Genomic DNA, 57,671 nt, shown 5'->3' on the forward strand with positions numbered 1-57,671 from the left:
CGGTAGTTCAGTTGGTTAGAATGCCTGCCTGTCACGCAGGAGGTCGCGGGTTCGAGTCCCGTCCGGACCGCCATTTTTATTGTAAACGAAACGATCATGTTTTCGTTTTTTTTGTGTTTTCTTTTAAATGCTGGCAGCTTGGTATCTAACCAAGCTTTCTTTTATATCGTTAAAGTCTTGGATATTGAAACATAATCCGATACACTAGAAAGAGCTGTATTTCACAAGAGCGTCAGAAAGGGAGACGGGAGATATATGGATGAGTTTGATTTGATTCACAGTATTACGCCGCATTCGCATTATCATCCTTCCGTCGATGTAGGGATCGGTGATGATGGTGCGGTTTATACAGCATCACCCCATATGCAGCAAATTGTCTGCCTTGATACAATGGTGGAGAATGTCCATTTTAAATTAGAGTATTCCTCTCCTCATGATATCGGTTATAAGGCGCTTGCTGTTAACATTAGTGACGTGGCGGCGATGGGAGGCATTCCGAAGTTTTATTTGGTGTCTCTAGCGGTTCCTTCTTGCTGGCAGAAAGCGGACGTCCAGGCAATGTATGAAGGAATGGCGGAACTGGCGAAACTATATCAAATGGATTTGATCGGGGGAGATACCGTCTCCGCTTCCGGTCAAGCCGTAATTACCGTTACTGTCATCGGAGAAGTTGAGAAGGATTGCGCTTGTCTGCGAAGCTCGGCAAGACCCGGAGATGTTGTGTTTGTTACAGGGGATATCGGTTCGTCCGCAGCAGGACTGTCTCTTTTATTGGGAGAAACACTCCCTTCTGCTTTTCATACGAGTGATTATTTTATCCGAAAACATAAACGGCCCGTTCCGAGAGTTCAGGTCGGCCGCTTCTGCTCTCAGCTTCAGCGCGCGGCTCTGAATGATATCAGTGACGGATTGGCCAGTGAGCTGCATGAAATAGCTGCGGCAAGTTCAGTTACGATAGAAATCGAAGAACAACTTCTGCCGGTGCATCCGGATTTGCCTGAGGCAGATTCTGAGTGGAAGAAATGGGTGTTATTCGGCGGTGAAGATTTTGAATTGGTTGGAACGGTTTCTCAGCAAGAGTGGATTTCTTTGCTTGATTACTGCACTCAATCGGGCATTCCGATTGCGAAGATAGGAGCGGTAACTGAACGGAAGGAAGCATGTGTTCTTTTGACAGCCAATGATCAGAGACAAATCGTCCTTGAGAAAAAAGGATACAATCATTTTAAATAAGACGGGTGACTCACTTTGAAGACATTACAATGGAGAACGAAAAACCCCGAAGAAACGAAAGCCGTAGCCAAGCTTGCCGCTTCTTTGGCAAAGCCGGGAGACATTTTGACACTGGAAGGCGACTTAGGCGCGGGAAAAACGACTTTTACAAAGGGTTTTGCCGAAGGACTGGGAATCACGAAAGTGGTAAACAGCCCGACTTTTACAATTATAAAAGAATACCATGACGGTTCGCTTCCTCTATATCATATGGATGTGTATCGTATGGAGGATGAAAGCGAAGACTTAGGGCTTGAAGAATATTTTGAGGGACAAGGCGTCTGTTTAATTGAATGGGCTCATTTAATTCAGGATCAGCTGCCTGCTGAACGGCTGCAGATCGTCATCACAAGAGCCGGTGATGAGGCAAGGGACATTACCTTTACGGCTTGCGGAACACGGTATGAAACGCTTTGTGAGGAGATAAATAAACATGACAATACTGGCAATTGATACGTCAAATTACACACTGGGTGCCGCGCTCGTTCGTGACAAAACGGTGATGGCGGAGTATATTACATATTTAAAAAAGAATCATTCCGTGCGGGCCATGCCTGCTGTCAATTCATTGCTGAAGGATTGCGGCCTAACACCGCAGGACCTTACGAAAATAGCGGTGGCGAAAGGACCGGGATCGTACACAGGTGTCAGAATCGGTGTGACGCTGGCAAAAACATTGGCATGGTCGCTGAAGCTTCCGGTTTCCGCTGTCTCGAGTCTGGAGGTGCTGGCGGCTAACGGACGGCACTTTCAAGGACTGATCTGCCCGTTATTTGATGCCCGGCGCGGACAGGTATATACGGGGCTTTATGGATATCAGGACGGCCGATTACAATCCGTTCTTCCTGATCAGAATGTCCTTTTGACTGATTGGCTCGGCATGCTGAAAGAAAAAGCGTCTCCGGTTTTATTTTTAGGGCACGATACAGCCATTCATGAAGAAACCATTCTGCATGAGCTGACATCTCAAGCAGTGATTGGAACGGCTGCACAGCATAATCCGCGGCCGTCAGAGCTGGCGTTTTTAGGCTTGGAAAAAGAGGAAGCGGATGTCCACAGCCTTGTTCCGGATTATTTGCGTCTGGCAGAGGCTGAAGCGAAATGGATGGAATCTCAAAAATAGGGTGATAGGGATGAAAACGAAAACGGCGATTCGAAGCATGCGTCCGGAAGATATTGATCAAATTTATGAAATTGAAACAGCATCCTTTACTTCTCCGTGGACGAAGGATTCATTTTATCATGAGCTTTTGGAAAATCCGTATGCCCACTACCTTGTCATTGAAAAGGACGGCTGTCTGGCGGGGTATTGCGGAATCTGGATTATTATAGATGACGCGCAGATTACGAACATAGCCATTAAGCCGGAATATCGGGGCCAATCATTGGGAGAAGCGCTGTTTCGCTCTGCGATAGAATTGTGCAGAGAAAAAAAGGCAAGAAGGCTCTCTCTCGAAGTCAGGGTCTCAAATCATCCCGCCCAATCCTTATATAAAAAATTCGGTCTTCAGGCCGGTGGAATCAGAAAACAATACTATACAGATAACGGGGAAGATGCGTTATTAATGTGGGTGACATTACATGAGTGAAAAACAAGATATTTATGTACTAGGAATCGAAACAAGCTGTGATGAAACAGCGGCCTCAGTCGTAAAAAACGGGAATGAAATTATTTCAAACGTTGTCGCTTCTCAAATTGAAAGCCATAAACGTTTCGGCGGGGTCGTGCCTGAAATAGCGTCCAGACATCATGTGGAGCAGATTACCCTTGTGATTGAGGAAGCTCTTTCAAAAGCGGAGATGGGCTTTGATGATCTTGATGCGATTGCCGTAACGGAAGGACCCGGACTTGTCGGAGCCCTGTTAATCGGAGTCAATGCGGCAAAGGCGTTAAGCTTTGCCCATCAAATACCGCTAGTCGGTGTCCATCACATTGCGGGTCATATTTATGCAAACAGGCTGATAGGAGAGCTTCAATTCCCGGCGCTTGCTTTGGTTGTGTCAGGCGGACATACGGAATTGGTTTATATGAAAGAGCACGGTTCATTCGAGGTTATCGGTGAAACGCTGGATGATGCCGCAGGCGAAGCTTACGACAAAGTGGCAAGAACGATGGGGCTTCCTTATCCGGGAGGGCCGCAGATTGATAAGCTGGCTGCTGTGGGAACGGATTCCATTCCGCTTCCGCGTGCGTGGCTGGAAGAAGGGTCTTACAATTTCAGCTTCAGCGGCCTGAAGTCAGCCGTGATTAACACACTTCATAACGCCTCGCAAAAAAATGAGGTGATTCCTCCGGAGGATCTTGCCGCAAGCTTTCAGCAGAGTGTCATTGATGTACTGACGGCAAAAACCTCTAAGGCCGCGAAAGAATATGGGGTTAAACAAGTGCTGCTGGCAGGGGGCGTAGCCGCTAACAAAGGGCTGAGAGCCGCACTGCAGCAGGAATTCAGTCATTCGGGAGATCCCGAGCTTATCATCCCGCCGCTTTCTTTATGCACGGACAATGCAGCGATGATTGCGGCTGCCGGAACCGTTGCTTTTGAAAAGGGGATTCGGGGCTCATATGATATGAACGGACAGCCCGGCTTGGAATTAACATCCTTTGATCGTCTCACGTTGTAAAACGTGAGGCTTTTTTTTACTTATTAACAGATAATTCTAACATATCCACAGGATTGTGAATATATCCAGAAATCCAGGCTGGATAAGAGGCTATAAGTTGTTAGTAAAGTGGATAAAGTCAGAAAATTTTGTGGATAGTGTGTATAACACGCTTACTTACATGGCTGACAAGGAGGATAGCTGTGGATAAAAAAGCACCCCTTAAAGAGGTGCTTGACTTTTTCTATTCTTCTGAGGAGAGTTCCTCCCATTCTGCTAATAAGTTTTCGAGCTCTTGATTCAGAGCTTCATTCTCCGCGTGAATGGTCTGTACCTTTTCATGATCCTGATACACGTCAGGATCGCACAGCAGCTCCTCATTGGCGCTGATTTTCTCTTCGGCGGATGAGACGGCTGCTTCAATTTCTTCAATGCGTCTCAGGCGCTGCCGTTCTTTCTTCTTCCATTCTTTTTCTTCCTCGTAAGTTCTTTTCGTATCCTGTTTGACCTTGCCGGCAGGCTGAGCCTGCTCCTTTTCCTGCCGCTTCATTTCTTCCAGTTCCAGCTGCTGGGCTTTTTTCTCGGTGTAATAGTCATAGTCACCCAAATATTCTTCTGCATGATCCGGAGACAGCTCCAGCACCCTTGTGGCGATCCTGTTAATAAAGTAGCGGTCATGCGATACAAATAACAGGGTTCCCGGATAGTCGATCAGGGCGTTTTCCAGCACTTCTTTACTGTCCAGATCAAGGTGGTTTGTCGGTTCATCAAGGATGAGAAAGTTTGCTTTTTGCAGCATCAGCTTGGCAAGCGCGACTCTTGCTTTCTCACCGCCGCTTAGAGAACGGACAGGTTTCAGGACATCGTCTCCGCTGAACAGGAAGTTGCCGAGGCATGTCCTGATCTCTTTTTCCGGCATGTCCGGATATTCATCCCACAGCTCGTCCAGCACGCGTTTGGACGAGGTCAGTTCAGCCTGCTCCTGATCGTAATAGCCGATTGTGACATTGGAACCGTACGTGATCGATCCGGATTCCGGACTGATTGTATTCATAATGGTTTTCAGCAAGGTTGATTTGCCGATTCCGTTCGGTCCGACGAGGGCGGCGCTTTCACCTCTTGTAATGCCGAAGGTCAGGTTTTTCAAGAGCGGAGGCTGGCCGTCATAGCTGATGGAAACATCCTGTACGCGCAGGACGTCGTTTCCGCTCTGTTTTGTAATGTCAAAACGGAAGGCGGCTGATTTTTCATCCCCGAGCGGCTTTGCCATGACGTCCATCCGTTCAAGCTGTTTTCGTCTGCTTTGGGCTCTTTTCGTTGTAGAAGCTCTGGCCAGATTGCGGTCGACAAAATCTTGAAGCTTGGCGATTTCGTCCTGCTGTTTTTCGTACAGCTTCAGGTCTTTCTCATACTGCTCGGCTTTTTGCTCTAAATAGGCGCTGTAGTTGCCGAGGTATTTTTTGCTTTCTGTCCGTGAGACCTCGTACACTTGGCTGACGACTTTATCAAGAAAGTATCTGTCGTGGGAAACGATCAGGATTGCGCCTGAATATCCCTGTAAATAATGCTCAAGCCATGTAAGCGTATCGATGTCGAGATGGTTCGTCGGTTCATCCAGAATAAGCAGATCAGGCTGGGTCAGCAGCAGTTTTCCGAGCGCAAGCCTTGTTTTCTGACCGCCGCTCAGGCTTTGCACTTTCACGGAATCGTCAAATTTTCCGAAGCCGAGTCCGTGAAGGATAGATCGGACGTCCGCTTCATATTGATAGCCGCCTTTATCCTTGAAATCCTGCTGAAGCCTGTCATAGGTTTTCATCAGCGTCTCAAGCTCCGCGGGGGCGGCCGTGGCCATCTTTTCTTCAATAGAGCGCATTTCTTTTTCCATTGCTTTCAGGAAATCAAAAACACTCAGCAGTTCTTCTTTTATGGTAAGCTGGGATTCCAAGCCTGTGTGCTGGGCGAGATATCCCATCGTTAATTCTTTCGGTTTGATTAATTCACCCTTTTCATATGAAAGGTGACCTGCGATAATTTTAAGGAGAGTTGATTTGCCGGCTCCGTTTCTGCCTACTATGGCGATGCGATCCCGAGATCTGACTTCAAGCTTTATATTGTTTAAAATAGGATCAGCGCCAAAAGATTTGGATAGCTGATTAATTTGTAAGATCATCATATTATTTCACCTCTGTTATAATAAGTTAAGTGTAGCTTATCAACCTGCTGTCAGCAAACAATACATCAGAATTGGAACATTATAGGATAAGACATCAGGGAGAAAATAGTGTATGATCAGAAGTAAGGAGAGTTTAAATATGAATGGATTTTCTCATTTTAATGAAGAAGGCCGTGCCCGCATGGTGGATATAAGCGATAAATCTTCAACAGTCCGTACTGCCGCTGCGATATCCAGCGTACAGATGAAGCATGACGTGTACAGCAGAATCAAAAACCGCGAGATCGGAAAAGGAGACGTGCTGGCTGTCGCACAGGTGGCAGGAATTATGGCCGCAAAGCAGACGTCAGCGATTATCCCGATGTGCCACCCGCTTTCTTTAAGCAGCGTCGACATTTCATTCGGCTGGGAGGAAAAGGATTCCGAAGCCGTTCTTCATATACAGGCAAGCGTAAAAACGAAAGGGAGTACAGGTGTGGAAATGGAAGCGCTAACTTCCGCTTCAGTCTGCGCTTTGACCGTTTATGACATGTGCAAGGCGCTGGATAAAGGAATGGTCATCGGCCCGACCTGCCTCATGGAAAAGACAGGAGGCAAAAACGGTGATTTTAAAAGAGATGCATCTGAGTATAAAGTGGAGGACCAATCATGAACAAGGATCAATCAAAAATTCCACAGGCGACGGCAAAACGGCTGCCGCTTTATTATCGCTTTTTAAAGAATTTACACGCGTCAGGAAAACAGCGCGTTTCATCCGCTGAACTGAGCGACGCGGTAAAAGTCGATTCGGCCACGATCCGCCGGGATTTTTCCTATTTCGGGGCGCTCGGCAAAAAAGGATACGGCTATAATGTGGATTACCTGCTGTCATTTTTCAGAAAAACACTGGATCAGGATGAAACGACGAACGTCATTTTGATCGGTGTCGGGAATTTAGGGACGGCGTTTCTTCACTATAATTTCACAAAAAATAATAACACAAAAATATCTATGGCTTTTGATGTGAATCAGAGTAAAATAGGAACTGAGGTAGGCGGTGTGCCTGTCTTTGATCTTAATGATTTAGAGCTTCACATTAAGGATGAACCCGTGGCGATTCTTACCGTTCCTGCGGTTGCCGCCCAGTCAATCACCGACCGGCTCGTGTCGCTCGGAATCAAGGGAATCCTTAACTTTACGCCGGCCCGTTTGAATGTGCCGGATCACATTCGAATTCATCATATAGATTTAGCTGTAGAGCTTCAATCATTGGTTTATTTCTTGAAGCATTATTCTGTTTTGGAAGAAATTGAATAGCGAAAGGAGGAGCTGCACATGATCGGTCCTGGAAGCCTGGCGGTTATCGGTGTGGTAGCGGTGATTATTTTCGGTCCGAAGAAGCTTCCCGAATTAGGAAAAGCGGCGGGGGACACGCTTCGTGAATTTAAGAACGCTACTAAGGGATTAGCCGGTGAAGAAGAGGAAAAAAAGAAAGAAGAACAGTAAGATAGGATGACGCGTATGAGAGTGAATCAAATGACGCTTGTGGAGCATATTGCCGAACTTCGGAAACGATTGCTGATTGTGGCGTTATCCTTTACGGTTTTCTTTATTGCCGGCTTTTTTCTGGCAAAACCTATCATTGTGTATCTTCAAAAAGCCGATGAAGTAAAAGAGCTCACCCTTAATGCTTTTAACCTGACGGATCCGCTGTTTATCTTTTTGCAGTTCGCGTTTATCATCGGCATCATTTTGACTTCGCCGATTATTCTCTATCAGATTTGGGCGTTTGTCAGCCCGGGTCTGTATGAGAAGGAGCGCAAAGTAACACTCAGCTATATTCCGATTTCGATCGTGCTGTTTGTCGGCGGTGTGTCGTTTTCTTATTATATTTTATTTCCGCTGGTCGTTGATTTTATGAAGCGGGTTTCGAATGACCTGGATGTCAACCAGGTGATCGGGATCACCGAGTACTTTCATTTTCTGCTGCAGCTGACGATTCCGTTTGGGCTGCTGTTTCAGATGCCGGTGCTGATCATGTTTTTAACGAGACTCGGTGTTATCACGCCGATGTTTTTATCGAAGATCAGGAAGTACGCGTATTTTGTGCTGCTTGTGATCGCCGCGATGATTGCGCCGCCTGAGCTGCTGTCTCACTTGATGATTACCATTCCGCTTTGCATTTTATATGAGATCAGCATTCTTATCTCAAAAGCGGCGTATCGGAAAAGGCAGAACGGCAGCAGCGAATCCGATCAGGACGTATCAGCATAAAAAAAGCCATTTCTCAATGATGAGAAATGGCTTTTCTTTTATTTTTGATTTTTTTTCACTTTAAATGAGAAAGCGAACATTTTAAACGAGATGCTGATATTATAAGCGGCGAAAACCATCAGCAGTATGGAATAAAAAGACCACATGCTTCCCGGAGAGCTTGCGGCCAAATACGTAAAGATACAGCCGACTGCGAAATAAATCAAGCCCCAAGTCATTGGGTTCCTCATACAAACAATCCTCCAATAATTAATTGCATTTGCTCACTATGCTGTTCAATATATTTTTGGGCGGGGCCGAGCTGCATGACCACGACAATGGTATTCATCATGACATGGGCGAATATCGGCACAATAATCCGTTTCGTCTGCACATACAAGAACGCAAAGGTAAAGCCCATGGCCGTATACAGCAGCAGGTGCGTGAGGTCTTGATGCACAATGCCGAAAATGACGGAACTGACTAGTCCGGCGATAAAGAAATTCGTTTTTTCATATAATACACCGAAAATGATCTTCCGGAAAATGATTTCTTCAAGAATCGGCCCGACGATAGAAGAAACGATAATCATGAGCGGCATGGCTTTAATAATGCTGAGAATGGCTTTCGTGTTTTCGGAACCGCTGCCCACATGAAAGACATACTGCTCAATCATCCCGGCGATTCCCTGAGAAAATAAAGCGAGCCATATTCCCGCGACCGCCCAGAGAACGGACATGCCGGCGGATGCTTTCTTCCCGTTTCTTAATGTCTGCTTCGGCGCGGTTCTCAAAATCAAGAGAACGATAATCAGGCAGATAAAAAAGCTTACGACGGAATAAATCCCCTGAGCCATGGTGAGGTTCGCATTCGTAGGGTGTCCGCCCGCATAGCCGAATTTGTACATTAAAGGAATGCCGATCAATGCGGAAAGCTGCATGATAACATATGTCAAAATGATATACCAATACTGTTTTCTCAAATGATATGTACTCCTTTATCCTATAAAATCAACTTATTTGTTCTTATTGTAACACAAGTGAACTTGACGTGAAAAAAGGAGAAAATCAGTGTGAGAGAGAATCATGTAAGCGTGAAAATTTTTTATTCTTATGACTTGAAATTGGAAGTGAGATTCTTTATTATAATAACTGTGTTAGCACTCTTTAGAGCTGAGTGCTAAAATTACATATTCATACTATTGAGGAGGTTATTACATTGTTAAAGCCATTAGGTGATCGCGTTGTCATTGAACTCGTAGAATCTGAAGAAAAAACTGCCAGCGGAATCGTATTACCGGATTCTGCAAAAGAAAAGCCGCAAGAAGGCAAAATCGTGGCAGCCGGTTCAGGTCGCGTGTTGGAAAGCGGAGAGCGCGTTGCTTTAGAAGTAAAAGAGGGCGACCGCATTATCTTCTCAAAATACGCCGGTACTGAAGTGAAATACGAAGGTACTGAATACTTAATCTTACGTGAAAGCGACATTTTAGCTGTTATCGGCTAAGCAAATAAATATTTTTAAAAATTCGAGGAGGTTTCGTTAACATGGCAAAAGATATTAAGTTTAGTGAAGAAGCACGCCGCGCTATGCTTCGCGGTGTCGATGCGCTTGCTGACGCTGTAAAAGTAACTTTAGGGCCAAAAGGACGCAACGTGGTTCTGGAGAAAAAATTCGGTTCTCCGTTAATTACAAATGACGGTGTGACAATCGCAAAAGAAATTGAACTTGAAGATGCGTTTGAAAACATGGGTGCGAAGCTTGTAGCTGAAGTAGCCAGCAAAACAAACGACGTTGCCGGTGACGGTACGACGACTGCGACTGTACTTGCGCAGGCTATGATCCGCGAAGGCTTGAAAAACGTAACTGCGGGGGCTAACCCTGTCGGCGTGCGTAAAGGTATGGAACAAGCCGTGACTGTAGCAATCGAAAACTTAAAAGAAATTTCTAAGCCGATCGAAGGCAAAGAGTCTATCGCTCAGGTTGCTGCGATCTCTGCTGCTGATGAGGAAGTCGGAAGCCTTATCGCTGAAGCAATGGAGCGCGTAGGAAACGACGGCGTCATCACAATCGAAGAGTCTAAAGGGTTCACGACTGAGCTTGAAGTTGTTGAAGGTATGCAATTCGACCGCGGATATGCGTCTCCTTACATGGTGACTGACTCTGATAAGATGGAAGCGGTTCTTGATAATCCTTACATCTTAATCACAGACAAAAAAATCACAAACATCCAAGAAATCCTTCCTGTGCTTGAGCAAGTTGTACAGCAAGGCAAACCATTGCTTCTGATCGCTGAAGATGTTGAAGGGGAAGCTCTTGCTACACTCGTTGTCAACAAACTTCGCGGCACATTCAACGCTGTTGCCGTTAAAGCTCCTGGCTTCGGTGACCGCCGTAAAGCAATGCTTGAAGACATCTCTGTTCTTACAGGCGGAGAAGTGATCACAGAAGACTTAGGCCTTGACCTGAAATCTACTGAAATCGGACAATTGGGACGCGCTTCTAAAGTTGTGGTAACGAAAGAAAACACAACAATCGTAGAAGGCGCCGGCGACACTGAAAAAATCGCTGCACGCGTCAACCAAATCCGCGCTCAAGTGGAAGAAACAACTTCTGAATTCGACAGAGAAAAATTACAAGAGCGTCTTGCGAAACTTGCCGGCGGCGTAGCTGTCATCAAAGTCGGCGCTGCGACTGAAACTGAGCTGAAAGAGCGTAAACTTCGCATCGAAGACGCCCTCAACTCAACTCGCGCAGCTGTTGAAGAAGGCATCGTATCCGGCGGTGGTACAGCGCTTGTCAACGTATACAACAAAGTCGCTGCAGTGGAAGCTGAAGGCGATGCGCAAACAGGTATCAACATTGTGCTTCGCGCGCTTGAAGAGCCGATCCGTCAAATCGCGCACAATGCAGGCCTTGAAGGATCTGTCATCGTTGAGCGCCTGAAAAACGAAAAAATCGGCGTAGGCTTCAACGCTGCAACCGGCGAATGGGTAAACATGATCGAAAAAGGTATCGTTGACCCGACAAAAGTGACACGTTCTGCTCTGCAAAACGCAGCTTCTGTAGCAGCAATGCTCTTAACAACTGAAGCGGTTGTCGCTGACAAACCGGAAGAAAACGCCGGCGGCGCAGGAATGCCTGACATGGGCGGCATGGGCGGTATGGGCGGAATGATGTAATCATTGCCCCAGAAACCCAGTAAAAATGGGGTTTCTAGACTCTTATCTACTTTGAAAATAACCGAAGAGTAACAAAAGGGTAACATTTTCTTGAATAAGGGTCTAATTTAGAGGTTTTCCATGAGTTCTTTGAACTTTTGGGAAGCCTCTTTTTTCCTCTCTTTAGTCACATACAAATAAACATTTTTTGTTGTATCTTCATCTTTATGCCCTAAACGTTCCATTATTTTCAGAAGAATTATCCCAGCTTGTGCTGATAAAGGTATGGCGCAATAAATGGAGTATAAGTTAGGAATTTAATTTTGCTATTTTCAACAAACGCGCATACAATTTTCAATTTTCTTAATTTAAAGCGGGCAACCGGGTAGTTCCTCATCAATACATGTAAAAACAAAATCTTCATTTGTTTTGGATCTAACTTATGCTTGTTTAGTTCATTTATACAATTTTTAGCTTTTGAGACTTTTTGTGAGGATTATGTGGTAATCACTCCGAAAGATATGATTCAGGCTTTGTACGGTTAGGATGAAAGGTATATTAGATAGATAAAAAAATGGTCAATTCATAAATTTCTTTCAAATAGACCATGATCCTTAACTAAAGGAGATATGGTTGGAAAAGGTCTTTTTAAGTGCAAAGGAAATAAGGATTAAAACTTGAAAAAATCATTTTAGGTTCAAAAGGGAATTCAAATTAAAAACCTTATAATAAGAGCTTGGATAGGCTAACTTATCTAGGCATTTTTTGTTTGTTTCTGTTTAAATTGGCTTTAAATTAATACAGATTGTCATTGGATAGTCACTTCCCTAATGGGGGCAGTAATACGATGACTTTTAAGATATATTCATACATTGGAGAATATTGAGTCTATAGAGATATAAATATGGTAGATGTATTGATAGAATCAATACCTATAGGAGAGAAAATCTGTTTATTCTTCTCTTACGTTATTTTTCTACTTACGTTACAATGTTGGTAAATCTTTTATTTCAATTGAAAATTCAACCATTAGATCAATGGATTTGGAAGGTGAACAAACTAATTTTATATACGGGAGGGATTATAATGGAAAAAAATACAGAAATTGAATCCCACGAAAAATTACGGGTTTTAAAAAGTCAATATCCACAATTTTTTGACCATGAAGGAGCATTCCAATTTGAACGGTTTAAGGAGTATCTTAACAACGCAGGTATAGAGTCTTCAATGGAAACATTCTCTCTAAACTTTGTGGGAAAGGAATATGCAAAATTACTAGCGGATGCTGAAACTGATACGGTTATAACGCCACTTACTGACAAGGAAATTGTGCAAGATCTTAACAGCAAAAACACGTATTATATCGGGGATAATTTGCACGTCTTAAAACACTTGCGCCACTCGTATGAAAACCAAATAGACGTTATCTATATTGATCCACCATATAATACTGGAAGCGACCGTTTTAGTTATAATGACGACTTCATATTCAGTTTAGAAAAGTTAACTGAAATTGTCGGCAATGAAGAGAAAGCACAACGAATTTTGGAGCTACATGGTCGTAGTAGCCACTCAGCATGGCTTACATTTATGTATCCACGAATACTACTAGGGTATAAACTCTTACGAGATACCGGTGTGATGTTTGTTAGTATTGATGATAATGAACAGACAAATTTAAAGTTACTATTAGACGATATATTTGGAGAAAGTAATATGCTTGCTAATAATACTGTCATTGTTAAGACTGAAGGTCGTCGTTATGGATACTTTGCTAAAACTCACGAAACTTTGTATGCTTATGCTAAAAATGCTGAGTTAGTACAATTACGTGAGGTACCAAACGTTGATAACACATTTGATTACTTTGACGGATATGGTGGTTTCGATTTACAAGGATTACGCAATCGTAACGCGAAAAAATTCAACATCACCAATCGAGAGAATCTGTGTTATCCATTTTATGTTAATTCTGAGGTGGTTGATGAAGATGGATTTATGCCGTTATCTTTGGAACCTGTTGAAGGTTGGAAAGAGGTTTATCCTGCAAAAGCCAATGGAATTCAAAGTGTTTGGCGTTGGGGTAAAGGTGAAGGAGAAAAAGCTCGTGTTGAATTTCATAATTTGACTGCTAAACGCAATGATAGAGGAGAAATTCAGATTTACCAAAAAAAACGGAGTGAAACAGTGCCTCAAAAAACGTTATGGCAGAATAAAGCTTACACTTCTTTTCGTGCAAGTCGAGAATTGGAAGGATATTTTAGTACGAGTGAATATTTTGAAACTCCAAAACCTATTAGTTTATTAGAGCGTGTGTTGGAAATAGCGCCTGCAAAGAAAGATATGCTGATTCTAGATTACTTTTCCGGTTCCGCTACAACAGCTGATGCAGTTATGCAAATGAATGCGAAAGACCATTTAAATCGTCAATACATTATGGTTCAACTCCCAGAAGAGATACCTGAAGACAAACTTGCATATAAAGATGGTTATCGTACCTTAGATGAATTAGGTCGCAAACGCATCCGTTTAGCAGCCAAAAAAATTAAAGAAAATACCTATGAAAATATTGATTATGGTTTCCAAACATTCGAAGTTCGTAAGGCACCTATTTTGTCATTGGATCGGGTTATCGATTTTTCTTTAGAAATAGAAGAACAAATATCATTCGGAATAGAAGAAGATTCCGTCGCTAAATATGATTATAAAGGTATTGATGGAATTCAAACGCTACTTGCTACATGGTTGCTTCGTGACGGATATGGACGATTAGCTAAAGCTGATGAAGTCAAATTAGGTAATTATATTGCTTATTGCTACGGCAAACGTGTATATCTGATTCAAGAAGGTCTCACTTCAGATAACGTAATTGAGTTGTTAAAGATGATTGACAATAAAACACTAAATGTGCGAAATGTAACTGCGTTTATCCCATCTATGCGCTTTGATGAGTTGCGTGAATTGGACATTGCTTTGCGCACTCGCAAAGGTATTTCGTTGGAAAAGAGGGTGGAATAAAGGTGCAATTACAAGAATTGGATTACCAACTCGAGGCTTTGAAATCCGTTGTAGATATATTTCAAAATGTCCCGCTATCACGTGAAACGTCTACGGCGAATCCAATTTTTAATCTAAAGGATGATTTTACTCGTCAGATTATTAAACAAAATGTTCATGTAATCCAAGAAAGAAACAAGATTGATTCTGTTTTGCGTACATCCTCTCTGTCGGAGATTCCAAAAGGCGATGTCCCTCTTGGTGTTGACGTTAAGATGGAAACTGGAACTGGAAAAACTTACGTTTATTCACGCTTGATGTTGGAATTAAATCGTGAATATGGATTTAATAAATTCATTATTATTTCTCCTACTGTTCCTATAAAAGAAGGCACAAGAGCTTTTTTGCAGTCTGGGGAATTTAAGGAACATGTGAAGCATTATGAAGAATTTTCTAATACAGAATTAAAATTATCTGTTCTAGACCCCCAAAAACAAAATAATAAAGGTCGACGTTATCCACCACGATCAGTAAATGAATTCTGTGATGGCGATGCTTTTACGAAAAATAGCATATTTTGTTTTTTGGCTGGAATGAGTATGCTAAAGACGGGAAAATATTCAACCTTATACCGTAATGACTATGACCAAACAATGTTAGATGGGACTAACCGACCTATTGATGCATTAGCTAAAACACGGCCAATTGTAATTTTAGATGAACCTCATAAGTTTGACCGTTCTAATCAGTCGTGGAGTTTCATCCAAGATTATTTGAAGCCATTGGCCATTGTACGTTTTGGTGCAACGTATCCTATAAAAAAAGACAAGACAAGGGATTACGATAACTTAGTCTATAACTTAACATCCATAGATGCCTTTAATCGCGACCTTGTTAAAGGGGTTTCTGTCTACTATCCGGAGTTCGAGAATCCAAATAAAACCCGTTTTACTCTTGTAAGTATAACTTCTAAACGTCCTAAAAAAGCGCGTTTCCGAAATGAGCAGACAAAAGCGGAGTACGATATTGATATTGGTGAAAGTTTAAGTAGACTTAATGAGTCTTTCGGGAGTTTATACATACAAGATATAGGTAAGCAGGAAGAACTCAATGATAGGGTTGGTATTCGTCTAGATAATGAAAAAGTATTGGCAGTTCGTGATGCTTTAATTGCCGGGGTATTTACGACAAGCTATCAAGAATTGATGGTGAATCAAGCAATTGAATTACATTTGCAAAAAGAACAAGAGAATTTCATTTCTAAATCCCCTAGATATAAGTCATTAACTCTATTCTTTATTGATTCGCCTGAAAGTTATCGTCTTAAGGATGGCTCAGATGGAAAGTTGAGAAAATACTTCCAAGAAACATTAACTCTAAAAGTTAAGAGTCTTATAAATAAATATGAGAGCAAAGAAAACTTGCGATATGTTGAACAAGAATATGTGCAGTTCTTGAAAGCCAGTCTTGCAGATATTCGAGGTACAAATGGTGGATACTTCTCTCAGGACAATTCAACCAAAGAGGAGGATATCCAAAAAGAAGTAGACGAGATTTTACGCGATAAAAATAAATTGTTGTCCTTCAAGAATGAAGACGGAAGCTGGAACGTTCGTCGTTTCATCTTTTCAAAATGGACGTTACGTGAAGGTTGGGACAACCCAAACATTTTTACAATCGCAAAACTTCGGAGCTCAGGAAGTGAGAACTCGAAAATTCAAGAAGTGGGGCGTGGCTTACGTTTACCAGTAAATGAGTTTGGTGTGCGGGCGATTGCGGGTGAAGAATCATTTTTTTTAAACTATCTTGTTGATCATACAGAAAGCGAATTTGCAGACCACTTATATGATGAAATTAACGAAGGTGTTGCAAACTTCACGAATATTAAAGGTTTATTGGATAAATTCGCGGAGAAATTAGGCAAAAAAACAGCTATATTAGCAGGTATACTAATGGCAAATGAATATATCGATGAAGATTATAATGTAATTGAAGGAAACCGCCATGCTTTCTACAGAGAATATCCTGACTTTAAAGTAGGCCTAAAATCAGGTAAGATAATGAATGGAAAGCCAAAAGATGTGCAAATCCGTAAGGAGAACTTTGCAAAGATCAAAAACTTATGGAATGATATTAATAAAAATTACATGGTAGACTTTCAGAATGTTTCCGAAGATTTACTCCGTCAAGGAATTAGAGCAAGTTTATCATCAGATTTATTTAAACATGAAATTTCTTCATTTCAAAAGAAAACAATTACATCTGATGGTAATTCAATTATCTTAGAAAAAGAACATGAGGGTGAATTTACTGTTCTTGAAGTAAAAATAGCCTATGGAGAATTTTTGAAGAAAATAAATAATCGGACTTGTCTTCCGCTTTCTTTATTACACCAAGAAATCGTTCGATTCCACAAAGAAACTAGCCAAGAGATTTATCCAACAAACCGTTCCATTCAAATGTTCGTTTCTAATTTTGAATGCTGGTTTATACGTGAGTTTGCATCAGGATACACGTACCGTAAGTTGAGTGATGTGAACGGACAGACTGCACTAACTAATGATGATGGTACACCAAAAGATATAGTCGCCCAAGCTGACATTGGAGTATTCAAATCTAATAACCCTTTACCTGAACAATATCTTTATGACCGTTTTGTGTATGATTCGAAAATTGAAGTAGAAAATATTGAATACTCAAATATTGACCGTGTAGAAGTGTTTGGAAAGATACCTCGACGATCTATCAGAGTACCAATGTACTTTGGAGGTACGACAAGTCCAGATTTTATGTATGTGCTGACAGATAAGAGTGGTAATCAGTCAATGAACTTAATTATTGAGAGTAAGGGCGTTGACAAAGAGGCTGAACTAAGGCAAGTTGAAGATTATAAAATCGAAGCTAGTAAGAAGTTCTTTAATACACTTAATGAAGATGGCGTAAATGTTACTTATAAACGTCAGTTAAGTGAGGAGAAGATTTTAAATCTCCTTTCAGATTTAGATACAACATCATAATCACGCCGAATAAAGGTTTATTTTCAAAACAAAGACTAGAATTTTAGTAATAGAAATGGAGTAACAGAAGGTAACATAACCTCGTGTTACTTCGTTAATTCTCATTAAAGATATCACATTTTAGTGAGTAAAAAATTCAATAATGACGCATCCTAAATTACAATCCTTAATTCACGAAAAAGATGTTACAGAGTTGAGGAAATATGGGCGCATTCAACGGTTAACCCCTGATATACCAAGGGTTTGACCATTGAATTCATCTGAAATGCCCATAGCGTTCTATCAGAAAGGCCTGATCAGTTTACTCAACTGATCAGGCCTGATTTATTTATAAATAGAGAAGGTATGAGATCGTTTGTCTAAGATTGACCTCAGGCTTTCCTAGCTACAATATGATTTCACCTTTCCTTCAAGCATCATCCCCAGCTGCTCCACCTCACCCCGAATCCCAATCCCAGGCTCCCACGAATCAATCAAACGAATCGCCTTTTGATTCGATTCCATCGCTTTCGTTTTCTCTCCTTTTCGGTACAAGAGCTGTGCCATTCCGTAATAGTAATAGATCAACTCAACTTGATTGGCGTTATGTTTGTCATAGAGCATTTGTTCAAAGGCTTTTTCCGCTTTTTTGAGCTGATCACACTTCACGTAAGCCATGCCGAGGTTGAAATAGGCTTCTATCGTTTTTTCGCCGCCGTATGCGGCGCTGGTTGTGTTTGCCGCTTCGTATAATGTGATGGCTTCTTCGTAGTGAGAGCGGGTGAAACTCAGGTCGCCGCGGACCAGAAGAACCCTGTGCCGGATAATGGGGGAGACGGGCTGATCTTTGATGCCGTCCAGCATTGCTGCCGCTTTGTCCGATTCTCCGATTTTTAACAGCAGCCTCGATTGCAGGGCGGTTCCCCATACCCTCAAGTCGTCGTGATCCGGTGCGCCTGATTGTTCGAGTATCTTCAGGCCGGCTTCTATTTGCCTGAGAGCTCCTTCTGAATCGTTGACTTCCATCAGCGCCCAGCCTGCCGTGTCGATCCGAAAGTAAGCTTCCCGCGTGTGTTCGCCTGATTGACGGGCGGCATCAGCGGCTTTTAATCCGTATTCGATTCGCAGGGGCAGGTTGATTCTGCTTAGAAAATGGCTGATGCGGGTGATGAGTTCGATCAGGATGTCATGTTGTCCGGTTTCGCTTGACCATTCGATGACCTTTAGGATATTCGGCCATTCCTTTTTCATTTGCTCTAAATTCCGTCCCAGCAAGTAGCTCCAATAGACGGAATTGGGCTGTTCCCGCTTTATATGGGTTTCCGCATAATCAATATAATAATGCGCCCAGCGGCTGCGGGCTTCTTTTGCAAATTCGTGATTTTCGGATAAGTGCTGCTCTCCGTAAGCGACAACGGTTTGATGGGCTGCATATTGAATTCTTCCTGCGCTTCGTTCCGGCTGTATTAAAGCATATGACCGCATTTGCTCAATCGCGTAATGAAACCGCCAGACATTTAATCCGGCCGCTTGAGCCAAGCTTTTTTCATCAGGAGGCTTAGCGAAAAAGCAAAGCGTCTGCCATAGTTTTCGTGTGTCTTCATGACATCTGTCCCATGTGCGGCCAAAGAGAACCTCAAACAATTCCAATAATGAGTAGCCTGCTTGTTTAAGTTCTTGAATGAGCTGCGGAGCGGGGATGTCGTCGTCTGACATGTAAGCGATGCTCAGTGCCATGGCCTTCGGGTTGCCGGCGGCTGCCGAGATGAATTCATTCTTAAGGTCAGGCGATAGCTCCAGCAGCTGCTCCAGCTTTTCCCGTTTTTGCGGGAGGTTGCATGTTTGCAGACAGCGGTGCACTTCTTGCTGAAAAAATTCAAGGGCATCTGTTTGTTCAAGGCCGCTCAGCTGGATGGCCGCCAGTTCCCCGAGGCCGTCCCGGTAAGTCTGTTTTACGTTTTCCCGTGCCGTAAGGAGGACTTTTACGCCTTGCGGAAGGCCGATGATAAATTCGTGAATGTCACGTTCCGCTGTATCGATGCTGTCAACGATCAGCAATACCGGTTTTTTATTTGAATGAGCGGCTAATGCATTGCGGACGACGAACCGTTTTTCGTTGATTGATTTATCGATTTGTTCGGTGCGTCCGAGCTGATAGGCGATCGTGTTTAAAAAATCGCTGAAGCTCAATCCTTTCCAGTCAGCGCTGATCCAGATGATGCTGTTGAATGCCGGCCAATCTGGTGAACTGCCGGCACAAAGGTAGGCTGCTTCAAGAGCGATCGTTGTTTTCCCCATGCCGGCCCAGCCTGTGATTAAACAGACCGGTGACGGAGACAGCATCCATTGTCGAATCGCCTCTATATCAAAGCAGCGGCCGATAAAGTTCCCCGTCCGGCGTGACGGTAAGTTATGCGTGACGGACTTTCTTGTAAGCGCATTCGTTTCGTGGCCGGGTCTGTCATGAAACAGCCGCTTTACTGCTTTTTCAACATCTTCATCACTCGGCGCTCCGAATGATCCGTCTTTCCGGAGTATTTTTGCTTTTTTTAGACAAGACGCCGTCCAAACGGGCAATGCGGGTTTGATGACGGGTATGGTGGTGGTTTCCAGAAGATCGGTCAGCCATTCAGAATCCATATCAGTCTTTTCTATAATGATCCAGATCATGCCGAACAGCTTTCCGTCGTCAATTCGTCCGGGAATGTAGTTTCCGCCCATCTGTCCGATCCAGCTTTTGATCGTGTTAGAGGAAACGCCTAATCGGAGTGCGATTTGATCTATATAAGACTGTCCTGTTTTTTCGTTCTTTTTCCTTCTGACTTTATAATCAGGATGAAGTTTCAGCGATTTGACGGCAGGTGCCAGCAGTTCTGCAAAATGTGTCCGGTTTTCAAGTTCAGCCATTAGCCTGCACCTCCTATTAGTACTATTTTATCAATTCAGTGTTTTTTGTATATGAAAAAATAAAAAGTACAGTGCGGCTGTCCTTTTATACAGCAGGAAAGGCTGTTGTACGTATGGAAAAGCAGATAAAATAGGGGCAGTAATAGAGAAAACAAAAATGTATGCACTTACATTTCAAAGCAGAGAAAGGATTTTGCCAAATGACTCACACAGTGCCTCAAAATATGAAAGCGGCGGTTATGCACAACACGAGAGAAATCAAAATCGAAACATTGCCCGTGCCTGACATCAATCATGATGAAGTGTTGATTAAGGTGATGGCTGTCGGAATTTGCGGATCTGATCTGCATTACTATACAAATGGCAGAATAGGCAATTATGTAGTGGAAAAACCATTTATCCTCGGTCATGAATGCGCGGGAGAAATAGCCGCCGTCGGATCGTCAGTCGATCAATTTAAAATAGGAGACCGGGTCGCTGTCGAACCCGGTGTCACGTGCGGACGCTGTGAGGCGTGCAAGGAAGGGCGTTATAATCTTTGTCCGGATGTACAGTTTTTAGCGACACCGCCGGTTGACGGCGCGTTTGTCCAATATATTAAAATGCGTCAGGACTTTGTTTTTTCAATTCCGGATTCACTATCCTATGAAGATGCGGCTTTGATTGAACCGTTTTCTGTCGGCATTCATGCGGCCGCGAGAACGAAGCTCCAGCCCGGTTCTACGGTTGCGATCATGGGAATGGGCCCTGTGGGGCTGATGGCCGTTGCGGCCGCGAAAGCATACGGGGCAGGCACAATCATTGTGACCGACTTGGAGCCGCTGCGGTTAGATGCCGCGAAAAAAATGGGCGCGACGCATGTCATCAATGTCCGGGAACAGGATGCCGGTGAAGAAATCAAAACGATCACGAATGGCAGAGGCGTTGATGCTGCCTGGGAAACAGCGGGGAATCCGGCGGCATTGCAATCCGCACTGGCTTCCGTGCGCCGGGGCGGAAAACTGGCGATTGTCGGTTTGCCTTCTCAGAACGAGATCCCGCTCAATGTGCCGTTTATTGCAGATAACGAGATTGATATATACGGAATCTTCCGTTATGCGAATACGTATCCGAAGGGAATTGAATTTCTCGCTTCCGGCATTGTGGACACGAAGCATCTTGTAACGGACCAATATCCGCTGGAGCAGACGCAAGAGGCGATGGAACGGGCCTTTCAATACAAAAATGAATGCTTAAAAGTGATGGTGTATCCAAATCGCTGAGTGAACGGGGAGGATCTTTGCATTCTCCCTCTTGCTTATCAAAAATGAAAACGGATTCTTGGGGTGGGAAATGATGATTGAAACAGAAAAAGCAGCGGCAGTAAAGACGAAACATCGCGGCCTGTCCTGGATGGAACGGATCGGCTACGGATTCGGCGATATGTCGTACAATATTATCTTTCAGTTTGTAAACGCATACTTATTATTCTACTATACAGACGTCGGCGGCATTAAGCCTGCGGTCATCGCAGCTTTGTTTCTTATCGTAAGGGTGCTGGACGCTATTTTTGACCCGATTATGGGCGTGATTCTAGACAAGACGAATACAAAGTGGGGAAAGGCAAGGCCGTATCTTTTGTGGGTGGCGTTTCCTTTTGCGCTATTTACGTTTTTATGCTTTACGACCCCTCATTTCGGCGAGACGGGGAACATGGTTTATGCGTACATCACTTATATTCTGCTTGGGATGTCCTTCAGCATGCAGACGATTCCGGTCAACAGCTTAACGGGTCGGATGACGAATTCCGTGGAGGAACGGACGGTTCTGACGACGACCCGGATGATTTTGGTTTATATCGGAATTCTGTTATCGATTTCCTGTGCGACACCGCTTGCGGACGCCATCGGCGGGAAAGATCAGGCGTTCGGATTTCAGATGACGGCGCTTATCTATGCGGCGGTGAGCATCGCGTTGAATCTGTTCAGTTTCTTTACTGTGCGGGAACGGATTCAGCCTGAAAAAAGAAAAAAACAAGGAATGAAAAAAACGTTGTCCGTTTTGTTCCGAAACAAGCCTTTGCTCATTTTGGTTTCTGCATTTTTGGCGTTTGCGATTGGGTTTAACATTAAGCTCAGCACGATGGTGTACTATTTTACGTATAACGTCAGCCATAAGGAATTTGTATTTTTAGGAACCGTGTTGTTTTTCGGCGCAGCGCTGATCAGCAATCTGTTTATTCCTTTCTTTTCTGAGAAGCGGGGCCGGAAGCAGGTTATGATCATCACGGCGGCGCTATCGCTGATTTCTTATGCGGGCCTTCAGTTTACATCGTATTCTTCGCTGCCGCTTATTTTCTTTTGGCTTTTCGTTTCGGGATTTTTTACGACGCCTTTAAATACGCTTGCTTGGGGAATGGTTGCCGATTGTGTCGATTATGCGGAATGGAAAACCGGAGTCCGGGCTGATGGCGTGGTGATTTCGAGCATGAGTTTCATCAATAAGCTCGGAGTTGCGTTAGCCGGGTCATTTTCGGCCGTTTATCTCGGAATCGCCGGATATGCCGCGAATACCGATCAGACGGCCTCGTCATTGAATGCGATTAAAAATATGAATGCGCTCATCCCGGGATTGTTCATTCTGCTGTCTATTATTCTTATTTCTTTTTATCCTTTAACTGAAAAAAAATATCAGCAGATGATGTCTGATCTGGAGCAAAGGGCTGCCAGATAAGTATACGTAAAATTTAAAATATTCTATGTAAACGGTTGTATTTATGACAGAAAGCACTATACTGAAACTATAATCGAGAATTGATAAATGAGTGTGATAATGTGGGAAGCCAATCTGTTATTTGTATTGGAGAATTGTTAATTGATTTCTTTTGTACCGATGTGGATGTTGATTTGACGGAAGGACGCAATTTCTTAAAAAGTGCCGGCGGCGCACCGGCGAATGTGTCGGCAGCCATTGCTAAGCTGGGCGGAGACGCGGCTTTCAGCGGAAAAACAGGCAAAGATCCGTTCGGGTATTTTCTGAAGCAGACATTGGACGCCGCACATGTCGATACCTCTATGCTCGTCATGGATGAGAAAGCGCCTACAACGCTTGCGTTTGTTTCATTAAAACAAAATGGGGAGCGCGACTTTGTGTTTAACAGAGGAGCGGACGCTTTGTTCACGCTGGATGATATTGATCTGGAAAAGGTAAACGATGCCAAAATCCTTCATTTCGGGTCAGCGACGGCATTGTTATCTGATCCGTTTTGCTCAGCCTATTTACGGCTGATGTCGATTGCGAAAGACAATGGACAGTTTATTTCCTTCGATCCTAACTACCGTGAGGATTTATTGAAAGGAAGAGTTTCAGAGTTTATAAACACCGCAAAAAAAGCCGTTGCCGTAAGTGATTTTGTGAAAGTCAGTGACGAAGAGCTTGAGATCATCAGCGGTGCGAAGGATCATAAAGAAGGTGTTGCGGTTCTTCATGAGCTCGGGGCCGGCATTGTTGCGGTGACACTCGGGAAAAGCGGTACCCTTCTTTCAAATGGGAAGGATATTGACATCATTCCGAGCATTCCGGTGACATCAATAGACTCAACGGGAGCGGGAGATGCGTTTGTCGGCGCGGCGCTGTATCAGCTGGCGCGCACGGATGAGATTCAGACGGCAGACGAAGATTTTGCGAAGCTGCGTGATATTGTCTCATTTGCCAATAAGGTGGGGGCGCTCGTGTGCACTAAAATCGGTGCGATTGATGCTTTGCCGAGCTTAAAAGAGGTTGGAGTGACTCTGTAAAATATCGAGGATGCTTCTTGAAAGTCATCGGACTTCGGGAAGCATCCTCTTTATTTAGGTCTGAAACCCTTTTCGATATACGGTATACTTTAGAAAAGCATCCAGTAAATTGAACCGATGTGAAGTACATACAATCACGTTTTTATCAGTTCTGAGTAAAACCAAGTTTCTGCTGCTGCCGTCATGTATAGTGTGACGGCCCATGATATTGAACCGCGGAGGAATGTTTTTCATGAAACATGTTTTTCTTATTGTGCAATGCGCGTTTTCTGTTTTTTGTTTTCTCTGTCTCGCCGCTGTGAATTGGTATCAGGGGAGTGAGCTTGTTTCTGATTCGTTTGATTGGAATGATACGGCGAAATTTTCAAAGCTTTTGAATGGGACGGATACGATTACAAGTCCTGAACAGATTTCGCAGCTTGATTTCTTTGTGTATGCTGCGAAACATTATCCGTTAATGAGCGGGTTGATGATCGGGCTGTTTGTTTATTTTTTGTTCTCACTGTATCTGGTCATAAAGAATTTCCGCCGGCACAAATGGGCTGAATGAGACTATTTTCATATAAAATACATAAATTTATGAGAAAATGAAACTTTTTTCGAAAAAAACAGTATAGATAACTATGAACTTGTTACTATTTAATTTTGGGAGGAAAATGAAAAATGAGTATTTTAGGAAGATTTAAAGACATCATGTCAAGCAATATCAATGCGCTGCTGGATAAAGCTGAAAACCCTGAAAAAATGGTTGATCAATATTTGCGGAATCTGAACAGTGATTTAGGAAAAGTGAAAGCGGAGACGGCTTCTGTCATGGCTGAGGAACAGCGGGCGAAAAGAGCGTTAACAGAATGCCAGGCTGATGCCGAAAAGATGGAAAATTATGCGATGAAAGCATTGCAGGCCGGCAATGAAGCCGATGCGCGGACATTTTTGGAAAGGAAAGCGGCTGTTGAATCAAGACTGACCGAGCTGCAAACGGCTTATCAGCTCGCTTCTTCCAACGCGTCTCAAATGCGCAAAATGCATGACAAGCTTGTCGCTGATATCGGAGAGCTTGAGTCGCGAAGAAATGCCATCAAAGCGAAGTGGTCTGTGGCAAAAACGCAGGAGAGAATGAACAAATTGGGGTCCTCTGTGTCAAATGCGGGCCAATCGATGACAGCTTTCGGCAGAATGGAAGACAAGGTCAACCAAGCGCTTGATCATGCCAATGCGATGGCTGAGCTGAACGCGTCTCCGAAAGACGATATTGACGAGCTGACGGCTAAATATGACAGCAATCAAAGCAGTGTCGATGATGAATTGGCGGCGCTTAAGCAGAAAATGCTTTTCAGTAAAGATCAATAGACAGCGGGCTGCAGCTTTGTCCGATATAAAGAGAAAGTGAGAGAAACAGAATGATCATTTCTTATAAATGCCCGAACTGCGGCGATGATATGGTCTTTGACAGTTCATCCGGCATGCTGACATGTCATAGCTGCGGGCGGCAGGATCAGATTGAGAGCCTGCCAAAAGAGTATATAACGACGAGATTTTCAGAAAATGAGGCGAACGAGTACCGCTGTGAGAATTGCGGTGCGGTATTAATGACTGAGGCGGAAACGACGGCCACGACGTGCGGGTTTTGCGGAGGAGCCGCCGTTCTCGCCGACCGATTATCGGGAAATCTCGCGCCTTCGATGGTGATTCCTTTTACGATCAGTAAAGAAGAAGCCATGAGCGCTTTTAAAAAGTGGTGCCGAAACGGCCGGCTGACACCGAAAGGATTTATGTCTGCCGATCGGGTGAAGAGCATAACGGGCATGTACGTGCCGTTTTGGATGTTTGATTTAAACAGCAAGGTTCAGGTCAATGCCGTTTGTACGAGAGTGCATCACTATGAAGATGGAGAATACCGGGTGACGGAGACCGAGTATTACAACGCGTACCGCGATATCAATCTTGATTATCTCAAAATTCCGGTCGACGCTTCAGAAAAAATGAATGATGAATTAATGGACAAATTGGAGCCTTACTCATACAGTGAGCTGAAGGAGTTTAATACGGCCTATTTAGCGGGATATATAGCGGAAAAGTACAATTATACCGATGACGATCTCTTTCCGCGGGCGAAGGATAAAATCAGCCATTATATTGATTCTTATATCAGATCCACCTTCTCCGGATATACGACGGCTGACATTACGGATGAGCAGATTCAGACCGATAAAATCAGCAGCTTTTACGTACTGCTTCCGGTCTGGATGGTCAGCTACGACTATGAGCGGGCTGAGCACATTTTTGCGATGAACGGGCAGACGGGCAAGGTTGTCGGCAAACCGCCGATCAGTGCCGGAAAAGTGGCCGCGTGGTTCGGCGGCATAACCGCCGGTGCGTTTTTAGCATTAAGACTCGTCTCACTTATGATAGGAGGCGGTTTTTGATGAAAGTATCGATAAAAAAAGCGTGTCTCTTCTGCTTCGTCCTTTTTCTGATGCTGTCTTTTGGTTTACATACATCGGCGTCTGCCGCGGAACAGAAGCAATATGTTTATGACAATGCTCATTTATTAACGAAGGATGAAACGAAGAAACTTGAGGAATTGGCCGGGAAGCTCGGGGCAAAGCGCCATACCGATTTTATCATTCTTACCGCAAACGGAACGGGCGGTAAGGACATCGAGCAGTACGCCGGTGATTTTTATGACAGTCATTTTAGCGGAAGCACGGCGATATTGACTATTGATATGAAGGATCGGGAAGTATTTCTCTCCGGATATAAAAAGGCGGAGACGTATTTGAACAGCAGCCGGCTGAATACGATCAGAAATACGATCTCGTCAGATATTTCCGCAGGCCATTATGAAAAGGCGTTTCAGACCTACATCAAGATGGCTTATAAAGATATGGGGAAAAGCCCGGACGACAAGTCTGACAATCTGCTGCTCACATGGTGGTTTCAGCTCATTATTGCCGCAGCCGCGGCCGGAATCGCCGTCACCGTGATGGTGTACAATTCCGGCGGCAAGGTCACCGTCACCGGCAGCACGTATATGGACCACGATACGTCTGAAGTGCTGAGCCAGCACGACACATATATCCGAACCGACGTTACAAGAGAAAAAAAGCCTGATAAAGATAATGACAATGACGGCGGAGTCACGAGGGGCGGCACGAGTTACAGCGGAAGCAAGGGAAGTTTTTAAATTATATGTAAAGGATTTGAGCATACATGGGTTTTTTCAGAAATCAGTTAGCAAATGTGGTGGAATGGGAAGAATTCAGAGATGACATGGTTTTCTATAAATGGAACAACCGTGAAATTAAAAAAGGCAGCCGTCTGATCATCCGGCCGGGACAGGATGCCATCTTTTTATATAACGGGAAGATTGAAGGGATTTTCCGTGATGACGGCGATTATGATATCGAATCAGAAATCATTCCGTTTCTATCTACACTAAAAGGGTTTAAGTTTGGCTTTAACAGCGGCATGCGGGCTGAAGTGCTGTTTGTGAATACGAAGGAGTTCACCGTGAAGTGGGGCACAAAAAACGCTATCAACATTCCGGCGGCAGGTATGCCGGGCGGTATGCCGATCCGCGCAAACGGCACATTTAGCTTCAAGGTCATTGACTACATCGGATTGATTGATAAGATTGCGGGTGTCAAAGACAGCTATTTAGTGGAGGACATTAAAATCCGGATTACGTCTATTCTCGATCAGCTTTTGATGAAATGGATCACCAGAGAAGGAAAAGACATGTTCAATCTGCAGTCGAATTCCTTTGAAATCGGAAAAGGGATTCAAGAAGATCTTGATATGCAGCTGATCGGAGACGGCATGTCGATTACGGGCTTCAATATTATGAGCTTTAACTATCCGCAGGAAGTTCAGGATATGATTACGAAAAACGCTTCTTACGGCATGGTGGGCGATGTGAACCGCTATCAGCAGATTTCCATGACGGACGGAATGTCATCCGGCAAAATGAGCGGAAGCGGCGCCGCCTCAGACATGGCGGGCATGATGATGGGAATGAATGCGGCAAATCAAATGATGAACCAAATGAACCAAAATCAGCAGAACCAGCCGCAGCAAAATCAAAGTCAGCAGAATCAGGGGACGGCACCGGCGAACGGCTCGGAAGGAGCGGCTAAGCCGAAATTTTGTCCGAACTGCGGAACGAAAACGGAAGGCGCGAATTTTTGCCCGAATTGCGGACAGAAGCTTGCCTGACGATATACGAAAAAGAGGCCTTTTTGGGGCCTCTTTTTTTTGTCATGATTTCATTGTTTGAACGATGAGGGATGTCAGCGCTTTAGACCCCTCAGGTATGAGATGGACGCCGTCCGGTGTGAAGTATTCAGGGTGCTGCAATGCTTTTGCGTGCCAATCGACAAGCGTCACATTTTTCCGTGACTCGGCCTGCCGGCGCAATGATTCGTTTACTTTGCTTTCCCACTGCCGCGGCACACGTGTGTTGACAAGATAGATATCGGCTTTTGAAAAGGAGCTGATCAGTGATTCAATTTGGCTGTTTGTGAAATAGCCGTTCGTCCCTAACTCGATGATGACCGCTTTGTTCGGCTGATTAAATGACGCATATTCCGAAGTGAGCTGGAGTGCTTGAGAGACTTGTCTTCCTACCTTTCCGTCGATGGTGACATGAGGGAGGGACTGCCGCAGGTATGACGCAATGTCCAGCATCACCGAGTCACCGATGGCCAGCACGTCTTGCTGAGGCTGTGTTTGTTTTGGATCAGCCGTTTTTTGAGATGACTGTTCCTTTTTCTCTTCGTTTTTCTTTGTATTTGATTTGTCTGTTGGTTCTTTCTTGTTTTTGTCTGACGCGGTATCCGTTTTTTCGCCGCCGTGTTTTTTCTTGCTGTCATCTTCTTTTGCCGGTTGATCGTGATCGGCCGTCTTGTGCGAAGAGGCGGCGGTTTCTTGCTGATCATTTTGCGCGTACGTCCATTGCGGCTGTTTTTTCTCTTCGGCTATTCCTGACAGCCCGCCCGCAAATACGAGAATGGCGGCAAGAATGAGGCCGAGCGACATTCTGCTGATGACAGAGGACGTCTTCCATTCCAAAAAGCGGTTCAGAAACACGCGGCGTAAAAATGGCCGGAAGCCCGCAGTGCGGATCGGCTGTTCAATGAAATGGTAAGACAGCTCGGCAAGAATGAAAGTGGCGCCGATTCTGACGGCGCAGTGCCAATAAACCGGATTTCCGATTTCCTGCACGGGTGTGCTCAGTACGAAAACCGGGTAATGCCAAAGATAGATTCCGTATGATCTCGTTCCGATCCAGCGAAGCGGCTTCCATGAAAGAACATGTCCCAAAAAGCTGCTCGGATGGCATAAACATGCGACAAGAACCGCTGCGGTGATGCTGATCAAAAGCATGCCGCCCTTGTACAGGAAGGGTTCATATTCATCCGTGTAAAAGACGCAAAGCAGCAGCGCGGCAAAAGCGGCAAGCTCCGTCCCGTGAAGCAGGTGTTTCATGCTGCTCGGCAGCCGTTTGGAAGATAATCGTTTCATCGGCCACACTAAAGCTAAAGCGCAGCCGATCAGCAATTCAAATGAGCGGGTATCCGTCCCGTAATAAACGCGGCTCGGATCTCCGCCGGGCACATACATCATACTCATTACGACTGCCGAACATAACGCGAGGAACATGACCGCGGCCGCAAGCCGGGCCCGTGTTTTACATATGTACATTCCCGCAAGCAGCAGGAAGGGCCATATGATATAAAACTGTTCTTCAATCGCCAGCGACCAAAGGTTTTTTAATGGCGAAGGGGAGCCGAAGCTGTCGAAATAAGAAAGCTGATGAAAGATAAACCACCAATTGCTTATGTAAAAAAGTGAGGAGACCGCATCCCCGCGTACGGTATGCAGGAGCTCGCTGTTAAACAATACGACCCAAATGACCGTCGTGATAATCATGAGATAAGCCGCCGGCAGAAGCCGCCTGATCCGGCGCACCCAAAAATCACGCAAATCAAGGGTGATGGCATTGCCTTGGGCAGGCAATATAATAGATGTAATTAAATACCCCGATAAAACAAAAAAGATATCAACACCAATGAAACCGCCGTCGGCCCAGTTAAAATTCAGATGATATGCGATAACTGCGAGGACGGCAAAGGCGCGAAGTCCATCCAGTCCGGGAATATAGCGGTGATGCAGTGACTTGTCTGACATGGTATTCCTCCAATAATGTGTGCGGAAATTCTCGCTGTTTTGCGGATGGCTATGGCAGATTTCTGTACAGTCTTCCATTTGTTCCGTTAATTAGACGCATTCGGAAGGGGATTTTGTTTCAGAAAAAATGAATGAAATGCTGTGATTTTCTTAAACTTTTCAGCCCCCGTCCGGCGTCTGATATATGAAAAGGGTCCCTTGTGCATCTTGGCTGTTGCGGGACGAAAGAAAAAATCCATGATCTGCGGATATCATGGATTTTTTTCTTTCTTTATCTGATGTAGCGGTCTCCGACAAGCAGCTTGGAGATGACGGAGGTCGGTATTGTAAACTCTGTAACGCCCATATATCCGGGTGCCGCTTCGTATTCATCAAATGAGATGACAAGTTTGTGCTTATCTGTAATATAAAAATTCTGGTCGGCGCGGATGGCTTTAAAAGGCTCCGACATATCATTATCTTCGACCCAGTATATTTTATTCGGATCTTCTTTCATCTGTTTTTTCATTTGTTCTTTAATATTTTCGCTGATGACTTTAATATAACGGTCATCTTTAAATAAGCTCTTTAACGTAAGCACGGCCTCATTCTTTTTATCAATCGTGATGTAACGGCTTTGCGTATAAGAGGAAGCTTGCGTTTTTTCGATATCACGGCGGATTGAGATCAAATCCGCTGTGTCAGTAACGGTTTCATAATCGCTGTAAATACTGAGGTGGCCTTTTTTGCTTTTTGAGGTCGCCTTCATAAATTCCTGATACAGCTCTTTGCTTTCTTTCATATAATGCCGGTTGATGCTGTCCTCGAGTTTATGATCGGAAAGTCCGGACAGAGCAGGCGTTTTTACATCAATGCTTGATTGGTTCTTTTCTTCCTTCATCTCCGTGAATGTGATGGCTTGGACGACTTTGCCGATGACGGGGATTTTAGACATGGCTTGTGCGGCATCCGGGTTGATATTGACAACGGCGGTAAATAAGACGGCCGCAGCGACTGCCGCGGATGTCGGCCACATCACGATTCGTTTTTTCTTCGGTTTCTGCTGAAGGGCTTTTTCGACAATGCTGTCCAGTTCCTTAGGAATGGGCACACTTTTATACTCTTCTCTTAATTGTTCTAATCTCTTTTCCATTAAGAAAGATCCTCCTTCGTCAGCTGAATGCGCATGAGCTTCAGCCCCCTGTAAAGGCGTGTTTTGACGGTGTTGATGTTTTCCCCCGTGATGTCCGCGATTTCTTCTAATTTCAGGTCTTCAAAGAAACGCAGAATGATAATGGTTTTATATTGATGCGGCAGGTCATCAAGCGCTTCGTGAAGGTCGGTGTCTTTGTAGTGATCTTCCTTTCCGCGGCTTAAAAACTCGATCGTTTCATCGTCCATCACTTTCAGTTTTTTCTGTTTGCGGAGAAAATCAATGGCCGTGCGCACTAAAATTTTATAAAACCAGCTTTTGATCACATCGGGGTTTTTGACGGATTCGACCGATGTCAGCGCTTTTTGAATTGATTCCTGAACAATATCTAACGCGTCATCCTTGTTCTTTACGTAACTGTACGCAAGCCGGTAAAAGTCTTCCTTGCGCTCAGTTATGCACGTCACAAGCGACGCTTTGGCTGTTTCGTTCTTCATTGTTTCAAAGGGCTCCTTTTTTAAAAATACGTATCATAGGCTGCTGCCTAAGGATAGACGGGACAGGGTGAAAAATAGTTTGCGCAGAGGGGATCATTTTTAAAAGGAAAAGGAAGGAAAGACGAAGAGATGAAAAAAAGAGCCAGAACGGCTCTTTTTCCGATGTGTCCGGTATCAGCGGGACAACTTAGTTCGGTTTGACTAAGATTTTCACTTGGTTTTTCTCTTTGATTAAAGCGCCGAAGCCTTCTTCAATCAGATCGTCGAGCACGATTTTTTTCGTGACGAGCTTATCTGCTGAGAAGTAGCCCTCTTTCATCAATGCAAGAACGGAAGGGAAGATGTCGCGGTATCCGATAATGCCTTTTACGGTCCGTTCTTTGATGACGATATCGTTCGGATGAATTTCCGCTCCTTTTTCCCAGATGCTGACGATAACCGTTTCACCGGCAATGTTTGTTGACTGGATCGCCTGGCGGAGAACGACAGGAACGCCTGTTACTTCATAAGAAACATCAACGCCGCCGTTTGTGCGTTTAGCGATTTCTTCAACGACATCGTCCGTTTTTGACGGATCAATGATGATAGCGCCGAGTTCTTTCGCTTTTTCCTGACGTTCCGGTGAAAGTTCAACCGCGTAAATATCTGTGGCGCCGGCCGCTTTCAGGGCTTCAATCACAAGCAGCCCGATCGGTCCGCAGCCAAAAACCGCCGCCTTGTCGCCCGCTTTTAATTTGCTTTGGCGGACGGCGTAAAGCGCTACCGCTGACGGCTCAACAAGCGCGCCCTGTTCGTAAGAAAGCTCTTCAGGAAGCTTAAACAGCAATTCTTCGTCAACGGATACATATTCAGAAAATCCGCCGCCGCCTCCAGCTAAGCCTAAGAATCCCATTTGTTCATCAAGGTTATAGGCTCCCTGATGTCCGTGTGTGGCAAAAATCGGTTCCACGACGACACGGTCGCCGACGCTGTAATTTTTGACGCCTTCGCCCACTTCAACGACTTCTCCTGAGAATTCGTGACCCATCGTGACGGGCGCCATTTCGTTTGTTAACGGATGAGGTTTGCCGACCGGAATAAAGATCGGGCCTCCCAAATATTCATGAAGGTCGCTTCCGCAAATCCCGCACCATTTGACTTTAATTTTGACTTTACCCGGTTCTGCTTTAGGTTCATCAATGTTTTCGATTCGAATGTCTTTTTGATTGTGCCATCTTGCCGCTTTCATTGATTATCACTCCTAGTCTGATTGAAACGAGTATAGGTACATGATCAATATGAACCACGGTTAAAAGGAATAAAGTGCCTGCTTCCTAAAGCCTGATTTTTCTCAAAATATATCATATTATGCAACTATCAATAGGCCTTATAAAAAGTCCATATTGAATGCAGAAATACTCTATGAATATTATAACGCTAATGAATTAAATTTTGTAGTATAATTTACCATGGAATTATATAGAACGGGAAATTGTGCCGTCGTTATGTGCGTGTCTCATCACGTTGTAATGAACATGTAAAGTGATTGAAATATTATAATCGTCTTCTTGGTGTATAATTTTGCCTAGAATAAAGAATCAGGAGGACGAAAGCTTGAAGAAGTTATTCTTAGCCTTATTGATTTTAGCAGGAAGCACGCTGGGAGCGATCAGTTACTCTTCTGATGCAAGTGCTAAAAAAGTGAACGGAAATATTACATGGTATAATGGAGTCGGTAAAAAAGGATCTTCCGGTAAAAAACTGGGGCACTGGGATTGCGCGACAAAATTAGGATTTGACGTTCCGAGAAACGGAACGAAAATCAGAGCTTATGCGAAAGCAAAACCGAAAAAGGTTATCACCGTATACAAAAATGATGTAGGCCGTCTGCCGAATGCCGTATTGGATGTCAGCCCGAAAGCGTTCAAAGCGCTCGGATATCCATTAAGCAAAGGAAGAGTATCCGGACACTACAGCTATTAAAATAGACCATCTTAAAAAGCAAGGACACTGATTCTTGCTTTTTCTGATTGACGGAGAGATTGATAATGAAGAAGAAACGATGGATCTGGATGTTGCTGGCTGCCGTTTTGGCGGCGGCGGTCATCGCGTCCGTTTTACTGATTAAAGGAAAAAGCGACGGCGGCGGGAAAGCCGTTGTCTCCGGCGGCCATGACAAGCTGCTTGTTTCCATTACAGACAAAGATCTGATGACGAAATATTACGAGGACGGCCGCGTGCTGTACGAGGAAAAGCTTTCGGCATATCCGGCGTTTGCGCTGGATGACGCCCATCAGGTGCTCTATTTTGTCGGGAATAATGACCAAAATGAGATGCGTCTCTATAAGCTTGATCTGAAGACGAAACAGAAGACGGTGCTTTATAAAGGAACGGCAAGCGCTGACAGTCTGTTTTTATCAAAGGATCTGACGCACATTTATTTCCGTCTCGGAAAAGCGGATGAAGATATTTTCCGTCTCGCATCTTTTGATTTGAAAACGAAACGTTATGAAAATCTGTATCCCGCCGCCGATGAGAAAGACGACAGTGTGAGCAGCTTCTTTTATAACCGCAGCCAAAACGATTTTGCGCTTCTGCATTATTCCGTGAAAGAGGATTATCAAAAAACGGATGAGGCAAATGAGAAGGGGATTGACCCTGAACCGACGAATATCCGGTTTGCAGCAGGAGCGGGCGAACACCTTCAGGATTTGACAAACCTTGAACAGTTTATCAGCGACGTGGCGGTGTCACCGGACGGAAAGAACCTTGTCTTTACATCTTATACACAAAAAGGGACGGAACAAAAAGCGTCCATCCGTCTGATGAATGTCAAAACGAAAAAAGATGAAACGATTATCTCAAACGGGAAGGACTTCGCTCCGCTGATTGATGCCCAGCCTCAGTTTTCTAAAGACGGCAGCATCATTTATTTCATGGCGGAAGCAAAAGGCGCTAAGCGTCTGAAGGATGAAACGGGGCGGAATGCGAAGGTCCGGACCATTTATGCTTATCATTTGGATACGAAAAAATGCGAAAAAGTCTGGGAAAATGACAACGGCATTATCAACAGTTTTTCCGTCATCCAATCATGAAAAAAACACTCAGCGCCCGCTGGGTGTTTTTTAATGAACAAAGCTGGCTGCGGCTGAGGCGAACCATTTGAAAAAACGGAGAAGCGGAACGGCAAAATGGAACGTTTCGATGAATGACTGTGCGGCAAGGTTCATTTTCCGCCGTTTTGCCATTTCCTTCAGATCTTTCTGCTGCCGATCGTTTTTCATGTTCAATGCTCCTTTGCATCATAAAAGGACATGATAACGCAAAGGCCTCTCATGAGACATGGAGGCCTTCTCTATGTTGAGACTCGTAAAAGGGAGGTCTAACTTGATGCCGTTTGGTTATTGTTTTGGAGATTTACCAACGAACGGACGCCGTCGATCATTTTACTGCCGCAAAGGGGGCAAGTCGGGGTATCACTGCCGGCAAAATTCTTTCTGCTCCAGCCGATACAGTCCTCTTTTGTGCATTCCCACGTACTGACATCTTCTTTAGGCAGCGGTTCCTGATTACGTTTGTTGTAGTAAGACATAAAGTCACTTCTTCCCTTATGAATTTTCGTGCACTCCTTCATTGTCTCATACTTTTCCCTAATCTCCTAATTCCTTTTTCTATCCAGATTTCCAATGAGGGTGCATCGTCTTCCTGTTATTACAGTATATGCAAATAAGTGTCTTCTTATTTTTTCTTTTTGGATAAATAAAAAAGCCCCTTCTCTAAAAGGGGTGATATTTGTTTACTGCTTATCCGTGACGTCCATCGGTCTCATCATGTCGTAATCTTCATGTTCTAAAATATGACAGTGCCATACGTAGCGTCCGCTGTAAGGAGCGAAGGTCGCCGCGATTCTGATGACCTCTCCCGAGTGCGCCTGCACGGTATCTTTCCAGCCTTTTTCACTTGGAGGAGGCGGGACGGCGGGGCCTGTATACACAATGTCGCCGAATTTGTTATAACGCTCTAAGTCAAAAGGACGCCGGTCAAGGATTTGGAAGGAAACAAGGTGCAGGTGTATCGGATGGGTTCCCCCCATCGGATTGATAATCGACCAGATTTCCGTTGTGCCGAGCTTCGGCGCTTCTGTCACAGGATCATGCCATCGCTTGTTATTCAGCGTCAAAACGGGCCGGCCGTATTTGTCTTGCGTATTTGTGAGTTTAAGCGTCCTGATATTGTGTATTCTCTTTGATGTCACATTAGGCATTGTTGAAAGATATTTAGGCTTCCGGCTTGTGTCTGCTCCCTTCAGCGGTTTTGTGACGCGGAATTGCATCACATTGGCGTCTGTATCCGGATCGGCGTCGCCCCCGCAGCCGGTGCCGTTCGTTAAAATGATATGTTCTCCGTCAAAGGCGGAGAAATCGATGAGCACATCATACCGCTCTGCCGGGGCTAAGCTGATAGATTGTGTTTTGACAGAGCGGGGAAGCAATCCGCCGTCAGAACCGATTTGAATAAACTTCCCGCCGTTATTGAGCGAGAGAGAAAATGTTCTCGTATTGGAGGCATTAAGGATGCGGAAACGATATGTCCGCGGTTCAACTTCCATATACGGCCACGCTTTACCATTGACGAGAATGGTATTTCCGCAAAAAAACGGGACGATGGAAGGGTCGGGCAGCGTTTCGGAAGGGTTAGCAGGTCCGCTCGGGTAAGACAAGGAACCGTCGTCATTTAATGTGCGGTCCAAAATCATAAGCGGTACGTCATACTCTCCGGAGGGAAGCTTCAGCTGCTTTTCTTTTCGCTCGCGAATGATATACATCCCGGCAAGCCCGGCGTACACATTGAGCCTCGTAATCGCCATGGCGTGATCGTGATACCATAACAGAGCCCCGCGCTGTTTGTTTGGATAATGGTATACCTCTCTCTCAAAATAAGGACCCGTTTCCTTAAAATCCTTTGTGAACCATGCTTCCGGGTAGCCGTCGCTGTCCGGCGGCGTTGCTCCTCCGTGTAAATGGACGACGGTTTTGACATCGGGTTCCTGATGGCCGCTTTCTGAATGGTGAATGGTATGATCCACGGGCAGAAAATGCTTATCCGGAAGGTCATTCATCCATTTAATATAGACGTTTTCATCTTGGTTCACGTCGATCGTGGGGCCCGGAAATAAACCGTTATACCCCCACAGCCGGGTCGGCGGGAGATCGCGGTGCAGCTTGTGAAAGCATTCCTTCATGGTGACTTCATAATACGTGCTGCCGTCTGATTTCTTCTGCGGCTGGAGTGTTTCGATAATCGGCAGTTCATCTGCAAATTTTTCTAGAGCCATTTTTCATCCTGTCCTTATCATTTATTGAAATCCTGTACTACAGTTAATGCTGCCTTGAACAGGTTGGTTAAAAAAACACCCGCCCTTTTTTGAGGGGGGTGTTTGCGGTTATTGCGCAATCCGGCTTTCGGAAGCGCTCTCTTTCGGTTTTTGTTTTTTGCGGAATACATATGAGGCAAGTACCAGCAGAGTAATAAATCCTGTCAGTAGAAATTCAGACCGCATTGAACTGATAAACAGCATAGATAACAAGATGGCGCAAATGGCGATGATCGTCAGGTAGGTTAAGTACGGATAAAACCACATTTTGATTTTAAGAGATTCAGGGTTTGTCCGTTCGATTTTCTTTCTCATTCTCAGATGTGAGACGGCGATGACGAGATAGACGAGCAGTGCGATCGCCCCTGATGAATTGACCAGGAACAAAAATACGGAGTCGGGAGAAAAGTAGTTCATAACAACGGCAATATAGGAGAAAAAGGTGCCGGCGATAATGGCTTGAACCGGTACGCCTCTTTTGCTCAGTTTCATAAAACGCCGCGGCGCTTCATTTCGCTCTGCCAGTGAATACAGCATCCGTGACGTCGTATAAAGCCCGGAGTTCAGGCAGGACAGAACGGCTGTCAGGACGATGAAATTCATGATTTGAGCGGCTGCGGGAACCCCGATATGGCTCAAAACGGCAACGAAGGGGCTTTCCAAAATATTGGCTGAATCCCACGGCAGCAGTGTGACCACAACCGCAATGGAGCCGACGTAAAAAATAATGATCCGCCAAACGACTGAGCGGGTCGCCTTTGTGACGGATTCGACCGGATTTGACGTTTCTCCCGCTGCGATTGCGACGATTTCAGATCCCATGAAAGAAAAAATGACAACGACGATGCCGAGCAGAACGGAACTTGGACCTTTAGGGAAAAATCCGCCGTGTCCCGCCAGATTTTCCAGCCCGACCGGTTTGCTGCCGGGGACGATTCCGAAAATGAACGCAAATCCTGCGATTAAGAAGACAACGATCGTCGCTACCTTCACTAAGGAAAGCCAGTATTCAAATTCGCCGAACGATTTAACTGAATAAATATTCGTCAGTGTTAACAGCACGGTCAGAAGCAGACTCGTCAGCCATAACGGAATGCCCGGGAACCAGTACTGTATGATTCCGGCGCCTGCAATGGCTTCAATGGCAATGACGATGACCCAGAAAAACCAATACAGCCATCCGATCGTAAAACCGGCCCAAGGACCGATGGCATCATGCGCGTACTGTGAAAACGAACCGCTTGTCGGGTTGACGGAGGACATTTCCCCCAGCATTCTCATAATAAAAATCACTAATAATCCTGCTAAAGCGTAGGAGACAATCGCTCCGGGTCCGGTGGAATGAATGACGGATCCGCTTCCGACAAATAATCCGGCGCCGATCACGCCGGCAATTGAAATCATAGTCATATGCCGGGTTTTTAATCCCTTAGATAAAGAGTTAGGCTGATTCATTCTTTGCCTCCTTTGGTTTGTTTATGCTGAATATTCCGACAAGTATTATTCTATCATAAATGCCACAGACAGTTGAAAATGATGTAAGAAAATATGACATTTTTTTCTCATCCGTACAGCAGAAGGTGCCGGAAGGAAAAGAAATAATTTTCTGTTATTTCTGTGTTTTATTGGTTTTGAAAATAATTCCATGAACGTGGGTTGGCGAGAATCCTTGATACGATTGGGATGAGAGGGGTTTTGTGAATGAAAATAAGTTTCCTGAGTGCATAAATGTTCTATGCTTACTATTTTTCTGTGGAAAGTGAATCATGTTTCTATAGACCCACTGTGTCCTCGCTTTGTATGATAATGAAGGAAAAATTGAACGGGAAGGAGGATTTTCAGTGGAGAGATATCATGAATTGAAAAAAGGCGAAACCGGAGCGATTGTCAGTATTGGCGCATATGCGGCATTGTCGGCTGTGAAGCTTGTGATCGGTTATTTGTTTCACTCAGAAGCGCTTCAGGCCGACGGTTTAAATAATACGACTGATATCGTGGCATCTGCGGCTGTTTTCATCGGTTTGCGCATCTCTCAGAAACCTCCTGACGAAGATCATCCTTACGGCCATTTTCGGGCGGAGACCGTCGCGTCACTCATCGCTTCCATTATTATGATGCTTGTCGGAATGCAAGTGCTGTTCAGCGCCGCGCAATCTATTTTTTCCGTTAAAGAGGAAACACCGGATATGATAGCCGCCTGGACGGCCGCGGGGAGCGCCGTCGTGATGCTGATGGTCTACCGCTATACGAAAGGGCTTGCGAAAAAGGTAAACAGCCAGGCGCTTTCAGCTGCGGCCGCTGATAATAAATCAGATGCGCTCGTCAGTATCGGCACGTTTATCGGAATTTTTGCTTCACAGTTCCATTTGGCTTGGGTGGATACGGTTACCGCGTTTATCATCGGGTTGATCATCTGCAAAACCGCGTGGGATATTTTTAAGGAATCCTCTCATTCGCTGACTGACGGTTTTGATGTCAAACATATTTCTGATTATAAAAAGACGATTGAACAGATTGCGGGCGTCAGCCGTTTAAAAGATATTAAAGCGAGATATCTGGGCAGCTCCGTTCATATTGATGTCGTCATTGAAGTGCCGTCAGATCTGAACATTAAAGAGAGTCATGAGATCGCAAATGAGGTAGAACGCAAGATGAAAGATGAACATGCCATTGACCATTCACACGTTCATATGGAGCCCCTCCAGCTGAAATAAAGCTTCCTTTCTAAAGGGAGCTTTTTCCTTTTTTAGACTGGAAACAATTCGCTGGAAACGTTTTTTTATACTGTTTATATTTTGTGGTAAAGTTAGGTTACGATAATTGAAATTTGAGAGATGACTAGGAGGAGAAGAATGGCTTATAAAGAAGAGCTGCATCCGCTGCTGGAGAAAGCCGTTGAGCATATTGAAAACATCATCATAGGAAAACGGGATATCGCCATACTCAGTCTGGCCGCCATTCTCGCAAAAGGGCATGTGCTGCTGGAAGACGTGCCGGGAGTCGGAAAAACGATGATGGTCCGCGCTTTGGCCAAGCTGATCGGAGCTGACTTTAAGAGGATTCAGTTCACGCCGGATCTTCTGCCGTCAGATGTGACGGGTGTCTCTATTTATAATACGAAAACGATGGAATTTGAATACCGCCCTGGACCGATCATGGGGAATATCGTGCTGGCTGATGAAATTAACAGAACCTCTCCAAAAACGCAGTCTTCCCTGCTTGAGGCAATGGAGGAAGGGAATGTCACGATTGACGGAAAGACAATGCGGCTGGCTGAGCCGTTTTTCGTCATGGCCACACAAAACCCGGTTGAATATGAAGGAACGTATCCGCTTCCCGAAGCCCAGCTTGACCGGTTTTTATTTAAGCTGCGCATGGGCTATCCGACTGCCGAGGAAGAGCTTCAAGTTCTGTCTTTGCAGGAAGGGCGCAATCCGCTTGAAACAATCGAGCCCGTCATTTCTAAAGAACAGTTTATCAGCCTTCAGCAAAAATTGGAGCAGGTGCGGGTGGATGATGGAATTAAAGCGTATATCGTCGGCATTACTCAGCATACCCGCCGGCATCCGTCCGTACATCTGGGCGTAAGTCCGCGCGGTTCAATCTCATTAATGAAAGCCGCGCAGGCGTACGCGCTGCTTCATGACCGCGATTACGTCATTCCTGATGACGTCCAGTATTTGGCTCCGTATACGCTGCCGCACAGAATGATCTTGACCGCCGAGGCGAAATTTAACGACGTGACGCCGGAAGCGGTTATAGAAGACATCATGCAAACGGAAAAAGTGCCCGTTCAAAGGATGTCGGTCCGCTAATGAGAAAGAAGATGCATTGGCTTCTATATGGCTGGAAGCTGCTTATGTTGGCCGTACTGACGGCGGCTGTCTTTTCTTATGCCATGTTTCAGGGCGGATTTGTGAGCTGGTTTTTATTTTATGCGTTTTTGCCATTTACCGTTTACGCCGGGCTGGTCGCTGTGTACCCGCTGCGGGCGTTTCAGGTGACGCGTGACGTGTCCTCCGCCCAGTTAACCTCAGGCGACAGGCTGTCTGTCACCATCAGGCTGACGAGGCGCCTGCCGTTTCCGCTGACATATATGGTCATTGAAGATGTGATGCCGGAAACGCTTGGCGAGAGGCGCAGTGCGAAACAGCTCGTGTTTCCGTGGTTTCAAAGGAAGCTGACGTTACAATATGAGCTGCCGCAGGTGCCGCGCGGAGAGCATCATTTACATACGATAAGAGTGCGGACGGGAGATGTTCTCGGGCTTTTGGACAAGACGGCGTCGTTTTCCGTTACGGATACGGTTCTGGTTTTTCCGGCGTACGGGTCTGTTCACTATAAGCCGCAGGCCGCATCCGGAGAAGAGGGTGCGGCTGCCGGCGCTCCGTTTCAGGTACACCGCTCCGCAATGGCTGCGAGCGTCAGAAATTATCAGCCGGGCGACCGGTTTTCCGCACTTGACTGGAAAACATCGGCGCGGCGAAATGAGCTGATGACGAAGGAATTTGACCCGCTGCAGAGTGTGAATATGATTCTCCTTTTGGACTGCAGGCCGTCCCCATCGTTTGAAGCCGCGGTATCAGCTTCGGCATCCCTGCTTTACACGGCGCTTGTGAAGGGCTCTCCCGCAGGATTTATTTCATTGGGGAGCGACCGGACCGTATTTCCCGTCCGGGAGGGAGACCGGCATTTCAGAAAGATGCTGCGTTACCTGGCATCAGCTTCAGAATCGGAAGAAGCTGATGCAGGCGGGCGTTTAGGAAAAGAGCTGGCGGATCCGCGCGTCCGCAAAGCTTCCATTGCCGTCGTGACGGGCAGTCTTACAGAAGACCTTCTCAAACAGGCTGAGCCCGGCCGTGCTGACATGACGGTGTTTTTGGCGAAAGAAACGAATGCCGCGCTTTCAGAGAAAGAACGGAAACTCGCTCTCATCTTCGCTCAAAAAAATATTAAGGTGCAAATGATCAGGGACAAACGGGTGTCCCATGTTGTTTAGAAAGAGAGGTGGCGCGCCATGCCGCATGACGAGAACCAGGGAAGCAGGCTGAGTCTGCTGCTGTTTTATTTTCTCGCTTTTTTATTGTTATGGGAATGGCTCAGGCCGCTGCACAATTTTACAGATACAAAACATACCGGTTTTTTCATCGTTTTTATCGGTTTGGCATTTCTGCTGTCATTCTTCCGGATGAGGTGGTGCGTCACCGTGCCGTCCTGCATTCTGTTTACGTTGATCAGTATTCACATCTTGTTTTATAAAGGTTCGGTTTTTCAGCCGGAATGGCTCGTTTCTTTTTTGCGGGACGTGATGCAAAATGCCCGCCACATCGGGTCCGGAAGATGGAATGACATGAATCCGTCATTCCGCACATTGCTGTTTTTTGTGCTTTTATGGCTGCTCGTGTATTTGCTGCATTACTGGGTGATCTATCAGCGGAAAATATTATTCTTTTTTATCATGACGGTGGCGTATATCACCGTGCTTGATACGTTTACTCCTTATGATGCCGCGTACGCCGTCATCCGGATCGTCTTTATCGGCTTTTTGATGATGGGGCTTTTGTATATGGAGCGCATCCGGCTTACGGAACACATAGCGTTTAAAAAAAGATTGATACTCAAATGGTTTCTGCCGCTGATGCTGTTTATCTGCGCTTCCGTCGTGTTCGGTCTGGCGGCTCCGAAATCAGACCCGAACTGGCCGGACCCCGTGCCGTTTCTTAAAAAAATAACAAACCACAAGGAAGTGCCCGCCGCCGAAAGCAAAATCGGCTACGGCAATCATGATGAAACATTGGGCGGCCCTTTTCAGCAGGATGATACGCCGGTTTTCACATGGAAGGGAAAAGAACGGGCGTACTTCCGGGTGGAAACGAAGGATACATACACGGGGAAAGGCTGGGTGGAGACCGATCAGGGCATGTCCTATAAACTGAACGGCGGCAACGTGGAAGATATATGGTTTGACCGGAGTGTGCAGACGAGACGGTATACGGCACAGGTGTCCATTGATGAAAATTATCTCTATAATCACGTCATGTATCCGATCGGCGTCTCCAATATTAAACCGAAGCACTCGATTCAGCTTGAAATGAACGGAAACACCGAGCAAATTACGCCGGTCAGTGAACAAGTGGGTAACATCCGCAATATGGGACGGTACACGGTGACTTTTCAGGCGCCCGTCTTTAAGCTGAATGATCTCAGAAAAGTGAAAGTGAAACGATACCGTGAGCAGAATCAATTCAATGACCGGTATTTACAGGTCCCCGACAGCCTTCCGAAAAGAGTGAGACAGCTTGCGGACAGACTGACGCGGGATCACCATAATATGTTCGATAAAGCGAAGGCGATCGAGGATTATCTCGGATCTTCCGCATTTTCGTATAATACACAGGATGTCGCGGTTCCGGAGCACAATCAGGATTATGTCGATCAATTTCTGTTTGAAACGAAAAGAGGATATTGTGATAACTTTTCATCGGCAATGGCCGTGCTGCTCCGCTCTGCGGGAATTCCCGCCCGTTGGGTGAAGGGCTATACATCCGGCGAGTATAAAGACGCAGGCGACCATAACGGCCACATTTATGAAGTCACAAACAACAACGCCCATTCGTGGGTGGAAGTGTATTTTCCCGATCAGGGCTGGGTGACATTTGAGCCGACAAAAGGCTTCACCAATCCGACGGAGTTTACGTCAGAGCAAAATCATACCGCGGCAAAAGACAGCGGAGGCTCAGCGGGAAATTCGGATGAACCGTCTGACAAGCAGCGTCAGAAAACAAAGCCCGAAAAAGAAGAAACACCGAAAAAGCGGGATCACAGCGCGGCACCGCAGCCTGTGATCCGCAACAAAACCGCGGCACAGCTGTGGCCGTATGCAGCCATCGTCATCGTGATTTCAGCCGCGGCGGCACTCGCCTGGCTGTTCCGGGCGCGCTGGATTCCGCACGTTACAGCAGCCAGATTGAAGCGGCGTACGGATGAAGACGTCTTTTTCGACGCATATGCCGCGCTGCTCCGCCAGCTGAAACGAAAAGGGTACAGCAGGGGAGACGGAGAAACGCTGCGCGATTTTGCCGCGAGGGTTGACGAGGCGCACCATACAAACGACATGTCCGAGCTGACGCTGCGCTATGAGCGTGCGTTATACCGCAGCGATAATGCCGCAAAGCTTTGGAATGAATCGGGACAGTTGTGGGAAAATATAATTAAAACAAGATAGTCTTGACCGCATATCGTCCTGTTGTTAGAATAAATGAATGTTAAATGGGAGCCCGGGAGCGTTAAAAAGCCGGGCTTCCGTACAAGTCTTGCGCGACAGAGGGCTGAACGTGTGTCCTCCGTTTTTTCTGTGTCAAAAACTTAGAGGAGATTAGGTGACAACCATGACGAAGTTAGTGAATGAAATGATTCTTGTTCTTGATTTCGGCAGTCAGTATAACCAGCTGATTACCCGCCGGATCCGTGAATTTGGCGTATATAGCGAGCTGCACCCCCATACGTTGACAGCTGAGGAAATCAAAGAAATGAATCCAAAAGGAATTATCCTTTCAGGCGGACCGAACAGTGTATATGATGAAGGATCTTTCCGCTGTGACGAAAAAATCTTTGAACTCGATATTCCTGTATTAGGCATCTGCTACGGCATGCAGCTGATGACTCATTATCTCGGAGGAAAAGTCGAGGCGGCAAGCCAGCGCGAATACGGAAAAGCCAACATTCAGATTCAAGGAACTCCTGACTTGTTCAAAGATCTTCCGGAAGAACAAGTTGTCTGGATGAGCCACGGCGATTTGGTTGTAGAAGTTCCAGAAGGCTTCACTGTTGACGCAACAAGCCATCACTGTCCGAATTCAGCGATGAGCAAAGCGGACAAGAATTGGTACGGCGTTCAGTTCCACCCGGAAGTGCGCCACTCTGAATACGGCAATGATCTTCTGAAAAACTTTGTATTCGGCGTTTGCGATTGTGAAGGCAAATGGTCAATGGAAAACTTTATCGAAATCGAAATGCAAAAAATCCGTGAAACAGTCGGAGACAAGCAGGTTCTTTGCGCGCTAAGCGGCGGTGTTGATTCCTCTGTTGTGGCTGCTTTAATTCATAAAGCGATCGGCGACCAGCTGACTTGTATTTTCGTCGATCACGGCCTGCTTCGTAAAGGCGAAGCGGAAGGCGTCATGAAAACGTTCAGCGAAGGCTTTAATATGAATGTCATTAAAGTTGATGCGAAAGACAGATTCTTAAACAAGCTGAAAGGTGTTTCTGATCCTGAGCAAAAACGCAAAATCATCGGCAACGAATTCATTTACGTGTTTGATGATGAAGCGGACAAGCTGAAAGGCATCGATTACCTTGCGCAAGGAACGCTTTACACGGATATTATCGAGAGCGGTACTGCTACGGCGCAAACGATCAAATCGCATCACAATGTCGGCGGACTTCCTGAAGATATGCAGTTTGAACTGATCGAGCCGCTGAACACCCTTTTCAAAGACGAAGTGCGCGCGCTCGGCACAGAGCTCGGCCTTCCGGATGATATCGTATGGCGTCAGCCGTTCCCGGGCCCTGGACTTGGCATCCGCGTACTCGGCGAAGTAACGGAAGAAAAACTTGAGATCGTTCGTGAATCAGACGCGATTCTGCGTGAAGAAGTGGCGAACCACGGCCTTGAGCGCGACATCTGGCAGTACTTCACGGTTCTTCCTGACATCCGCAGCGTCGGCGTCATGGGAGATGCGAGAACGTATGATTACACAATCGGTATCCGTGCCGTAACATCAATTGACGGCATGACATCTGACTGGGCGCGTATCCCTTGGGATGTGCTCGAAGTGATTTCGACACGGATCGTCAATGAAGTGAAACACATCAACCGCGTCGTGTATGACATTACGAGCAAGCCGCCTGCAACGATTGAGTGGGAATAGTCAAAAGAAGCTTAGAATCCTTGGTTTATAAGGGTTCTAAGCTCTTTTTTCTTTTATAGCAACAATTGATCCAATATTATTAATTGAACCGTGAATTTTAAAGAAAAAGTATTCCACAATGGGATAATAATTAATGTTGTTTTAGAATAAAGTTTGTTCAAATTAAGCAAATTAAAGAAACCCTCTATTCAAATACAACCATTTCTCCGACATCTATAAATCCAAATCGCTTATAGATATTTTTTCCATCCTCTGAAGCCTGTAATACAACTGGTTTTTGTTTATCCTTTGTTTGCTTTAGAAGAAATTGAAACATTTCACTGCCAATTCCTTTACCTCTAAATGTTTCTTTTGTCATCACATCATAAATACCATAGCTATCTTTGGTTTCTATTAATAAACCGGTAGTTACAGGCATTTCATCTATGCATCCAATAAACATCTGAACTTCTGAACCTAATTTTACTTGTGAAAACGTATTAAAATAACTTTCTAGTGCATCTTTTTCTGGTGTACCCTCAAATAAGCTCGTGAATATGTCTATATATTTTAAAAGTTCTTCATCATTTTTCACAGCAGTAATCATAAGCTGATGGGAAATTCTTTGCCCAACATTAAGAGTATTTTCAAGTTTCATCATTACATTACGTTCCGCTTCTTTTAGATCATATTCTTGTATAAGTTTTGTCCAATCCTCAGTTAAATACTGAGCATCAATCCATATACTAAAGGGATATTTTTTATATGAAAAATTATCGATTCCATGTCTGATCTTAACTGTATTTTTGATATTTGGAGATTTCGGTAATATTACATTGAATGTATCAGTGGGGATTTTTGTATTTGCTATGATGAAATCTTCTTCCTTTGTAAGCTCTCCGCTAACTGTATGGGTAAATGATTTTAATTTTTCTTCCAAATTGTTTATGACTAATTGTTGATTTGTAATCATGTTTTTGCACCTTTCAATTCGATTTAGTGCGCTTTTTTTATTATAAGGTCAACTAAAACACTAAATCACAGTATTTACCCCCTCCCATAATATTCAGAACACGGGGGAGCAATATTTTTAATGGTAACTTCTAAATCAAGGAACTACAAACCCCAAAAGGCTTGATATTCAATAAATTAATTCTTATAATGTTTAGAAAGCATTGAGTGGGAATAAATGAAGATAAAAAAACGTCTCTTTTAAAAAAGAGGCGTTTTTTTTCATCTTTTTGAAACCGTTTTGCCCTGATTCATATCTAACAGCATAGGAGGTGGATAAGGTGAAGGAAGAACGATTGATCAAAAAGGCGAAAAAAGGTGATGCCGCAGCCTTTGAAAAACTGATCACAGCTCATCAGGAGACTTTATATAAAACAGCTTATCTCTATTTGCATCACAAGGAAGATACACTGGACGCTGTTCAGGAAACGGCTTACAAGGCTTTTCTTCATATCGCGCAGCTGAAGGAGCCGAAATATTTTAAAACGTGGCTGATCCGGATTTTGCTTCATACGATTTTTGCGATGAGGAAAAAGCACGGAGACGTCATCCCGTTTGAGCCGCAACATGATACACGCGCGGAGAATAAGAACATTGAAGAATACATAGATCTTCGGAATGCCTTGGAAACGCTTGACGAACATATACAGCTGACCATTCAGCTTTATTATTTTCAAGATTTCTCGATTGCTATGATCGCTGAACAGACCGGTATGGCGGAAGGCACTGTAAAAACGCATCTCCACAGGGCGAGAAAAGCATTGAAGCAGGAGCTGGAAAAGGAGGATAAACATATATGGAAAAGCATCAAATGAAGCAATTGTATCAGGACATTGACGTGCCGAAAGCTGAATTGAAAAACGTGATACACAGCGCCGCTGTCCGTGCCGGAAAAGAAGGCGCCGTCAGACGGAGATGGGGACGAAAAGTGATAAACGGACTCGCGGTTGCTGCTGCTTTGTTTATTCTGTATCTGTCCTCAGGCTTATTCATGCCCTCCGTTAATACGGCTATGGGAAACATCCCTGTTGCCGGGCAGATTTACAGGGTATTTCAGGATAAGGCAGGTTCTGCGCTGTTTAAAAGCAATTTGGTGACAAAACTGAACGAGAAAGCGGAATCGCGCGGGATTACGGTTACAGTGAAAAGTGTGTATTACGACAGCGGACAGCTCGTTTACAATTTTACCGTTGACAATTTGAAATCTGATGAGGAGAGCATCTCTTTTCAAGTTGATTATAAAGATCCACGGAATATGTTAGCAGAGGATTATGACAGCAGTGATATGAAAAAAATGAAAGACGGGCGGTACGCGGGGCAGGTTCGCCTGTTCACGGACGGCTCAAAGCTGAAAGACGGTGATAAGCTTCCGCTTGTCATTACACAAATCAAGGATATCCCCGGAAACTGGCGCTTTACACTTCCGATCAAAAAACAAAAGTCCGTTTCTCTTGAAGGAACGAAAGCTGTGAATGTAAATCACGGATTATATCGCTTTTTCGATATCCGGGCGGAAAACGGAACGATGGGATCGGCTCTCCTGTATTCTATCGACTTTCAAGATGCAGCTAAAAATGATGCCATCTCGATTGACGAGGCAACGGATGATGCAGGAAACCATTATGAAATGACGATGTCGAATATTGAACTTGGCGGCAGAAAGAATCTTCCCGGAGGCGGGAAAAGAATACGCGGCCAAACTCAATTCAGCAAACCGATAGACCCGAAAGCGAAAACACTTTTCATAACGGGTAATTTAAAATCAGAATCAGAGCCGGGAGAAATCGTGCCTCTGAAAACAAAACTGCCTGTCAGTTATGAAACGAAACATCATCATGTCGGCATTACCGTCAAAAAGATCAAACAGCAAGGCAGACGGGTGATCGTCGATTATCAATTCACAGGAATTAATTACAGCAAAGCGGAAAAAGATCAGCTGATCAATGTCGGTGAGTCAATCGGTCTCGGCAATACGAAAAAAATGAAAACCTGGCCATCAGTTGATGAGTATGAAAAAGGCTATTATCTGAAAGGGAATAAGGCGAAAGTCACGAACCTTAAAACGGGTGAAATGGAATCCGTTTTTGAATTAGATGATTCATCCGATAAAGACTATTCGTTGCGCGATTTCTCATTCGATTCATACGCTTTGTACGTCAATCAAACGGTTATGAACTTGCTGGCGGATGACAGCGAAATCACATTCGCGGTGCCGGTTCGGCCTGCGGACGGAAAATGATGTCTGGAAGGCGGTTTTTGCCGTCTTCCATTTTTGGTCAATTAACGAATAAACCAAATTTTTTTAACGGGATTGTTCGTTTTTTTTATTGAGTTTTCAAAATTGAATTGATACAATAGACTCAGAAATCAAATATGCAGATATCGTATAATGGCGGGGATATGGCCCGCAAGTTTCTACCAAGCTACCGTAAATGGCTTGACTACGGATCAATCTCAATCGTTTGATATAAATAATCCATTCTTATTTATTCAGACTGAACGTATGTAGTCAAGCGTCCCAAATGTATTTGGGGCGTTTTTTATTTGGCGGATAACGGGCAGAATAAATGGGAGAGAATGAAGGAGGCAATTGGCTTGAAGCAATTTTTTCAGTTTGATGAGCTGGGGACAAGCTATCGTAATGAAATCATCGGCGGTTTAACGACCTTTTTGTCAATGGCGTACATTCTGTTCGTCAATCCGCTGACATTGTCTTTAAACGGTGTGAAAGGATTTCCGGAAGCATTAAAAATTGATCAGGGCGCGGTGTTCACCGCTACAGCCTTGGCATCTGCGGCCGGCTGTATTTTAATGGGGCTCATTGCAAAGTATCCGATCGCGATTGCGCCGGGTATGGGATTAAATGCGTTTTTTGCTTTCTCTGTCGTACTCGGCATGGGGATTTCATGGCAGGCTGCGCTTTCCGGCGTCTTGATTTCCGGAATTATCTTCGTGGCGCTTTCGCTGACGGGATTGCGGGAAAAAATCATTAATGCGATTCCGCCTGAGCTGAAATTGGCGGTCGGCGCGGGTATCGGTTTGTTTATCACATTTGTCGGTTTGCAGGGTTCGGGCATTATTGAAGCGAACTCATCGACTTTGGTGTCTATCGGCAATATTCACAGCGGCCCTGTGCTGCTGACGGTTTTCGGTGTTATTGTGACGGTCATTCTGATGGTGCTTCGCGTAAACGGCGGCGTGTTTATCGGAATGCTTCTGACGGCGGTTGCCGGTATGATCTGCGGGCTGATTCCGGTTCCGACGCACATTGTCGGCAGCGTGCCGAGTCTTGCGCCGACTTTCGGACAGGCGTGGATGCATCTTCCGGATATCTTCTCCGTCCAAATGCTGATTGTCATTTTAACTTTCTTGTTCGTCGGGTTTTTCGATACGGCCGGAACGCTGGTGGCTGTAGCGACACAGGCCGGGCTGATGAAGGAAAACAAACTTCCGCGTGCGGGAAGAGCGCTTCTGGCAGATTCGACATCAATCGTTATCGGAGCCGTACTCGGTACGTCTACAACGACTTCTTATGTTGAATCCAGCTCAGGCGTTGCGGCGGGGGCGCGCTCCGGCTTCGCGGCTGTTGTGACGGGCATTCTCTTTTTGCTGGCGATGTTTTTCTCGCCGCTTCTGTCAGTTGTCACCACGAATGTGACGGCTCCGGCTTTAATTATTGTCGGCGCGCTGATGGTGGCGCCGCTCGGTAAGATCGCCTGGGATAAATTCGAGGTGGCTGTTCCGGCATTTTTAACGATGATTATGATGCCGCTGACGTACAGCATTGCGACGGGGATTGCGATCGGTTTTATATTCTACCCGATTACAATGATCTGCAAAGGAAAAGGAAAAAGCGTTCACCCGATTATGTACGGGCTGTTCGTCATCTTTATCCTGTATTTCATCTTCTTGAAATAACGGAAAAACCGGCTGAGTTAAGCCGGTTTTTTGTTTTTGTCCTATTCCGTAAAACCAATACATACTATAAAACGTCATGTGGGTGTCCGGGTGAAGAAAACCGCTTGACTGTTTGAGGACGCTTCGGTACCTTATATAAGTGTTTTATTTTCTTGTTTAACAAATTCCGCCGTATTTTTTTGATAGGAGTTGCTGACATGACGGAAGAAAGAAAAGAAACGTTGGAAGAAGAAAAACAGCATCAGGGAACTGATGAAGAACCGCTGTCGAGAATGTCCAGAAATGCGGGACGTTATCAAAAGCAAAAGAAAAAAGAAAAGGAACGGCGCCCGGCTCCGGCTTTTACGGAAAAACTCGCTTCTGCATGGGCCGCGGTCAAACGTTATTGCCGTTTCGCGCTGCGCATTTTGACATCACCGGTGAAGGTCGTTGGGGAAGACGGCTTTTCCCGCTTTAAATATGCTCTTATTTCAATGCTTGTATTCAGTATCTTTTTCTCAATCGGAAATTGGTTTCAGCTGAGGGCAAGCCAGCAAAGGCCTCTCGGATACGGGGAGCGGCATCATACGTTTTTTGACGGCTTTACCGTCGTTCTCGTGTATACGCTCGTCTTTTTTGCCGCTGCGGCGGGCGCGGTCTGGCTTGTATCACGCTATATGATGAAACAGAAAATCACGATGCGGGATGCGGCCGCGGGGGTCGGATCGCTTTTGGTTCCGGCTGTCGCCTGCTCTATCGTGTGGATGATTTTCGCGATATTGAATCTGCCGGTCATCACCGTGGTGTTTACGGCGCTGACCTTGTTTCTGGCCGCCTCGGCGATGGTGCAGTTTGTGCAGATTCTATACAAATCGGCTGAAAAGCCTGCGGCTGACGTGATGTACTGTATTTCCGCGGCGGTTATCATCATGCTCATTTTTACGGCTGTGACATGGCCGCTTATTTCAGAGTACTTTACTGCTTCGCTGATCCCTTTATAAGTCGAAATTTGTCTTTCACAATGTTTACAAATTTTTCTAATAAAGCGTGTTGTTTTGAGGACCCGGCCGAGATATGATGAGAGCAACAGCAATTCGAAAGCGGCACTACTCTTTATGATTCGGAAAGGGATGATGAAGATGGCCCCGTTGTTGCGAGAAGCCATTAATCGGAAAAAACAGCACCTGAGAACAAAGCTGATCCGCTCAGGGTTTTATCAAGACCATGTTCAGGAACTGTCCGGATACACGCTGAGTGAACTTGAGAAGGAATATGAAGCCGTCAAACGATTGAAAAAAGCCGAGCTTCACTGATAAGAGCTTGAAAGTCTGCCTTGCGGGGCGGGCTTTTTTTTCTTTTGAAAATGATGAAAAGAGGGTAAACTATCCTTAATTGAAAGATTGGCTTTTCAAAGTCAGAGGAGGGGGAATCAATGATGCAGACGATTTTATCCAACAGTATAGGTATGGTTCTCATTATTCTCATCATTAACATTATATATGTCTCTTTCTTTACGATCAGGATGATTCTGACATTAAAGGGACAGCGCTATTTCGCCGCAGGCATCAGTACGATTGAAATCCTTGTGTATGTGACCGGCCTGAGTCTTGTGCTCGGCAATCTGAATCAAATTCAAAACGTCATTGCCTATGCGCTCGGCTACGGCCTCGGCGTTATAGTGGGAATGAAAATTGAAGAAAAACTGGCGCTCGGCTACATAACAGTCAACGTCATTACGAAAGAGCTTGATCTGGACCTGCCGAAACAGCTCCGGGAAAAAGGATACGGGGTTACAAGCTGGGTTGCGGGCGGACTTGAAGGAGACCGGACCGCCATGCAGATTCTGACGCCGCGCAAATATGAGCTTCAGCTTTATGATACGATTAAAACGCTTGATGAAAAAGCGTTTATCATCGCTTTTGAGCCGAAAGCGATCCACGGCGGATTCTGGGTGAAAGCAGTGAAAAAGAGGAGAATTAAGGAATGACAAAGCCAAAGAAGAAACGGTTTGAAGTAACGGAACATGAAACGATTGATACCATTCTCACTTTAATGAAGGAAGAGGGCTATATGCCCGTCCGGCGGATGGAAGAGCCGATCTTTACAGAAAAGAAAGAAAATGGATCAATTCAAGTCGTTCCTTGCGGGAAAAAAATCGTATTTGAAGGGAAATTGATCTAAACACGAACATTAAAAGAAAGAATTTTTATATCGTTCGATAATGTCGTTGACATTATCCAAGTCCGTTGTTAAGATAAACATGAAATCAAAACACGACCTCATATAATCTTGGGAATATGGCCCATAAGTTTCTACCCGGCTGCCGTAAACGGCCGGACTATGCAGGAAAGTGATAAACAGCTGACATGGATATCGCAGAAGCGAACGACTGACGATACGCGCGCCATGCCCGGTTTGTATTGCTTCCTCATAGTTGCAATATAAGCCGGGCTTTTTTTTCTGAAAAACAAAGCATGAGAAGGTGGGAACAGAATGCAGCCGCTAGCAGGAATCATCATGGGAAGCACCTCCGATTGGGAGACAATGAAACATGCATGCGACATACTTGACGAACTTCACATTCCTTATGAAAAACAGGTGGTATCCGCGCACCGGACGCCTGATTTGATGTTTGAATATGCAGAAAGCGCCAGAGACAGGGGCTTAAAAGTCATTATTGCCGGAGCCGGAGGAGCGGCGCATCTGCCGGGAATGACGGCGGCCAAAACGACGCTGCCGGTGATCGGCGTACCGGTTCAGACAAAATCGCTTAACGGGCTTGATTCTCTTCTGTCTATCGTACAGATGCCAGGCGGCGTGCCGGTCGCGACGACTGCGATCGGGAAAGCGGGCGCAGTGAACGCGGGTCTGTTAGCCGCGCAAATTTTGTCGGCATTTGACGATGCCATTGCGGATAAACTAGAGGCGAGAAGAAATGCGACAAAACAAACGGTGCTGGAAAGCAGTGATCAGCTTGTCTGATAAAAAAACGATTTATCCCGGCGCCGTCATCGGCATTATCGGAGGCGGACAGCTCGGAAAAATGATGGCTGTCGCCGCAAAACAGATGGGCTATAAAGTTGCTGTCGTCGATCCCGTGAAAGACTCGCCATGCGGACAGATCGCCGATATTGAGATTACCGCCCAGTACAATAACCGTGAAGCGATTCAAAAATTGGCCGGAGTCAGTGACATCATTACGTACGAATTTGAAAATATCGATTACGAGGCGCTCAACTGGCTCAAAGAACATGCATATCTTCCCCAGGGAAGCGAGCTGCTGCTCATCACCCAAAACAGGGAAACGGAAAAAAAGGCGATCCAGTCAGCAGGCTGTCAAGTCGCGCCTTATCGGATCGTAAACAGCGGACGGGAGCTTGAGGAAGCCGTTCAGGCACTGGGGCTCCCGGCGGTGCTGAAAACATGCCGCGGCGGATATGACGGCAAAGGCCAATTTGTCATTAAGGAAGAAGGACAGACAGATGAAGCGGCTGTGCTGTTAGAAAACGGCACGTGCATACTTGAAAGCTGGGTATCGTTCCGGATGGAGCTTTCCGTTATCGTGACGAGATCGGTGCACGGTGAGATTTCAACCTTTCCGGCTGCTGAAAATATCCACAAAAATAATATTCTGTTCCAAAGCATCGTGCCCGCGAGAGCGGAGGAAACGGTTCAGAAGCGGGCAGAGGCGCTTGCCGTTCAGCTCGCGGAGAAATTGGAACTTGTCGGGCCGCTTGCGGTGGAAATGTTCGTCACGGAAGACGGAGACCTTTTGATTAATGAACTGGCGCCGCGTCCTCACAACTCCGGGCATTATACGCTCGACCTTTGTGAAACGAGCCAATTCGAACAGCACATCAGAGCGGTCTGCGGACTTCCTCTCGGCAGAACCGATCTTCTCAAACCGGGAATGATGGTGAATCTGCTCGGTGATGAAGTGAAGCTTGCGGAGGAGCATACGGAGCTTTTAAAGGAAGCCAAACTGTACCTGTACGGAAAACATGAGATTAAAAAAGGCCGCAAAATGGGACATATGACATTTTTGCGGAAGCCTGATGAAACATGGATTCAGGACATCACGAACATATGGATGAAAAGAGACGGAGGACGAGCATAATGATCGAACGTTATTCAAGACCTGAAATGTCCGCGATCTGGACGGACGAAAACAGATACCAGGCATGGCTGGAAGTCGAGATTTTAGCCTGTGAAGCCTGGGCTGAGCTTGGCGTCATTCCGAAAGAAGACGTCAAAGTCATGCGCGAAAACGCGTCTTTCGACATCAACCGCATTTTGGAAATCGAGCAGGATACGCGCCATGACGTCGTTGCATTCACCCGCGCGGTTTCAGAATCATTAGGCGAAGAAAGAAAATGGGTTCACTACGGCCTGACGTCAACAGATGTCGTGGATACCGCTCTTTCCTATCTATTAAAACAGGCGAATGAGATCTTGCTCAAGGACATTGAGAGATTTGTTGACATTATAAAAGAAAAAGCGAAAGAACATAAATACACGGTCATGATGGGCCGCACGCACGGCGTACACGCGGAACCGACGACATTCGGCCTGAAACTCGCGCTTTGGCATGAAGAAATGAAACGCAACCTTGAACGTTTCAAGCAGGCAAAAGAAGGGATCGAAGTCGGGAAGCTTTCCGGCGCGGTCGGCACATATGCAAATATTGATCCGTTCGTAGAACAGTATGTCTGTGAAAAACTCGGCCTGAAAGCGGCGCCGATTTCCACTCAGACATTACAGCGCGACCGTCATGCGGATTACATGGCGGCACTGGCTTTGATCGCGACGAGCATTGAAAAATTCGCAGTGGAAATCCGCGGTCTGCAAAAGAGTGAAACACGTGAAGTGGAAGAGTTTTTTGCAAAAGGACAAAAAGGTTCATCGGCTATGCCTCATAAACGGAATCCGATCGGGTCGGAAAATATGACGGGCATGGCGCGCGTGATCCGCGGGTACATGCTGACGGCATACGAAAATGTACCGTTATGGCATGAGCGTGATATTTCTCATTCATCAGCTGAGCGCATCATTCTTCCTGACGCGACAATCGCGCTGAATTACATGCTGAACCGATTCAGCAATATCGTCAAAAACTTAACGGTATTCCCGGAAAATATGAAACGCAACATGGACCGCACACTCGGTTTAATCTACTCTCAGCGCGTGCTGCTTGCTTTAATCGACACGGGTCTGCCTCGTGAAGAAGCATATGACACGGTTCAGCCGAAAGCGATGGAAGCATGGGAAAAACAAGTGCCGTTCCGTCAGCTTGTCGAAGCGGAGGAAAAAATCACGTCCCGTCTCACACCGGAACAGATTGCCGATTGCTTTGACTACAATTATCATTTGAAAAACGTCGACTTGATCTTTGAGCGTTTAGGTTTATAGAAGAAGCCAGCCGGAGGCGGCTTCTTCAGCCGCCATAGATTGAATATTCCCAACATTCGGGTTAGGAGGCCTTCCGTGAATATTGTGAACAATAATCTTCTTTATGAAGGAAAAGCGAAACGAATTTATCAAACTGAAGACGAACAGATTCTCCGCGTGGTCTACAAGGATTCCGCAACAGCCTTTAACGGTGAGAAAAAAGCGGAGATCAGCGGAAAGGGCCGTCTGAACAATGAAATTTCAAGCCTGATTTTCAAACATCTGCACGCCAAAGGAATTGACAACCACTTTGTGGAGCGTGTTTCAGAATCAGAGCAGCTTATCAAAAAAGTGAGCATCATTCCGCTTGAAGTCGTGGTCAGAAACATTGCCGCCGGAAGCATGTCGAAACGTCTCGGCATCCCGGAAGGAACTGAGCTTCCGCAGCCGATTATCGAATTTTACTATAAAGATGACGCACTCGGCGATCCGCTCATCACAGAAGATCATATCTGGCTTTTAAAAGCGGCGGCTCCTGAGCAGGTGGAAACGATCAAATCGATTACAAAACAGGTGAATCAAGAGCTGCAGCATATTTTTGAAGACTGCGGCGTCAGATTAATAGATTTTAAGCTTGAATTCGGCTTAGACGCAGAGGGACGGGTGCTTTTAGCGGATGAAATTTCTCCTGACACGTGCCGTCTGTGGGACAAAGACACAAACGAAAAGCTCGATAAAGATTTGTTCAGACGGAACCTGGGAAGCTTAACCGACGCATATGAAGAGATTTTCAAAAGACTGGGAGGCATTTCATAATGTATAAAGTGAAAGTTTATGTCAGCTTAAAAGAAAGTGTGCTCGATCCTCAAGGAAGCGCGGTGCAGCATGCATTGCACAGCATGACTTACAATGAAGTGCAGGATGTGCGCATCGGAAAATACATGGAGCTGACGATTGAAAAATCTGACCGTGATCTTGACGCGCTCGTGAAAGAAATGTGTGAAAAGCTCCTTGCCAATACAGTCATTGAAGACTACCGATATGAAGTTGAGGAGGTTGTCGCACAGTGAAATTTGCGGTGATTGTGTTACCCGGCTCCAACTGTGATATTGATATGTTCCACGCCGTAAAGGACGAACTCGGCGAAGAAGTCGAGTATGTCTGGCACGAGGAAACAAGC

54 protein-coding genes and 2 riboswitches (1 of these 56 running past the window's edge) are annotated in these 57,671 nt (G+C 45.2%); of the genes, 41 read left to right on the forward strand and 13 right to left on the reverse strand.

Annotated features, from left to right (window positions below; genetic code table 11):
- Positions 1-255 precede the first annotated feature (255 nt).
- The 5 genes from thiL to tsaD are packed head-to-tail and all read left to right on the forward strand — an operon-like array spanning position 256 to position 3,894.
- A complete protein-coding gene (thiL, locus tag AC1RRX_RS12985; protein WP_032867636.1) occupies positions 256-1,233 on the forward strand; it encodes a thiamine-phosphate kinase in 978 nt (325 codons plus the stop codon).
- A gap of 15 nt (positions 1,234-1,248) precedes the next feature.
- Positions 1,249-1,725 carry a tRNA (adenosine(37)-N6)-threonylcarbamoyltransferase complex ATPase subunit type 1 TsaE gene (tsaE, locus tag AC1RRX_RS12990; protein ID WP_025284346.1) on the forward strand — a complete coding sequence of 159 codons (477 nt, stop codon included), beginning with the start codon at positions 1,249-1,251 and terminating at the stop codon, positions 1,723-1,725.
- Positions 1,706-2,395: a tRNA (adenosine(37)-N6)-threonylcarbamoyltransferase complex dimerization subunit type 1 TsaB gene (gene tsaB, locus AC1RRX_RS12995; protein ID WP_032867634.1), complete on the forward strand. Its 690-nt coding sequence runs from the start codon at positions 1,706-1,708 to the stop codon at positions 2,393-2,395. Before tsaE ends, tsaB begins: the two co-directional genes overlap by 20 nt.
- 10 nt (positions 2,396-2,405) lie before the next feature.
- Positions 2,406-2,861: a ribosomal protein S18-alanine N-acetyltransferase gene (gene rimI / locus AC1RRX_RS13000; RefSeq protein WP_003155993.1), complete on the forward strand. Its 456-nt coding sequence runs from the start codon at positions 2,406-2,408 to the stop codon at positions 2,859-2,861.
- A complete protein-coding gene (gene tsaD, locus AC1RRX_RS13005; protein WP_007408855.1) occupies positions 2,854-3,894 on the forward strand; it encodes a tRNA (adenosine(37)-N6)-threonylcarbamoyltransferase complex transferase subunit TsaD in 1,041 nt (346 codons plus the stop codon). Before rimI ends, tsaD begins: the two co-directional genes overlap by 8 nt.
- Positions 3,895-4,117: 223 nt before the next feature.
- On the opposite strand, the gene AC1RRX_RS13010 is transcribed toward tsaD, so the two are convergent.
- Positions 4,118-6,046 carry an ABC-F family ATP-binding cassette domain-containing protein gene (locus AC1RRX_RS13010; protein WP_020953910.1) on the reverse strand — a complete coding sequence of 643 codons (1,929 nt, stop codon included), beginning with the start codon at positions 6,044-6,046 and terminating at the stop codon, positions 4,118-4,120.
- Between the two features lie 139 nt (positions 6,047-6,185).
- On the opposite strand from AC1RRX_RS13010, the gene moaC reads away from it, so the two are divergent.
- The 4 genes from moaC to tatC are packed head-to-tail and all read left to right on the forward strand — an operon-like array spanning position 6,186 to position 8,299.
- Positions 6,186-6,698 carry a cyclic pyranopterin monophosphate synthase MoaC gene (gene moaC, locus AC1RRX_RS13015; RefSeq protein ID WP_007408857.1) on the forward strand — a complete coding sequence of 171 codons (513 nt, stop codon included), beginning with the start codon at positions 6,186-6,188 and terminating at the stop codon, positions 6,696-6,698.
- On the forward strand, positions 6,695-7,342 hold the full coding sequence (locus AC1RRX_RS13020; protein ID WP_003155984.1) for a redox-sensing transcriptional repressor Rex: 648 nt from the start codon (positions 6,695-6,697) through the stop codon (positions 7,340-7,342). The genes moaC and AC1RRX_RS13020 overlap by 4 nt, the downstream gene beginning before the upstream one ends.
- Before the next feature lie 18 nt (positions 7,343-7,360).
- Complete coding sequence (locus AC1RRX_RS13025; protein ID WP_003155981.1) at positions 7,361-7,531, forward strand: twin-arginine translocase TatA/TatE family subunit; 171 nt, start codon at positions 7,361-7,363, stop codon at positions 7,529-7,531.
- A 6-nt stretch (positions 7,532-7,537) separates the two neighbouring features.
- On the forward strand, positions 7,538-8,299 hold the full coding sequence (tatC, locus tag AC1RRX_RS13030) for a twin-arginine translocase subunit TatC (protein ID WP_108725145.1): 762 nt from the start codon (positions 7,538-7,540) through the stop codon (positions 8,297-8,299).
- Positions 8,300-8,337: 38 nt separating this feature from the next.
- On the opposite strand, the gene AC1RRX_RS13035 is transcribed toward tatC, so the two are convergent.
- Together AC1RRX_RS13035 and AC1RRX_RS13040 are read right to left on the reverse strand one after the other, a co-directional pair.
- Positions 8,338-8,529: a YdiK family protein gene (locus AC1RRX_RS13035; RefSeq protein ID WP_003155975.1), complete on the reverse strand. Its 192-nt coding sequence runs from the start codon at positions 8,527-8,529 to the stop codon at positions 8,338-8,340.
- Complete coding sequence (locus AC1RRX_RS13040; protein WP_032867628.1) at positions 8,526-9,260, reverse strand: CPBP family intramembrane glutamic endopeptidase; 735 nt, start codon at positions 9,258-9,260, stop codon at positions 8,526-8,528. Before AC1RRX_RS13040 ends, AC1RRX_RS13035 begins: the two co-directional genes overlap by 4 nt.
- Before the next feature lie 236 nt (positions 9,261-9,496).
- Between AC1RRX_RS13040 and groES the strand changes: the two genes are divergently transcribed.
- From groES to AC1RRX_RS13060, 4 genes are all read left to right on the forward strand, one after another.
- Positions 9,497-9,781, forward strand: a complete 285-nt coding sequence (gene groES, locus AC1RRX_RS13045; protein WP_003155970.1) for a co-chaperone GroES — start codon at positions 9,497-9,499, stop codon at positions 9,779-9,781.
- 41 nt (positions 9,782-9,822) lie between these two features.
- Positions 9,823-11,457, forward strand: a complete 1,635-nt coding sequence (gene groL / locus AC1RRX_RS13050; protein ID WP_003155941.1) for a chaperonin GroEL — start codon at positions 9,823-9,825, stop codon at positions 11,455-11,457.
- A gap of 1,065 nt (positions 11,458-12,522) precedes the next feature.
- Positions 12,523-14,454: a site-specific DNA-methyltransferase gene (locus AC1RRX_RS13055; protein WP_186302975.1), complete on the forward strand. Its 1,932-nt coding sequence runs from the start codon at positions 12,523-12,525 to the stop codon at positions 14,452-14,454.
- Between the two features lie 2 nt (positions 14,455-14,456).
- Positions 14,457-17,450 (forward strand): type III restriction-modification system endonuclease, encoded by a 2,994-nt coding sequence (locus tag AC1RRX_RS13060; protein WP_186302973.1) that lies wholly within the window; start codon positions 14,457-14,459, stop codon positions 17,448-17,450.
- Positions 17,451-17,831: 381 nt separating this feature from the next.
- Here the strand turns inward: AC1RRX_RS13060 and AC1RRX_RS13065 are convergent, their stop codons facing one another.
- Positions 17,832-20,336 carry a tetratricopeptide repeat protein gene (locus AC1RRX_RS13065; protein ID WP_144464655.1) on the reverse strand — a complete coding sequence of 835 codons (2,505 nt, stop codon included), beginning with the start codon at positions 20,334-20,336 and terminating at the stop codon, positions 17,832-17,834.
- Between the two features lie 200 nt (positions 20,337-20,536).
- Between AC1RRX_RS13065 and gutB the strand changes: the two genes are divergently transcribed.
- The 8 genes from gutB to AC1RRX_RS13105 all read left to right on the forward strand — a co-directional run bounded on the left by gutB (position 20,537) and on the right by AC1RRX_RS13105 (position 28,330).
- Positions 20,537-21,598, forward strand: coding sequence for a sorbitol dehydrogenase (gene gutB / locus AC1RRX_RS13070; protein WP_039062720.1), 1,062 nt, complete (start codon positions 20,537-20,539; stop codon positions 21,596-21,598).
- A gap of 73 nt (positions 21,599-21,671) precedes the next feature.
- Positions 21,672-23,048, forward strand: coding sequence for an MFS transporter (locus tag AC1RRX_RS13075; RefSeq protein ID WP_108725305.1), 1,377 nt, complete (start codon positions 21,672-21,674; stop codon positions 23,046-23,048).
- Positions 23,049-23,149: 101 nt separating this feature from the next.
- Positions 23,150-24,112 carry a carbohydrate kinase family protein gene (locus tag AC1RRX_RS13080; protein ID WP_144464653.1) on the forward strand — a complete coding sequence of 321 codons (963 nt, stop codon included), beginning with the start codon at positions 23,150-23,152 and terminating at the stop codon, positions 24,110-24,112.
- A 232-nt stretch (positions 24,113-24,344) separates the two neighbouring features.
- Entirely contained in the window at positions 24,345-24,662 is a 318-nt protein-coding gene (locus AC1RRX_RS13085) for a YjdJ family protein (RefSeq protein ID WP_007408869.1), read from the forward strand.
- A 113-nt stretch (positions 24,663-24,775) separates the two neighbouring features.
- Complete coding sequence (locus AC1RRX_RS13090) at positions 24,776-25,462, forward strand: PspA/IM30 family protein (RefSeq protein ID WP_015416951.1); 687 nt, start codon at positions 24,776-24,778, stop codon at positions 25,460-25,462.
- Positions 25,463-25,512: 50 nt separating this feature from the next.
- Positions 25,513-26,538, forward strand: a complete 1,026-nt coding sequence (locus AC1RRX_RS13095) for a TFIIB-type zinc ribbon-containing protein (protein ID WP_047935395.1) — start codon at positions 25,513-25,515, stop codon at positions 26,536-26,538.
- Positions 26,538-27,299 carry a TPM domain-containing protein gene (locus tag AC1RRX_RS13100; protein WP_144464651.1) on the forward strand — a complete coding sequence of 254 codons (762 nt, stop codon included), beginning with the start codon at positions 26,538-26,540 and terminating at the stop codon, positions 27,297-27,299. Before AC1RRX_RS13095 ends, AC1RRX_RS13100 begins: the two co-directional genes overlap by 1 nt.
- Before the next feature lie 26 nt (positions 27,300-27,325).
- A complete protein-coding gene (locus AC1RRX_RS13105) occupies positions 27,326-28,330 on the forward strand; it encodes an SPFH domain-containing protein (protein ID WP_144464649.1) in 1,005 nt (334 codons plus the stop codon).
- A 42-nt stretch (positions 28,331-28,372) separates the two neighbouring features.
- On the opposite strand, the gene AC1RRX_RS13110 is transcribed toward AC1RRX_RS13105, so the two are convergent.
- The 4 genes from AC1RRX_RS13110 to AC1RRX_RS13125 form a co-directional block, all read right to left on the reverse strand.
- Positions 28,373-30,304 carry an acyltransferase family protein gene (locus tag AC1RRX_RS13110; protein WP_061581405.1) on the reverse strand — a complete coding sequence of 644 codons (1,932 nt, stop codon included), beginning with the start codon at positions 30,302-30,304 and terminating at the stop codon, positions 28,373-28,375.
- Positions 30,305-30,575: 271 nt separating this feature from the next.
- On the reverse strand, positions 30,576-31,436 hold the full coding sequence (gene rsiV, locus AC1RRX_RS13115) for an anti-sigma-V factor RsiV (protein WP_015416955.1): 861 nt from the start codon (positions 31,434-31,436) through the stop codon (positions 30,576-30,578).
- The gene (gene sigV, locus AC1RRX_RS13120; RefSeq protein ID WP_003155802.1) at positions 31,436-31,933 is read right to left on the reverse strand and encodes an RNA polymerase sigma factor SigV; all 498 of its coding nucleotides are present in this window, start codon (positions 31,931-31,933) and stop codon (positions 31,436-31,438) included. Before sigV ends, rsiV begins: the two co-directional genes overlap by 1 nt.
- 187 nt (positions 31,934-32,120) lie before the next feature.
- Entirely contained in the window at positions 32,121-33,161 is a 1,041-nt protein-coding gene (locus AC1RRX_RS13125; RefSeq protein WP_007408876.1) for a 2,3-butanediol dehydrogenase, read from the reverse strand.
- Between the two features lie 365 nt (positions 33,162-33,526).
- Here AC1RRX_RS13125 and walM point away from each other — a divergent pair, with 365 nt between their 5' ends.
- Complete coding sequence (gene walM / locus AC1RRX_RS13130) at positions 33,527-33,895, forward strand: cell wall metabolism protein WalM (RefSeq protein ID WP_007408877.1); 369 nt, start codon at positions 33,527-33,529, stop codon at positions 33,893-33,895.
- Between the two features lie 65 nt (positions 33,896-33,960).
- Entirely contained in the window at positions 33,961-35,007 is a 1,047-nt protein-coding gene (locus tag AC1RRX_RS13135; protein WP_020955436.1) for a TolB family protein, read from the forward strand.
- 30 nt (positions 35,008-35,037) lie between these two features.
- Here AC1RRX_RS13135 and AC1RRX_RS13140 read toward each other — a convergent pair whose 3' ends face one another.
- The 4 genes from AC1RRX_RS13140 to gabP form a co-directional block, all read right to left on the reverse strand.
- Positions 35,038-35,196: a hypothetical protein gene (locus tag AC1RRX_RS13140; protein ID WP_186302970.1), complete on the reverse strand. Its 159-nt coding sequence runs from the start codon at positions 35,194-35,196 to the stop codon at positions 35,038-35,040.
- 98 nt (positions 35,197-35,294) lie between these two features.
- On the reverse strand, positions 35,295-35,504 hold the full coding sequence (locus AC1RRX_RS13145; protein ID WP_007408879.1) for a cold-shock protein: 210 nt from the start codon (positions 35,502-35,504) through the stop codon (positions 35,295-35,297).
- 204 nt (positions 35,505-35,708) lie between these two features.
- Positions 35,709-37,247 carry an outer spore coat copper-dependent laccase CotA gene (gene cotA, locus AC1RRX_RS13150; protein WP_015416957.1) on the reverse strand — a complete coding sequence of 513 codons (1,539 nt, stop codon included), beginning with the start codon at positions 37,245-37,247 and terminating at the stop codon, positions 35,709-35,711.
- A gap of 108 nt (positions 37,248-37,355) precedes the next feature.
- A complete protein-coding gene (gabP, locus tag AC1RRX_RS13155; protein WP_144464647.1) occupies positions 37,356-38,741 on the reverse strand; it encodes a GABA permease in 1,386 nt (461 codons plus the stop codon).
- Positions 38,742-39,127: 386 nt separating this feature from the next.
- Here gabP and AC1RRX_RS13160 point away from each other — a divergent pair, with 386 nt between their 5' ends.
- The 5 genes from AC1RRX_RS13160 (at position 39,128) to guaA (ending at position 46,216) form a co-directional block, all read left to right on the forward strand.
- Positions 39,128-40,000 carry a cation diffusion facilitator family transporter gene (locus tag AC1RRX_RS13160; protein WP_110085601.1) on the forward strand — a complete coding sequence of 291 codons (873 nt, stop codon included), beginning with the start codon at positions 39,128-39,130 and terminating at the stop codon, positions 39,998-40,000.
- Between the two features lie 138 nt (positions 40,001-40,138).
- Positions 40,139-41,101: an AAA family ATPase gene (locus AC1RRX_RS13165; RefSeq protein ID WP_007408884.1), complete on the forward strand. Its 963-nt coding sequence runs from the start codon at positions 40,139-40,141 to the stop codon at positions 41,099-41,101.
- Positions 41,101-42,285 (forward strand): DUF58 domain-containing protein, encoded by a 1,185-nt coding sequence (locus AC1RRX_RS13170; protein WP_015239308.1) that lies wholly within the window; start codon positions 41,101-41,103, stop codon positions 42,283-42,285. The genes AC1RRX_RS13165 and AC1RRX_RS13170 overlap by 1 nt, the downstream gene beginning before the upstream one ends.
- An 18-nt stretch (positions 42,286-42,303) precedes the next feature.
- Complete coding sequence (locus AC1RRX_RS13175; RefSeq protein ID WP_144464645.1) at positions 42,304-44,511, forward strand: DUF4129 domain-containing transglutaminase family protein; 2,208 nt, start codon at positions 42,304-42,306, stop codon at positions 44,509-44,511.
- 163 nt (positions 44,512-44,674) lie between these two features.
- On the forward strand, positions 44,675-46,216 hold the full coding sequence (gene guaA, locus AC1RRX_RS13180) for a glutamine-hydrolyzing GMP synthase (RefSeq protein WP_007408887.1): 1,542 nt from the start codon (positions 44,675-44,677) through the stop codon (positions 46,214-46,216).
- Positions 46,217-46,400: 184 nt separating this feature from the next.
- Here the strand turns inward: guaA and AC1RRX_RS13185 are convergent, their stop codons facing one another.
- Positions 46,401-47,168, reverse strand: a complete 768-nt coding sequence (locus tag AC1RRX_RS13185) for a GNAT family N-acetyltransferase (protein ID WP_047935403.1) — start codon at positions 47,166-47,168, stop codon at positions 46,401-46,403.
- A gap of 319 nt (positions 47,169-47,487) precedes the next feature.
- Between AC1RRX_RS13185 and AC1RRX_RS13190 the strand changes: the two genes are divergently transcribed.
- The 13 genes from AC1RRX_RS13190 to purQ form a co-directional block, all read left to right on the forward strand.
- Positions 47,488-48,021 carry a sigma-70 family RNA polymerase sigma factor gene (locus AC1RRX_RS13190; protein ID WP_007408889.1) on the forward strand — a complete coding sequence of 178 codons (534 nt, stop codon included), beginning with the start codon at positions 47,488-47,490 and terminating at the stop codon, positions 48,019-48,021.
- Positions 48,003-49,445 (forward strand): DUF4179 domain-containing protein, encoded by a 1,443-nt coding sequence (locus AC1RRX_RS13195; protein WP_144464643.1) that lies wholly within the window; start codon positions 48,003-48,005, stop codon positions 49,443-49,445. Before AC1RRX_RS13190 ends, AC1RRX_RS13195 begins: the two co-directional genes overlap by 19 nt.
- Positions 49,446-49,568: 123 nt before the next feature.
- Positions 49,569-49,670, forward strand: a riboswitch (purine riboswitch).
- A 131-nt stretch (positions 49,671-49,801) separates the two neighbouring features.
- Positions 49,802-51,124: an NCS2 family permease gene (locus AC1RRX_RS13200; RefSeq protein ID WP_003155780.1), complete on the forward strand. Its 1,323-nt coding sequence runs from the start codon at positions 49,802-49,804 to the stop codon at positions 51,122-51,124.
- A 197-nt stretch (positions 51,125-51,321) separates the two neighbouring features.
- The gene (locus AC1RRX_RS13205; protein ID WP_144464641.1) at positions 51,322-52,104 is read left to right on the forward strand and encodes a DUF6574 domain-containing protein; all 783 of its coding nucleotides are present in this window, start codon (positions 51,322-51,324) and stop codon (positions 52,102-52,104) included.
- A 138-nt stretch (positions 52,105-52,242) separates the two neighbouring features.
- A complete protein-coding gene (locus AC1RRX_RS13210) occupies positions 52,243-52,416 on the forward strand; it encodes a Fur-regulated basic protein FbpA (RefSeq protein ID WP_003155777.1) in 174 nt (57 codons plus the stop codon).
- A 119-nt stretch (positions 52,417-52,535) separates the two neighbouring features.
- Positions 52,536-53,090, forward strand: coding sequence for a DUF2179 domain-containing protein (locus AC1RRX_RS13215; protein ID WP_007408893.1), 555 nt, complete (start codon positions 52,536-52,538; stop codon positions 53,088-53,090).
- Positions 53,087-53,284 (forward strand): NETI motif-containing protein, encoded by a 198-nt coding sequence (locus AC1RRX_RS13220; protein WP_003155772.1) that lies wholly within the window; start codon positions 53,087-53,089, stop codon positions 53,282-53,284. Before AC1RRX_RS13215 ends, AC1RRX_RS13220 begins: the two co-directional genes overlap by 4 nt.
- A gap of 78 nt (positions 53,285-53,362) precedes the next feature.
- Positions 53,363-53,464, forward strand: a riboswitch (purine riboswitch).
- 132 nt (positions 53,465-53,596) lie between these two features.
- Positions 53,597-54,085, forward strand: coding sequence for a 5-(carboxyamino)imidazole ribonucleotide mutase (gene purE / locus AC1RRX_RS13225; RefSeq protein WP_007408894.1), 489 nt, complete (start codon positions 53,597-53,599; stop codon positions 54,083-54,085).
- Positions 54,039-55,220 carry a 5-(carboxyamino)imidazole ribonucleotide synthase gene (gene purK / locus AC1RRX_RS13230; protein ID WP_144464639.1) on the forward strand — a complete coding sequence of 394 codons (1,182 nt, stop codon included), beginning with the start codon at positions 54,039-54,041 and terminating at the stop codon, positions 55,218-55,220. The genes purE and purK overlap by 47 nt, the downstream gene beginning before the upstream one ends.
- Complete coding sequence (gene purB, locus AC1RRX_RS13235) at positions 55,220-56,512, forward strand: adenylosuccinate lyase (protein ID WP_007408896.1); 1,293 nt, start codon at positions 55,220-55,222, stop codon at positions 56,510-56,512. Before purK ends, purB begins: the two co-directional genes overlap by 1 nt.
- A 75-nt stretch (positions 56,513-56,587) precedes the next feature.
- Complete coding sequence (purC, locus tag AC1RRX_RS13240; RefSeq protein WP_007408897.1) at positions 56,588-57,307, forward strand: phosphoribosylaminoimidazolesuccinocarboxamide synthase; 720 nt, start codon at positions 56,588-56,590, stop codon at positions 57,305-57,307.
- Complete coding sequence (purS, locus tag AC1RRX_RS13245) at positions 57,307-57,561, forward strand: phosphoribosylformylglycinamidine synthase subunit PurS (protein ID WP_003155758.1); 255 nt, start codon at positions 57,307-57,309, stop codon at positions 57,559-57,561. The genes purC and purS overlap by 1 nt, the downstream gene beginning before the upstream one ends.
- Positions 57,558-57,671: the beginning of a phosphoribosylformylglycinamidine synthase subunit PurQ gene (gene purQ, locus AC1RRX_RS13250; RefSeq protein WP_007408898.1), read on the forward strand. The gene runs 570 nt beyond the window's last position; only the first 114 of its 684 coding nucleotides appear in the window; it begins with the start codon at positions 57,558-57,560; its stop codon lies beyond the right edge, outside the window. Before purS ends, purQ begins: the two co-directional genes overlap by 4 nt.

The sequence above is a fragment of the Bacillus sp. GW821-FHT11D08 genome (assembly GCF_058808515.1).

Excerpts from the sequence above, each read along its gene's own strand:
- thiL (WP_032867636.1), top strand. The coding sequence starts at position 256 with ATGGATGAGTTTGATTTGATTCACAGTATTACGCCGCATTCGCATTAT.
- tsaB (WP_032867634.1), top strand. The coding sequence starts at position 1,706 with ATGACAATACTGGCAATTGATACGTCAAATTACACACTGGGTGCCGCG.
- rimI (WP_003155993.1), top strand. The coding sequence starts at position 2,406 with ATGAAAACGAAAACGGCGATTCGAAGCATGCGTCCGGAAGATATTGAT.
- tsaD (WP_007408855.1), top strand. The coding sequence starts at position 2,854 with ATGAGTGAAAAACAAGATATTTATGTACTAGGAATCGAAACAAGCTGT.
- AC1RRX_RS13010 (WP_020953910.1), bottom strand. The coding sequence starts at position 6,046 with ATGATGATCTTACAAATTAATCAGCTATCCAAATCTTTTGGCGCTGAT.
- moaC (WP_007408857.1), top strand. The coding sequence starts at position 6,186 with ATGAATGGATTTTCTCATTTTAATGAAGAAGGCCGTGCCCGCATGGTG.
- AC1RRX_RS13020 (WP_003155984.1), top strand. The coding sequence starts at position 6,695 with ATGAACAAGGATCAATCAAAAATTCCACAGGCGACGGCAAAACGGCTG.
- AC1RRX_RS13025 (WP_003155981.1), top strand. The coding sequence starts at position 7,361 with ATGATCGGTCCTGGAAGCCTGGCGGTTATCGGTGTGGTAGCGGTGATT.
- tatC (WP_108725145.1), top strand. The coding sequence starts at position 7,538 with ATGACGCGTATGAGAGTGAATCAAATGACGCTTGTGGAGCATATTGCC.
- AC1RRX_RS13035 (WP_003155975.1), bottom strand. The coding sequence starts at position 8,529 with ATGAGGAACCCAATGACTTGGGGCTTGATTTATTTCGCAGTCGGCTGT.
- groL (WP_003155941.1), top strand. The coding sequence starts at position 9,823 with ATGGCAAAAGATATTAAGTTTAGTGAAGAAGCACGCCGCGCTATGCTT.
- AC1RRX_RS13055 (WP_186302975.1), top strand. The coding sequence starts at position 12,523 with ATGGAAAAAAATACAGAAATTGAATCCCACGAAAAATTACGGGTTTTA.
- AC1RRX_RS13065 (WP_144464655.1), bottom strand. The coding sequence starts at position 20,336 with ATGGCTGAACTTGAAAACCGGACACATTTTGCAGAACTGCTGGCACCT.
- gutB (WP_039062720.1), top strand. The coding sequence starts at position 20,537 with ATGACTCACACAGTGCCTCAAAATATGAAAGCGGCGGTTATGCACAAC.
- AC1RRX_RS13075 (WP_108725305.1), top strand. The coding sequence starts at position 21,672 with ATGATTGAAACAGAAAAAGCAGCGGCAGTAAAGACGAAACATCGCGGC.
- AC1RRX_RS13085 (WP_007408869.1), top strand. The coding sequence starts at position 24,345 with ATGAAACATGTTTTTCTTATTGTGCAATGCGCGTTTTCTGTTTTTTGT.
- AC1RRX_RS13090 (WP_015416951.1), top strand. The coding sequence starts at position 24,776 with ATGAGTATTTTAGGAAGATTTAAAGACATCATGTCAAGCAATATCAAT.
- AC1RRX_RS13095 (WP_047935395.1), top strand. The coding sequence starts at position 25,513 with ATGATCATTTCTTATAAATGCCCGAACTGCGGCGATGATATGGTCTTT.
- AC1RRX_RS13100 (WP_144464651.1), top strand. The coding sequence starts at position 26,538 with ATGAAAGTATCGATAAAAAAAGCGTGTCTCTTCTGCTTCGTCCTTTTT.
- AC1RRX_RS13105 (WP_144464649.1), top strand. The coding sequence starts at position 27,326 with ATGGGTTTTTTCAGAAATCAGTTAGCAAATGTGGTGGAATGGGAAGAA.
- AC1RRX_RS13110 (WP_061581405.1), bottom strand. The coding sequence starts at position 30,304 with ATGTCAGACAAGTCACTGCATCACCGCTATATTCCCGGACTGGATGGA.
- rsiV (WP_015416955.1), bottom strand. The coding sequence starts at position 31,436 with ATGGAAAAGAGATTAGAACAATTAAGAGAAGAGTATAAAAGTGTGCCC.
- sigV (WP_003155802.1), bottom strand. The coding sequence starts at position 31,933 with ATGAAGAACGAAACAGCCAAAGCGTCGCTTGTGACGTGCATAACTGAG.
- AC1RRX_RS13125 (WP_007408876.1), bottom strand. The coding sequence starts at position 33,161 with ATGAAAGCGGCAAGATGGCACAATCAAAAAGACATTCGAATCGAAAAC.
- AC1RRX_RS13135 (WP_020955436.1), top strand. The coding sequence starts at position 33,961 with ATGAAGAAGAAACGATGGATCTGGATGTTGCTGGCTGCCGTTTTGGCG.
- AC1RRX_RS13140 (WP_186302970.1), bottom strand. The coding sequence starts at position 35,196 with ATGAAAAACGATCGGCAGCAGAAAGATCTGAAGGAAATGGCAAAACGG.
- AC1RRX_RS13145 (WP_007408879.1), bottom strand. The coding sequence starts at position 35,504 with ATGTCTTACTACAACAAACGTAATCAGGAACCGCTGCCTAAAGAAGAT.
- cotA (WP_015416957.1), bottom strand. The coding sequence starts at position 37,247 with ATGGCTCTAGAAAAATTTGCAGATGAACTGCCGATTATCGAAACACTC.
- gabP (WP_144464647.1), bottom strand. The coding sequence starts at position 38,741 with ATGAATCAGCCTAACTCTTTATCTAAGGGATTAAAAACCCGGCATATG.
- AC1RRX_RS13165 (WP_007408884.1), top strand. The coding sequence starts at position 40,139 with ATGGCTTATAAAGAAGAGCTGCATCCGCTGCTGGAGAAAGCCGTTGAG.
- AC1RRX_RS13170 (WP_015239308.1), top strand. The coding sequence starts at position 41,101 with ATGAGAAAGAAGATGCATTGGCTTCTATATGGCTGGAAGCTGCTTATG.
- AC1RRX_RS13175 (WP_144464645.1), top strand. The coding sequence starts at position 42,304 with ATGCCGCATGACGAGAACCAGGGAAGCAGGCTGAGTCTGCTGCTGTTT.
- guaA (WP_007408887.1), top strand. The coding sequence starts at position 44,675 with ATGACGAAGTTAGTGAATGAAATGATTCTTGTTCTTGATTTCGGCAGT.
- AC1RRX_RS13185 (WP_047935403.1), bottom strand. The coding sequence starts at position 47,168 with ATGATTACAAATCAACAATTAGTCATAAACAATTTGGAAGAAAAATTA.
- AC1RRX_RS13195 (WP_144464643.1), top strand. The coding sequence starts at position 48,003 with ATGGAAAAGCATCAAATGAAGCAATTGTATCAGGACATTGACGTGCCG.
- AC1RRX_RS13205 (WP_144464641.1), top strand. The coding sequence starts at position 51,322 with ATGACGGAAGAAAGAAAAGAAACGTTGGAAGAAGAAAAACAGCATCAG.
- AC1RRX_RS13210 (WP_003155777.1), top strand. The coding sequence starts at position 52,243 with ATGGCCCCGTTGTTGCGAGAAGCCATTAATCGGAAAAAACAGCACCTG.
- AC1RRX_RS13215 (WP_007408893.1), top strand. The coding sequence starts at position 52,536 with ATGATGCAGACGATTTTATCCAACAGTATAGGTATGGTTCTCATTATT.
- AC1RRX_RS13220 (WP_003155772.1), top strand. The coding sequence starts at position 53,087 with ATGACAAAGCCAAAGAAGAAACGGTTTGAAGTAACGGAACATGAAACG.
- purE (WP_007408894.1), top strand. The coding sequence starts at position 53,597 with ATGCAGCCGCTAGCAGGAATCATCATGGGAAGCACCTCCGATTGGGAG.
- purK (WP_144464639.1), top strand. The coding sequence starts at position 54,039 with ATGCGACAAAACAAACGGTGCTGGAAAGCAGTGATCAGCTTGTCTGAT.
- purB (WP_007408896.1), top strand. The coding sequence starts at position 55,220 with ATGATCGAACGTTATTCAAGACCTGAAATGTCCGCGATCTGGACGGAC.
- purS (WP_003155758.1), top strand. The coding sequence starts at position 57,307 with ATGTATAAAGTGAAAGTTTATGTCAGCTTAAAAGAAAGTGTGCTCGAT.